At 53.0% G+C, this 57,671-nt stretch carries 47 protein-coding genes (2 of these 47 cut by a window edge); 15 read left to right on the top strand and 32 right to left on the bottom strand.

Going from position 1 to position 57,671, the window contains the following annotated elements; translation table 11 throughout:
- The 7 genes from hflX to ACJJIY_RS06525 all read right to left on the bottom strand — a co-directional run.
- Positions 1-19: the 5' end (the start) of a ribosome rescue GTPase HflX gene (gene hflX, locus ACJJIY_RS06555; protein WP_413664097.1), read on the bottom strand. Its footprint begins 1,292 nt before the window's first position; 19 of the gene's 1,311 nt are visible here — the first part of the coding sequence; its start codon is at positions 17-19; its stop codon lies beyond the left edge, outside the window.
- Positions 20-150: 131 nt separating this feature from the next.
- Positions 151-435: an RNA chaperone Hfq gene (gene hfq, locus ACJJIY_RS06550; protein ID WP_020413623.1), complete on the bottom strand. Its 285-nt coding sequence runs from the start codon at positions 433-435 to the stop codon at positions 151-153.
- 191 nt (positions 436-626) lie between these two features.
- Entirely contained in the window at positions 627-1,550 is a 924-nt protein-coding gene (gene miaA / locus ACJJIY_RS06545; protein ID WP_444935152.1) for a tRNA (adenosine(37)-N6)-dimethylallyltransferase MiaA, read from the bottom strand.
- Between the two features lie 70 nt (positions 1,551-1,620).
- Positions 1,621-3,507, bottom strand: coding sequence for a DNA mismatch repair endonuclease MutL (gene mutL, locus ACJJIY_RS06540; RefSeq protein ID WP_445359319.1), 1,887 nt, complete (start codon positions 3,505-3,507; stop codon positions 1,621-1,623).
- A gap of 45 nt (positions 3,508-3,552) precedes the next feature.
- Positions 3,553-4,863 carry an N-acetylmuramoyl-L-alanine amidase gene (locus ACJJIY_RS06535; protein ID WP_108731444.1) on the bottom strand — a complete coding sequence of 437 codons (1,311 nt, stop codon included), beginning with the start codon at positions 4,861-4,863 and terminating at the stop codon, positions 3,553-3,555.
- A 55-nt stretch (positions 4,864-4,918) separates the two neighbouring features.
- On the bottom strand, positions 4,919-5,413 hold the full coding sequence (gene tsaE, locus ACJJIY_RS06530; protein ID WP_445359318.1) for a tRNA (adenosine(37)-N6)-threonylcarbamoyltransferase complex ATPase subunit type 1 TsaE: 495 nt from the start codon (positions 5,411-5,413) through the stop codon (positions 4,919-4,921).
- Complete coding sequence (locus ACJJIY_RS06525) at positions 5,413-6,894, bottom strand: NAD(P)H-hydrate dehydratase (protein ID WP_445359317.1); 1,482 nt, start codon at positions 6,892-6,894, stop codon at positions 5,413-5,415. Before ACJJIY_RS06525 ends, tsaE begins: the two co-directional genes overlap by 1 nt.
- A 134-nt stretch (positions 6,895-7,028) precedes the next feature.
- Here ACJJIY_RS06525 and queG point away from each other — a divergent pair, with 134 nt between their 5' ends.
- The gene (queG, locus tag ACJJIY_RS06520) at positions 7,029-8,138 is read left to right on the top strand and encodes a tRNA epoxyqueuosine(34) reductase QueG (RefSeq protein ID WP_445359316.1); all 1,110 of its coding nucleotides are present in this window, start codon (positions 7,029-7,031) and stop codon (positions 8,136-8,138) included.
- A gap of 13 nt (positions 8,139-8,151) precedes the next feature.
- On the opposite strand, the gene orn is transcribed toward queG, so the two are convergent.
- A complete protein-coding gene (gene orn, locus ACJJIY_RS06515; RefSeq protein WP_444914966.1) occupies positions 8,152-8,691 on the bottom strand; it encodes an oligoribonuclease in 540 nt (179 codons plus the stop codon).
- A gap of 86 nt (positions 8,692-8,777) precedes the next feature.
- On the opposite strand from orn, the gene rsgA reads away from it, so the two are divergent.
- Genes rsgA through asd form a run of 3 tightly spaced genes read left to right on the top strand, consistent with a single transcriptional unit; the run spans position 8,778 to position 11,498 of the window.
- Positions 8,778-9,818 carry a small ribosomal subunit biogenesis GTPase RsgA gene (gene rsgA / locus ACJJIY_RS06510; protein ID WP_444914967.1) on the top strand — a complete coding sequence of 347 codons (1,041 nt, stop codon included), beginning with the start codon at positions 8,778-8,780 and terminating at the stop codon, positions 9,816-9,818.
- Positions 9,815-10,609 carry a sulfurtransferase gene (locus tag ACJJIY_RS06505; RefSeq protein WP_445359315.1) on the top strand — a complete coding sequence of 265 codons (795 nt, stop codon included), beginning with the start codon at positions 9,815-9,817 and terminating at the stop codon, positions 10,607-10,609. The genes rsgA and ACJJIY_RS06505 overlap by 4 nt, the downstream gene beginning before the upstream one ends.
- Positions 10,610-10,634: 25 nt before the next feature.
- Complete coding sequence (asd, locus tag ACJJIY_RS06500; RefSeq protein WP_445359314.1) at positions 10,635-11,498, top strand: archaetidylserine decarboxylase; 864 nt, start codon at positions 10,635-10,637, stop codon at positions 11,496-11,498.
- Positions 11,499-11,549: 51 nt separating this feature from the next.
- On the opposite strand, the gene ACJJIY_RS06495 is transcribed toward asd, so the two are convergent.
- From ACJJIY_RS06495 to ACJJIY_RS06445, 11 genes are all read right to left on the bottom strand, one after another.
- A complete protein-coding gene (locus ACJJIY_RS06495) occupies positions 11,550-12,902 on the bottom strand; it encodes a cyclic di-GMP phosphodiesterase (protein ID WP_445359313.1) in 1,353 nt (450 codons plus the stop codon).
- A gap of 170 nt (positions 12,903-13,072) precedes the next feature.
- Positions 13,073-14,152, bottom strand: a complete 1,080-nt coding sequence (gene hemE / locus ACJJIY_RS06490) for a uroporphyrinogen decarboxylase (RefSeq protein WP_108731435.1) — start codon at positions 14,150-14,152, stop codon at positions 13,073-13,075.
- A gap of 160 nt (positions 14,153-14,312) precedes the next feature.
- Positions 14,313-15,731, bottom strand: a complete 1,419-nt coding sequence (locus ACJJIY_RS06485; RefSeq protein WP_282930294.1) for a glutamate synthase small subunit GltD family protein — start codon at positions 15,729-15,731, stop codon at positions 14,313-14,315.
- A 20-nt stretch (positions 15,732-15,751) separates the two neighbouring features.
- Positions 15,752-20,200, bottom strand: coding sequence for a glutamate synthase large subunit (gene gltB, locus ACJJIY_RS06480; RefSeq protein WP_445359312.1), 4,449 nt, complete (start codon positions 20,198-20,200; stop codon positions 15,752-15,754).
- Between the two features lie 342 nt (positions 20,201-20,542).
- The gene (aroB, locus tag ACJJIY_RS06475) at positions 20,543-21,628 is read right to left on the bottom strand and encodes a 3-dehydroquinate synthase (protein WP_445359311.1); all 1,086 of its coding nucleotides are present in this window, start codon (positions 21,626-21,628) and stop codon (positions 20,543-20,545) included.
- Positions 21,629-21,695: 67 nt separating this feature from the next.
- Entirely contained in the window at positions 21,696-22,217 is a 522-nt protein-coding gene (gene aroK / locus ACJJIY_RS06470; protein ID WP_413665828.1) for a shikimate kinase AroK, read from the bottom strand.
- Positions 22,217-24,373 (bottom strand): type IV pilus secretin PilQ, encoded by a 2,157-nt coding sequence (locus ACJJIY_RS06465; RefSeq protein ID WP_444895446.1) that lies wholly within the window; start codon positions 24,371-24,373, stop codon positions 22,217-22,219. Before ACJJIY_RS06465 ends, aroK begins: the two co-directional genes overlap by 1 nt.
- Entirely contained in the window at positions 24,373-24,903 is a 531-nt protein-coding gene (locus tag ACJJIY_RS06460) for a pilus assembly protein PilP (protein WP_444895447.1), read from the bottom strand. The genes ACJJIY_RS06465 and ACJJIY_RS06460 overlap by 1 nt, the downstream gene beginning before the upstream one ends.
- A complete protein-coding gene (locus ACJJIY_RS06455; protein ID WP_444895448.1) occupies positions 24,900-25,520 on the bottom strand; it encodes a type IV pilus inner membrane component PilO in 621 nt (206 codons plus the stop codon). Before ACJJIY_RS06455 ends, ACJJIY_RS06460 begins: the two co-directional genes overlap by 4 nt.
- Positions 25,521-25,535: 15 nt before the next feature.
- A complete protein-coding gene (locus ACJJIY_RS06450) occupies positions 25,536-26,108 on the bottom strand; it encodes a PilN domain-containing protein (protein WP_444895449.1) in 573 nt (190 codons plus the stop codon).
- Between the two features lies 1 nt (position 26,109).
- Complete coding sequence (locus tag ACJJIY_RS06445) at positions 26,110-27,186, bottom strand: pilus assembly protein PilM (RefSeq protein WP_444895450.1); 1,077 nt, start codon at positions 27,184-27,186, stop codon at positions 26,110-26,112.
- A 148-nt stretch (positions 27,187-27,334) separates the two neighbouring features.
- Here ACJJIY_RS06445 and ACJJIY_RS06440 point away from each other — a divergent pair, with 148 nt between their 5' ends.
- Positions 27,335-29,995: a penicillin-binding protein 1A gene (locus ACJJIY_RS06440; protein WP_444895451.1), complete on the top strand. Its 2,661-nt coding sequence runs from the start codon at positions 27,335-27,337 to the stop codon at positions 29,993-29,995.
- 63 nt (positions 29,996-30,058) lie between these two features.
- Here ACJJIY_RS06440 and ACJJIY_RS06435 read toward each other — a convergent pair whose 3' ends face one another.
- From ACJJIY_RS06435 to pilG, 6 genes are all read right to left on the bottom strand, one after another.
- Positions 30,059-30,538: a chemotaxis protein CheW gene (locus tag ACJJIY_RS06435; protein WP_444895452.1), complete on the bottom strand. Its 480-nt coding sequence runs from the start codon at positions 30,536-30,538 to the stop codon at positions 30,059-30,061.
- 35 nt (positions 30,539-30,573) lie between these two features.
- Entirely contained in the window at positions 30,574-36,837 is a 6,264-nt protein-coding gene (locus ACJJIY_RS06430) for a hybrid sensor histidine kinase/response regulator (RefSeq protein WP_445359310.1), read from the bottom strand.
- Between the two features lie 139 nt (positions 36,838-36,976).
- Positions 36,977-39,118: a methyl-accepting chemotaxis protein gene (locus tag ACJJIY_RS06425; RefSeq protein WP_413664075.1), complete on the bottom strand. Its 2,142-nt coding sequence runs from the start codon at positions 39,116-39,118 to the stop codon at positions 36,977-36,979.
- Positions 39,119-39,278: 160 nt separating this feature from the next.
- Positions 39,279-39,818: a chemotaxis protein CheW gene (locus ACJJIY_RS06420; RefSeq protein ID WP_444892581.1), complete on the bottom strand. Its 540-nt coding sequence runs from the start codon at positions 39,816-39,818 to the stop codon at positions 39,279-39,281.
- Between the two features lie 16 nt (positions 39,819-39,834).
- The gene (pilH, locus tag ACJJIY_RS06415; protein ID WP_108731421.1) at positions 39,835-40,197 is read right to left on the bottom strand and encodes a twitching motility response regulator PilH; all 363 of its coding nucleotides are present in this window, start codon (positions 40,195-40,197) and stop codon (positions 39,835-39,837) included.
- Positions 40,198-40,432: 235 nt separating this feature from the next.
- Positions 40,433-40,828: a twitching motility response regulator PilG gene (gene pilG, locus ACJJIY_RS06410; protein WP_020413651.1), complete on the bottom strand. Its 396-nt coding sequence runs from the start codon at positions 40,826-40,828 to the stop codon at positions 40,433-40,435.
- Between the two features lie 350 nt (positions 40,829-41,178).
- Here pilG and gshB point away from each other — a divergent pair, with 350 nt between their 5' ends.
- From gshB to ACJJIY_RS06360, 10 genes are all read left to right on the top strand, one after another.
- Positions 41,179-42,135 carry a glutathione synthase gene (gene gshB, locus ACJJIY_RS06405; RefSeq protein ID WP_445359309.1) on the top strand — a complete coding sequence of 319 codons (957 nt, stop codon included), beginning with the start codon at positions 41,179-41,181 and terminating at the stop codon, positions 42,133-42,135.
- A 92-nt stretch (positions 42,136-42,227) separates the two neighbouring features.
- Positions 42,228-43,139, top strand: coding sequence for an energy transducer TonB (locus ACJJIY_RS06400; protein ID WP_444940225.1), 912 nt, complete (start codon positions 42,228-42,230; stop codon positions 43,137-43,139).
- Positions 43,140-43,173: 34 nt separating this feature from the next.
- The gene (locus ACJJIY_RS06395) at positions 43,174-43,758 is read left to right on the top strand and encodes a YqgE/AlgH family protein (RefSeq protein ID WP_282930307.1); all 585 of its coding nucleotides are present in this window, start codon (positions 43,174-43,176) and stop codon (positions 43,756-43,758) included.
- Positions 43,759-43,778: 20 nt separating this feature from the next.
- Complete coding sequence (gene ruvX, locus ACJJIY_RS06390; protein ID WP_413664071.1) at positions 43,779-44,201, top strand: Holliday junction resolvase RuvX; 423 nt, start codon at positions 43,779-43,781, stop codon at positions 44,199-44,201.
- A gap of 77 nt (positions 44,202-44,278) precedes the next feature.
- Positions 44,279-45,196, top strand: coding sequence for a hydroxymethylbilane synthase (gene hemC / locus ACJJIY_RS06385; RefSeq protein WP_445359308.1), 918 nt, complete (start codon positions 44,279-44,281; stop codon positions 45,194-45,196).
- Complete coding sequence (locus ACJJIY_RS06380; RefSeq protein WP_445359307.1) at positions 45,165-45,980, top strand: uroporphyrinogen-III synthase; 816 nt, start codon at positions 45,165-45,167, stop codon at positions 45,978-45,980. The genes hemC and ACJJIY_RS06380 overlap by 32 nt, the downstream gene beginning before the upstream one ends.
- 120 nt (positions 45,981-46,100) lie before the next feature.
- Positions 46,101-47,429 (top strand): uroporphyrinogen-III C-methyltransferase, encoded by a 1,329-nt coding sequence (locus tag ACJJIY_RS06375; RefSeq protein ID WP_445359306.1) that lies wholly within the window; start codon positions 46,101-46,103, stop codon positions 47,427-47,429.
- Positions 47,426-48,676: a heme biosynthesis HemY N-terminal domain-containing protein gene (locus tag ACJJIY_RS06370; protein ID WP_445359305.1), complete on the top strand. Its 1,251-nt coding sequence runs from the start codon at positions 47,426-47,428 to the stop codon at positions 48,674-48,676. Before ACJJIY_RS06375 ends, ACJJIY_RS06370 begins: the two co-directional genes overlap by 4 nt.
- Before the next feature lie 88 nt (positions 48,677-48,764).
- Positions 48,765-49,793, top strand: coding sequence for an alpha/beta fold hydrolase (locus tag ACJJIY_RS06365; protein WP_445359304.1), 1,029 nt, complete (start codon positions 48,765-48,767; stop codon positions 49,791-49,793).
- 101 nt (positions 49,794-49,894) lie between these two features.
- A complete protein-coding gene (locus ACJJIY_RS06360; RefSeq protein ID WP_444895065.1) occupies positions 49,895-50,845 on the top strand; it encodes an IS5 family transposase in 951 nt (316 codons plus the stop codon).
- Between the two features lie 317 nt (positions 50,846-51,162).
- On the opposite strand, the gene ACJJIY_RS06355 is transcribed toward ACJJIY_RS06360, so the two are convergent.
- The 7 genes from ACJJIY_RS06355 to trxA all read right to left on the bottom strand — a co-directional run.
- Positions 51,163-51,492, bottom strand: coding sequence for a hypothetical protein (locus tag ACJJIY_RS06355; RefSeq protein WP_413664065.1), 330 nt, complete (start codon positions 51,490-51,492; stop codon positions 51,163-51,165).
- Positions 51,493-51,799: 307 nt separating this feature from the next.
- On the bottom strand, positions 51,800-52,303 hold the full coding sequence (locus ACJJIY_RS06350) for a hypothetical protein (protein ID WP_445359303.1): 504 nt from the start codon (positions 52,301-52,303) through the stop codon (positions 51,800-51,802).
- A gap of 86 nt (positions 52,304-52,389) precedes the next feature.
- Complete coding sequence (locus ACJJIY_RS06345; RefSeq protein WP_445355248.1) at positions 52,390-53,610, bottom strand: serine hydrolase domain-containing protein; 1,221 nt, start codon at positions 53,608-53,610, stop codon at positions 52,390-52,392.
- 183 nt (positions 53,611-53,793) lie between these two features.
- Complete coding sequence (gene ubiD / locus ACJJIY_RS06340; protein WP_445359302.1) at positions 53,794-55,260, bottom strand: 4-hydroxy-3-polyprenylbenzoate decarboxylase; 1,467 nt, start codon at positions 55,258-55,260, stop codon at positions 53,794-53,796.
- 156 nt (positions 55,261-55,416) lie between these two features.
- Positions 55,417-55,686: an RNA-binding regulator gene (gene rbp / locus ACJJIY_RS06335; protein WP_020413665.1), complete on the bottom strand. Its 270-nt coding sequence runs from the start codon at positions 55,684-55,686 to the stop codon at positions 55,417-55,419.
- Positions 55,687-55,961: 275 nt separating this feature from the next.
- Entirely contained in the window at positions 55,962-57,221 is a 1,260-nt protein-coding gene (gene rho, locus ACJJIY_RS06330) for a transcription termination factor Rho (protein WP_108731406.1), read from the bottom strand.
- A 365-nt stretch (positions 57,222-57,586) separates the two neighbouring features.
- A protein-coding gene (gene trxA, locus ACJJIY_RS06325; RefSeq protein ID WP_444895465.1) for a thioredoxin TrxA crosses the window boundary here: on the bottom strand, positions 57,587-57,671 show its 3' portion. 245 nt of this gene lie beyond the right edge of the window; only the last 85 of its 330 coding nucleotides appear in the window; its start codon lies off the right edge, out of view; its stop codon occupies positions 57,587-57,589.

Genomic DNA, 57,671 nt, shown 5'->3' with positions numbered 1-57,671 from the left:
CCGGTCGATCGAAAAACAATGGGAATTCTCTATTGCGAAAAGGGCGCGATAAGCCCTGACTGAGGTGACAACCGGCAAGCCCTGCAAGGGGCTCACCGAGCTGCTGGCGCCCCGGCAAAACGGGGTGCAGGTGAAATTGATACGGATCTTTTAGCTAAAGGATTCGCGCTCACCGCCTTCACCATTACCCTCGCCGCCGTGCTGGGCTGCGGGATTCAATAGCGGTACGCGCACTGCACGCGACGGAACAACCGTAGAAATGGCGTGCTTATACACCATTTGGCTCACAGTATTTTTGAGTAACACCACGAACTGGTCGAAGGATTCAATTTGCCCTTGGAGCTTGATGCCGTTTACCAGATAGATAGAAACCGGAATACGCTCTTTGCGCAATACGTTGAGGTAAGGGTCTTGTAAGCTGTGCCCTTTTGACATCTTTTTTCTCCTTGTCAAAAAGCTGAATGCGGTATGCAGGCCGCAATCGCACCCGCGAAGAGCGCGGATCAAAAAACGACTGAGGTTGAATACGCGTATAAGTAGTGTAGTAGCGAGCCGGAAAAGGCCGGACTCTGTGAAAACTGACTGAACGGGCTTGTCGTTTAATAGCCCAACCACGTTATGGATGCTTAAGCGAGAAATTTCAAGGCTTCAGCCAATATTTCGTCATTCTCACGCACCCCACCTTGCTCATCCTGAGTGTACAAAGTTAGCAGGTCTGGCCAGCGCCGCAGCCAGGTTAACTGGCGCTTGGCAAGCTGCCTCGTCGCCGCAATTCCAGCGGCCACCATATCATCGTAATCGGTTTGGCCTTGCAAGTGTTGCCAAACTTGTCGATATCCCACCGCGCGAATTGCCGGTAAGTCCTCGTGCAGGTCTCCTCGGTCCAGCAGACCCTTGACTTCATCAATAAAGCCCGCCGCTAGCATCTTGCGAAAACGCAGTTCGATGCGCTGGTGAAGCAGGGAGCGATCGCGGGGCATAATGGCCATCTGGCACACCTGGTACTGCTCCTGTATTCCCCCAGCTTCCTGCTCGCGACGCAACTGCGAAAGCGGAACACCGGTGAGGCGGTAAACTTCCAGCCCCCTTTCGATACGCACCGAATGGTTGGGATGTAGCTCTGCCGCCAACTGCGGGTCCACCTGGGCCAGCTCTGCATGCAATGCGGGCCACCCTTCACGCTCTGCGCGAGCTTCTATTTCTGCTCTCACCGCTGCGTCCGCCTCAGGCAATTTTGCCATGCCTTCCAACAGAGCACGGAAATACAACATAGTTCCGCCAACCAGTAATGGCACTTTACCAGCAGCGCTAATTTCTGCCATAGCTTCCAGCGCATCTTTGCGGAAACGACCTGCCGAATAGGACTCAGACGGGTCACAGATATCGATCAAACGGTGAGGGTATGCTGCTAGCTCTTCTACTGAGGGCTTGGCCGAGCCGATATCAAGGCCTCGATATACGAGAGCGGAATCAACACTGATTAATTCCACGGGCAAACGATCGGCGAGCGCCATGGCCAGATCCGTTTTGCCGGAGGCCGTTGGACCCATCAAGAAAATTACACGGGGCTTATCACCCGGCAAGCTGTTATTCAAACTACCACCCACTTCTGCCGCGTACCTATTGGCCGCGCATAAACCACTTATCCATATCTGCCAGTTTAACCTGGGTCCAGGTCGGGCGACCGTGGTTACACTGGCCACTGCGCTCCGTGCGTTCCATGTCCCGCAACAGAGCATTCATTTCCGGGATTGTCAGGCGTCGATTTGCGCGAACAGAACCGTGACAAGCCATTGTCCCCAGCACTTCGTTGATACGCTCATCAATACGGGCGCTGTCGCCTTCGCCGAGCAGGTCTGAGAGTACATCGCGCACCAGCTGTTCCACTTCCGCGCCGTGTAGCATTGTGGGTACCTGGCGCACCAGCAAAGTCTCCGGGCCGGCCCGCTGCAATACGAAACCAAGCGCGGTAAACACCTCGCTGCGCTCCTCGAAGCAGTCCGCTTCCCGCTGGCTGACGGCCAGGCTTACAGGAACCAGAAGGGGCTGAGCCTGGATTCCACCGGCCGCATAAGCCACTTTCATCTGCTCATAGACAATGCGCTCATGGGCAGCGTGCATATCGACAACAACCATCCCGTGCTCGTTTTGCGCGAGAATATAGATTCCGTGCAACTGCGCCAGGGCAAAGCCCAGCGGCGGCACTTCTGATTCGCTTTCAATGCTCGCACCGGCCCCTATGGTCGCCCCGGAAGACGCTTGGGGCACAGACACTGGCCGGCTGCTAGGGGCATCCTGCAGCTGTTGTGTCGCCGGAGATGAGTCCTCATACGGTTGGTGCAGAGCGCCGTAAGCATTCATCTGCTCGCGCAAATTTGAGGGCGAGGGGCGATTGCTGAGTGGCATTTTATGCTGCCCGGCAAATTCACCGGCCTGCAAACCCGTGACCTGTTCCTGGCGTTCCTGCTCCGGCTCGCTTTCTGTTTCCTCTTTCTGCCCCGGGCGCACATCCGCCAGGGCCCGATGCAAACTGCCAAACAGGAAGTCGTGTACCAGGCGACTATCGCGAAAACGCACTTCGTGTTTGGTCGGGTGCACATTCACATCGACGGAAGCCGGGTCCAGCTCCAGGTAAAGTACAAATGCCGGATGTCGACCGTGATACAAAACATCGGCGAACGCCCGGCGCACCGCGTGGCTGACCACTTTGTCGCGAATAGCCCGGCCATTGACATAAAAGAATTGTAAGTCGGCCTGGGAGCGCGAGAATGCGGGCTCCGCAACCCACCCCCACAGGCGCAGGCCGCTGCGCTCCACGTCGATATGCAGCGCATTCTGCATAAACGCCGGCCCACACACCTGGGCGACACGGCGCTCCATTTCCACCCGCCCGGTGCCCGCGCGCAGATTATGCACACCCTTGCCGTTGTGGCGCAGGCTGATAGATACATCAAATCGGGACAGCGCCAAGCGCTTAATCGTCTCGTCAATGCGATTGAATTCTGTTTTTTCTGTGCGCAGGAATTTCCGCCGAGCGGGCGTATTGAAGAACAGGTCGCGCACATCCACCGTGGTGCCACGGGGGTGAGCCGAGGGCGCGAGCTGTGCCTGCATGTCGCGGCCCTCCGCACTTACCTGCCACCCCTTGCCGCTTTCATCGCGGCTGCTGGTCAATGCCAGACGCGCCACCGAGGAAATACTGGCGAGGGCCTCACCGCGAAAGCCCAGGGTGGCCACCGCCTCCAGATCCTCCAAAGCGTGAATCTTGGAAGTCGCATGGCGGGCCAGGGCCATTGGCAGGTCTTCCCGCTCTATGCCCTTGCCGTTATCGCGCACTTTCATGCGCTTGCTACCCCCGCCGTCCACATCGACCTCAAGTCGTGTAGCGCCCGCATCAAGGCTGTTTTCCAGCAACTCCTTGATTACTGATGCCGGGCGCTCAACGACTTCACCAGCCGCGATCTGGTTGGCAAGGCGGGGAGAGAGTTGCTGGATTTTATCGTGCATGAATCTGGCCTGTTAATGCTGCAAGGACCGCTCGACACTGAGGTCTCAGCCGGAAGGAATGCTCAGGGTCTGCCCCACTCGAATCACGGAGTTCTTGATGCCATTCGCTCTCATCAGGGCGGCGACGGAAATATTATATCGCGCCGCGATACCCGAAAGGGTCTCCCCGCGGGCGATAACGTGGTTGCGAGACTTATCGCTCTGGTTGGCGGCGAGCCAGGTATCCGCCGGGGGGCGACTCTTAAAGTGCGCCACTATACCGTCACTGAGCTTTTGCGCCAGCTTGCGCTGGAAACTGGGATCGCGCAGGCGTTTCGCTTCCTGGGGATTAGTAATAAAACCCGTCTCCACCAAAATTGAAGGCACATCCGGCGAACGCAGCACCGAGAAATTGGCCTGCTCCACCTGTTTTTTATGCAGGTGAGTGACGGTGCCAATCTGTGACAGCACACTGGCGCCGATATCCAGGCTGGCATTCATGGTGGCAGTCATGGAGAGGTCGAGCAATACGCCGGCAAGGGTGTCATCCTTATCGCCCAGGCTCAAACTGCCGGCACCACCGATAAGATCGGATTCGTTTTCCCGCGCGGCCAAAAAGCGGGCGGTTTCACTGGTTGCGCCTCGGGAAGAGACCGCATAGACCCCAGCGCCACGGGCATCTTTACGGGTAAAGGCATCGGCGTGGATCGACACAAAAAGGTCCGCACGCATATTGCGCCCAATTTTTACCCGTTCCCGCAGAGGAATATAGTAATCCCCGGTGCGCACCAGTTTGGCGGTAAAGCCCTTCTCACCGTTTATCTTTTTGTGCAGCTGTTTGGCAATCGCCAGCACCACATCCTTTTCCCGCAAGCGACCGGGACCGGAAGCCCCGGGGTCTTCCCCGCCGTGCCCTGCATCAATAGCGACAATGATATTGCGTTCACTACTGACCTGCTCCAGCGTCTTCTCGCTGCCTTTAACCTCGTCGTAAAGATCGATCACCAATCGATCCGGCAGGTTTTCATGGCGCCGCAAAGCAAAGCTGCGCGGATTGGCCTGCTGCTTAAGGTCCAATACAACCCGTAGATCTTTTTTATTCTGACGGGCGTGGCGCACCCGGGCGATCGGCGTCTTGTCCAGGTCCAACTTGTCCAGCTCGGCCTTCAACTCGGTATCAGAGAGGTCGACAACCACCCGGTGGGGACTCTTGAGGGTGAATAACTTGTGCTCTGCCGGGCCGCTCAAATCAAAAACCAGACGCGTATGGTCGGGTGCTCGCCAGACGCGCACACCTTCCACTTGCGTCGCAGAAGCTGGCAGGAAAACTGCCAGCCACAACGCGACAACTAACAGAGACCGCCACATAAAACTCATTACTTCCCAGCCCCTTTGCTTATTAGTATCAGTATTTCCCTGTGTTCAGGCGTTTTCAGGATGCTCGCAGCAGCTTTTGCAGCAGGTTAATTACGCGCTCACCCTGGGGCGAGTGCGCAATTAACCTGAGCTGGCGACCACTTTCCGGCACTTCCAACTCAACTTCCAAGTCTGGAGCGGGCAATATGCCCTCGCCCCGCTCGGGCCACTCTACAAGACTCAAACTCTGCGCAGAGAAATAATCCCGCACCCCCATAAACTCCAACTCTTCCGGGTCACCCAGACGATAGAGGTCGAAGTGGTAAACCCGGTGAGCCTCGAGTTCGTAGGGTTCCACCAGGGTGTAAGTGGGGCTCTTTACCGCACCCTCGTGCCCAAAGGCCCTCAGTACCCCCCGACAGAAAGTTGTCTTTCCCGCACCCAGCTGGCCATTTAAATACAGCGTCAGCCCCTGTTGCAGGCCCGCCGCGAGACAGGCCTGCCCGAGCAAGTTTCCGCCGGATACGGTGGCTGCTTCATCAGCCAAATGTAATTTCAATTCACTCGCCATCAATCTACCAAACGTCTAATCCAGGGCAATAAGTCCGTAGCGAGTAATCCCCGCATACCCTCTTCGGCAGCGCGATTACCCGCCTCTCCGTGTAACCACACCGCCAGTCGGGCAGCCTCCACCAGCGGCAAGTGCTGGCCAATCAATGCTGCAACAATACCGGTGAGGAGGTCTCCCATACCACCGGAAGCCATGCCCGGGTTACCGCTGTTGATCAGGTCAACACCACCATCATGTGCAATCAGGGTGCCGGCGCCTTTTAATATCACCACGCCACTGAATTTTTGCTGAACTGCAATAGCAGCTGCGCGCGGATCGGCGAGCACCTCGGCGGTATCACAACCCAGGAGGCGGGCGGCCTCCCCCACATGTGGGGTCAACACCCAGTCATCCCGCCGGACCCCGGCCAGAACCCGGCCCTCGGCGAGAATATTCAATGCATCGGCATCTACGACCAAGGGCGCCTCAGCTCGGCCGGCTCGCGCCAGCAGCTGCTCACTCCAGGGGGAGCGTCCCAAACCGGGGCCCACTGCAATTACGCTGGGGCCTTCGAGCAGCGGTTCCAGCTCCTGCCCGGAAATCACCGGATGGGCCATCACTTCTGGACTGCGAGTTAACGCTGCGGACAAATGCTCAGGGCGGGTCGCCAGGGAAATCAGCCCGGCTCCACAGCGCGCTGAGGATTGCGCAGCCATCAATGCAGCACCGCCAAATCCGGTATCACCGCCGACAACCAAAATATGGCCAAACTGGTTTTTAAAGCTATCGGCGGCACGCGCTGGCAGGCGACGGATGGCATCAGCCTCGTAACGCATAGCCAAAGGCTCAACTGCTCGGTAGGCAGCCTCAGGTGCCCCCAAGCCTTCGAAAATTACCTCTCCGCAGAGCGCCGGGCCGCGACCGCAGTAGAGCCCCATTTTGCGGCCGATAAAAGTCACCGTTATATCGGCACTGACCGCCTCGCCGGCACTGCCGGTATCGGCACTCAGACCGGAGGGGATATCCACAGCCAACACCGGGCCAGGGCTTTTGCGGATTCGCTCAACCGCATGCGCCACGCCGGAGCGCAGCTCACCGCTAAAGCCCGTTCCCAGCAATGCATCCACAATCAGTGTATTGGCATCCGCCGTATCCAGTTCTGCGAGAGAGTTCACCACCTGGACACCTTCCCTGCAGGCGTACTCATAGGCCTCCCGGGCATCGCCACTCAGGTGCTGAGGATCGGTACACGCATAGACGGAGACCGGAATTTTCTTTTGCGCGGCGAGGGCGGCAATCACATAGCCATCCCCACCGTTGTTCCCACCACCGCAGAAAACCTGGAGGCGGCCGATCTCCGGCCAGTGCCTGCGTAGATGTGAAAAAGCCGCGCGACCGGCGCGCTTCATCAGTTGAATGGAGAGGATTTCCAGTGCAGCAATCGTCTGTCGATCCAGCTCACGTACCGACTCGGCACTGTATAGAGGTTGAGGCGTGTCCATGCAGCTCCCGCGATGTGGTCAAGAATTCATCTGTGGCAAAATAGGCAATTACATCGCCATCGTTTGCGCCAACCGCAAAGTATACCGCCCCGGCCAGGCATTGTGCTTGCAGGGAATATCGAGCCGCTTTATCTATGACCGAATCACTGCTCGCCGACTTAGCCCAACAGATCAAAATTTGGGGCAGAGAACTGGGCTTCCAACAAGTGGGTATTACCGATTGCCAGCTGGAGGAGGAAGGGGAACGCCTGCGCGCCTGGATTGATGCGGGCTATCACGCTGATATGGACTGGATGGGCGCTCACGGTGAGAAACGCTGGCGCCCCGAATTATTGGAGCCGAGAACACTGCGGGTAATCAGCGTGCGTCTGGACTACCTGCCGCCGGACACCCAGCCGATTAAAGTGTTGAAGGATTCGAGTAAGGCCTATGTATCCCGCTATGCGAATGGCCGCGATTACCACAAGTTGATCCGCAAACGCCTGGCCAATCTATCAAAGCAAATTGATACCTATTGCGCCGAGCGGGGCATTGAATCGAAAGGTCGGGCTTTTACCGACAGCGCCCCGGTAATGGAGAAGGCCCTGGCAGCCAAGGCCGGCCTGGGCTGGATTGGTAAAAATACTCTGGTACTGAATTCGACCGCCGGCTCTTACTTTTTCCTCGGCGAAATCTACACCAACTTGCCACTCCCCATAGATATCAGCGAGGAGCATGATCAGTGTGGCGACTGTGTCGCCTGCCTCAGGGTTTGCCCTACCGATGCCTTCATCGATGACCGCACCCTGGATGCGCGGCGCTGCATCTCCTACCTCACTATTGAAAACAAAGGCCCAATCCCTGAGGAATTTCGCGAGCCCATCGGCAACCGAATATACGGCTGTGACGACTGCCAGATAGTGTGCCCCTGGAATAAATTCGCCAAGCCCACCAAGGAAAAAGATTTTCATCCCCGACACGGACTGGACAATGGTGAGCTACTGAAGTTGTTTACCTGGAGCGAAGAGGAGTTCCTGCGCAAGACTGAGGGTTCGGCCATTCGCCGAATCGGCCACGAGCGCTGGCTGCGCAACCTGGCTGTTGCCTTAGGCAATGGGGAGGCCACGCCCGAAGTCATCAATACCCTGGAGAGTGCGCGCGCCGGCGCCACGCCCCTGGTTCTGGAGCATATCGATTGGGCGCTGGAGCGGTTGCGCAGCGGGCGCAGGCGCAAGCGTAAAATCAAACGCAAGCCCGCTGGCTAATCGGGAGTGGGGGTCAGAGGCGGAAAAAAGTCTCGCGGTAGTGGCGCAATTCCTCAATAGAATCGCGGATATCGTCGAGCGCCAAATGGCTGCTGTGTTTTTTAACTCCACCCAAAACCTCCGGGCGCCAGCGACGAGCCAATTCCTTCACCGAGCTGACATCCAAGTTGCGATAGTGGAAATAGGACTCCAACTCCGGCATATATTTCACCAGGAACCGGCGATCCTGGCCGATAGAGTTGCCACACATGGGAGATGCTCCCTCAGGGACCCACTGTCGCAAGAACTCCAGGGTTTCCCTCTCCGCGTCCCTTTCGGAAATACTGGATTCTTTGACCCGAGCTACCAGCCCGGAACCACCGTGCTGTTCGGTATTCCATTCATCCATTGCATCTAGCAAGGCATCGCTCTGGTGAATGACCATTGAGGGACCCTCGGCGAGAATCTCCAGGCGTGAATCCGTCACGACTGTGGCAATTTCAATAATGCGCTCTTTGTCCGGATTCAGGCCTGTCATCTCCAGGTCAATCCAGATCAGGTTGTTCTGATCCACAACGGGTCTCCTCAAACTTTCCGCGCAAGTTACCGCAACTACCCTGCAATAGCTATAATCCGCCGCTAGTCTCCAGGTGCTAGTGCATGAGTAAACGCAAATTAAATCGCCGCCAACAGTGGCGTATCAACAAAATCCAGCAGGAACGTGAAGCCCGCGCCCGCAAGCGTGAGCAATCTGCCGAAGAGGCCCTGGAAGAGGGGCAACTGGAGCAGGAACAGATCGGCCTGGTTATCGCCAACTATGGCACACAGGTTTTAGTGGAGAGCGAGAGTGATCCGAGCCTGCGCCAGCGCTGCCATTTGCGCGCCAATATCGAAACCCTGGTGACCGGCGATCGCGTTGCCTGGCACCCTGCCAGCGAAGACAGCGATGGGGGCATTGGTGTTATCGGCGCGCGCCTGCCGCGCAATTCCGAGCTGCAAAGACCCGATCGCTACGGCGACCTGAAAACTGTTGCAGCCAATATCGATCGCATATTGATCGTTATCGCCCCTTACCCCGAACCTTTTGCCAATGCCATAGACCGCTACCTGGTAGCCGCAGAGACCACCGGCATAGCACCCATGCTGCTGCTCAACAAAACCGACCTGATTGATGAGCGTAATCGCGATTCACTGGAGGAGCTACTTGCCCCCTACCCGGAGCTCGGCTACCCGGTTTTACGGTTATCTACCAAAACTGGCGAGGGCCTGCCGGAGCTGCTGGAAACCCTTGCGCAGGGATGTAGCGTTTTTGTAGGGCAGTCCGGGGTGGGCAAGTCATCCCTGGTCAACGCACTGCTTCCCAGTGCCGGCGCCCGCACCGGTGCTCTATCAGAGGCAACCCAAAAGGGGACTCACACCACCACTGCGGCGGAACTGTTTCACCTGTCCAGTGGGGGTGATCTGATAGACTCCCCCGGGATTCGCGAGTTTGGACTCTGGCATATGGAGGAGGCCGCTCTACTGGAAGGTTTTGTCGAATTCCGACCATTTATCGGGCACTGCCGCTTTCGCGACTGCCGCCACCAGGGCGAACCCGGTTGCGCTATCCAGAAGGCACTGACCGATGGAAAAATTAGCGAGCGTCGCATGAATAGTTTTCTGCATTTGCGCAACAGCCTGGAATCGGAGAACAAGTTTTGAAACTGATCATCGAAGCGGAAGAGCTCGCGACTCAGCTTGAGCGCGAAGAACTGCTGATTGTAGACCTCAGCTCACCCCACAATTACCTCAACGGCCATATTCCAGGTGCTATTCATCTGCCGTTCCAGGCGCTGATGGCTGGCACCGCGCCCGCACCGGGCAAACTGCCCGGCATCGAACAGCTGACCCAGGTGTTTCAAGCTATCGGCTTGAAGCCGGAACAACATGTGGTCGCCTGTGACGACGAAGGCGGTGGTTGGGCTGGGCGCTTTTTGTGGACCTTGGAAATGATAGGCCACCGCAATTACAGCTACTTGAATGGTGGCATGTTGGCCTGGCGAGGCGCCGGCCTTCCTCTCACTACCGAGGCACCGGATATCGAGCCGAGTGATATTCAAATCACCGTCAACAGCACAGCTGCGATGGACGCCCAGCAAATCCAAGATCAACTGGGCAATGATGAGTTCCTTGTTTGGGATGCTCGCTCACCCCAGGAATATCGCGGTGAGCGGGTCCTGGCCATGAAGGGCGGTCATATCCCGGGAGCAATCAATTGCGAGTGGACCCAATTGATGGACCCGCAAAAAGACTTGCGTATTCGTGCGGATGCCCGCGAATTCCTCGCTGCACTGGGAATTGATAGCTCACACAAAATTGTCACCCACTGCCAGAGCCATCACCGCTCCGCTTTTACCTGGTTAGTGGGCAAGTCCCTGGGATTGGATATTCGCGCTTATCCAGGCTCCTGGAGTGAGTGGGGCAATTTGCCCAATACGCCGGTACAGCAGTAGATACATTGAGAAAAGACGTAGATTTATGAACCCTAAACTTTTTGCCGCCCTGCAATACCTAACGCCGCAACACGCACTCTCCCGCGCTGCCGGCTGGTTGGCGAATACAGAACTCAAGTGGATCAAAGATCCTTTCACCCGCTGGTTTGTGGATAAGTACGGTGTAGATATGCAGGAGGCCAAAGAGAGCGACTGCACTGCCTACCGCACCTTCAATGAATTCTTTACCCGCGAACTGGTGGACGGAGCCCGCCCCATTGTCGAAGGGCAACACGCCCTCGCCAGCCCTGCCGACGGCGCCATCAGCCAGCTGGGCCAGATCCATAACGGCCGTATTTTCCAGGCTAAAGGTCACGACTACAGCCTGGTTGAACTGGTGGGCGGTGATCCCAAGGTAGCGGCGCAATTTAATGACGGACACTTCGCTACTGTGTATCTGTCACCGAAGGATTATCACCGTGTGCATATGCCCATGGCCGGCACCCTGCGCAGCATGACCTATGTGCCCGGACAACTCTTCTCTGTAAATACGGTAACTGCAGAAAACGTGCCGCGCCTGTTCGCGCGCAACGAGCGTCTGGTCTGCGTATTCGATACGGAAGCCGGCCCTATGGCAATGATCCTGGTGGGCGCAATGATTGTCGCCGGTATCGAAACCGTATGGGCCGGACAAGTCGCTCCTATCCAGCGAAAGGTTATCAGCACGGATTATCTGAATAAGGCACCCATCCACTTGGAGAAAGGTGAAGAGATGGGACGCTTTAAGCTGGGCTCTACCGTCATTATGCTATTTGGCGCAGACCAGGTGAGCTGGCTCGACCAGCTTGAAGCCGAGTCGCCCGTGCGCATGGGTGAGCATTTCGGTAATTTGTTATCCGGCAAGGACTGATATTAATAAGGAGAGGCGGCAGTTTTAACTGCCACCTCTGAAAAAGGGAGCTTATTTTGTCAGGCGCGTCAGCAGCTGCCCCAGTCGGCCACCGCGGAATAAATAATTGTCGCGAATATTCGCCGCATCCACCTGGGGGTAAGCTCCGGGTTCTATATCCCTGAGGATACTGATCTTTTCCTCGACACTCATCTTGCCACGCTCGATAAGCTTCTGCTCTCGATCCTCAACTTCAGCCAAGTCACACAGGCGAGGCTTGCTGAGCGTCTGTTTTTGCCCATCGAGAACGATCATTACCTTTGGTCGCAAGCGCCGGTCGTAGGTCTGTTCCACCACCACGCCGACTTCTCCGGTGGACAACTCTACCTGGGTACCCGTGGGATAGAGGCCAATAGCCTGAATGAACTCCACTACCAACTGTTCCTGGTAGGCGATACCCCGCAGGTCATACAACTTGGCAACTGCCCGGGATGGCGCTACCGGCTCACTGGAACCTCTTGGGTTAGTGGCTTCATCATAGAAAGTCACTATTCCGCACATGCGCGCCAACACTGAAATCCTGTCACCGCGCAAGCCCTCAGGGTAACCACTACCATCGTGGCGCTCGCAGTGGGCACTAATGACTTCGATAACCTTCGGATCTATTTGTGGGTCTGCCGACAGCATCTTGACGCTGTGCTGCACAAACTTTCGATACTCCAATTCACTGCGCGGATCGCGCTGCTTCATCTGCAGCACTTCCCCGTCGATAGCCAGCTTGCCTACATCCTTCAGCAGAGTAGCCACCCCGAGCTTTAGTAAATCACTGCGTGAAAGACCGATATGGCGGCCGAATAGCACCGCCCAAATACTGGCACGTACCGAGTGACTATAAGTGTGCTCATCCTTATCTCGTACACGAGCCAGCCAGGCAAACGCATCGGGACTGCGCAGCACACTTTCTACTAAATCCTCAACGACTTGGTTGACCTGCTGTACCGGTATGGGCCTGTTGTTAGCGACAAGCCCCATCACTTCACTCATACCATAGAGGATCTGGCCGTGAAGCTTACGCGCATTACTGGCTTCTCGCTGCGCCGGCTGCGGAGGGGGGTATTTTTTATGGGAAACAGTGACAGGCTTACAAGGGATAGTGACCGCTGTGCGGCCAGAAGAACGACCTCTTGCGGAAGTGTCGCTGCCTCCGAGCAATCGGCGCAGGGTAACACCGGCACTACCGACAGTTTTGTGGATATCGACATAAACAAACCGGCAGTATTTCTGTAGTTGACGGATTTCTTCCAAATCGCGGATATAAAAACCCTGCAGCGCAAATGGGGTTCGCGTCCAAGGCCGGTCAAGCTTGGAGACAAACATGCCGCGCTGTAAATCACCGACAGAAATTTTTGCTTGTTCGATTGCCACTGGGGAAGGTGCCGACAACTGTAGTTAACGCTAAAACGCTGCCCAGAAAGACCCCGTGGCGTAAGATCCTCGGTCCTCTGGGCAAGCTCACCTTTATATCATGGAGAGATATTAAGGTTCACCCGCCCAAAGTGAGACTGTATTCACAGACTCAGAGATCAGTGGCCAGTTTAGGCGTGATATTGGGCTGACAGTTCTACCACAGCTTCAATCATGGCTCCGGCATGTTTGGGGTCTACCTTCGGGGTAATTCCGTGACCTAAATTGAAAACGTGGCCACTACCCTGACCAAAAGACTTCAAAACAGCCGCCACTTCTGTGCGAATTCGTTCGGGACTCGCATAGAGAACAGCCGGGTCCAAGTTGCCTTGCAGGGCCACCTTGTCTCCCACTCGGGCGCGGGCGCTGCCAATGTCTGTCGTCCAATCCAAGCCCAGGGCGTCAGCGCCAGTATCAGCCATTGCTTCCAACCACTGACCGCCTCCCTTAGTGAACAGGATGGCCGGCACTCGACGACCGTCGACTTCTTTAATTAGCCCCTGGAGAATTCTCTGCATATATTTCAGGGAGAATTCACGGTAAGCACTGTGGCTGAGTGCCCCGCCCCAGGTATCAAAGATCTGTACGGCCTGGGCTCCAGCGCGAATCTGGGCGTTCAGGTAATCGGTAACAGAGTCGGCCAGCACCGTGAGTAACTGGTGCATCAGCTCAGGGCGGTTGTAAAGCATTTCCTTACAGCGGGCAAAATCCTTGCTGGAGCCACCTTCAACCATATAAGTCGCCAGCGTCCAGGGGCTGCCGGAGAAGCCGATTAGCGGCACGCGACCATTCAACTCGCGGCGGATGGTGGACACGGCATTCATCACATAGTCCAAATCCTTTTCGCTGTTCACCACTTCCAGGGCTTCGATATCGGCCGCCGTGCGCAGGGGCTTGTGGAACTTCGGGCCCTCTCCTTCAGAGAAGTAGAGGCCCAGGCCCATGGCATCGGGAATAGTCAGGATATCGGAAAACAGAATGGCGGCGTCTAGCGGGTAGCGCTCCAGGGGTTGCAGCGTTACCTCACAGGCCAGTTCGGTATTGCGGCACAAATCCATAAAGCTGCCCGCTTCGGCGCGGCTGGCTCGATATTCCGGCAGGTAGCGCCCCGCCTGTCGCATCATCCACACAGGCGTTCGATCCACTGGCTGGCGCAGCAGGGCGCGAAGAAAGCGGTCGTTTTTCAATTCGGACGGTTTAGTATCAGACATAGGCACACCGAGCGGGCTAAAAAAACGGGCATTGTACAGGGGCTTGGCCGCTATACACAGGGTGGCAAAGATATTGCGAGGTGCCTATTGGGACTGGCACAAATGTGCACGGAATAATTGGGCAGTGAGGGACCCTGCCCCCACTGCAAATCAGAAACGACTAAATATCCAGGTAATCGAGAATACCTTCACCGGCCTGGCGCCCTTCCCAGATAGCTGTCACTACCAGGTCCGAGCCGCGCACCATATCGCCGCCGGCAAAAACCTTCTCATTGGAGGTCTGGAATTTGTATTTTTGTTTTTCTGGAGCGACGACACCACCCCAGTCGGCAACTTCAATATTGTGCTGCGGAAACCACTCTGCCGGGCTGGGACGGAAGCCAAAGGCCACCAGAACGATATCCGCCGGGATAATTTCTTCAGAACCGGGCACCACCTGAGGGCGACGGCGGCCGTTTTCATCGGGCTCACCGAGCTCCGTAGTGACCACTTTAACCCCGGCCACCTTGCCATCCCCAACGATCTCAACCGGCTGGCGATTGAACAGGAACTGTACGCCCTCTTCCTTTGCATTGGCCACTTCCCGACGCGAGCCAGGCATATTTTCCTCATCGCGGCGGTAGGCACAGGTTACGCTCTTAGCGCCCAATCGAATCGAGCTACGGTTACAGTCCATGGCGGTATCACCACCACCGAGAACCACCACGCGCTTGCCCTCAACCGAAACAAATTCGGAAGCATCGCGCTCCCAGCCCATATTGCGATTTACGTTGGCAATCAGGAATGGCAAAGCATCGTGAACACCGGGCAAATCTTCACCGGGGAAGCCACCTCTCATGTAGTTGTAAGTGCCCATCCCCATAAAGACAGCATCGTAGTCATTGAGCAGCTGCTCAAAACTGATGTCCTTACCCACCTCAGTATTGAGACAGAACTCAACGCCCATCTCAGTAAACACTTCCCGGCGCTGCTGCATTACCGACTTCTCCAGCTTGAACTCGGGAATACCAAAGGTAATCAGGCCGCCAATTTCCGGGTGCTTGTCGAACACCACCGGCTGCACGCCGTTGCGCACCAAAATATCAGCGCAGCCCAGACCCGCCGGGCCGGCACCAATCACCGCCACTCGCTTGCCCGTTTTCTCAACATGACTTAAGTCTGGACGCCAACCCAGGGCGAAGGCTGTATCAGTAATGTACTTTTCCGCATTGCCGATGGTGACCGCACCAAAGCCATCATTGAGGGTACATGCGCCCTCACAGAGACGGTCCTGAGGACAAACCCGGCCACAGACTTCCGGCAGGGTATTGGTTTCGTGGCAGAGTTCGGCTGCCTCAATAACATTGCCCTCGCTGATCAACTTCAACCAGTTGGGAATGTAGTTGTGTACCGGGCACTTCCATTCGCAATAGGGGTTGCCACAATCCAGGCAGCGGTGCGCCTGGCTGGCCACCTGCCGCTCACTGAACGGCTCATAAATTTCAACAAACTCGCCGGTGCGGGTGATGATGTCCTTCTTCGGCGGATCGATGCGACTTACGTCGATAAACTGGAAGTCATTGTTCAGTCTGTCTTTCATACTGTTTCTCCACCCCGCCTTTATTCGCCGCGCTTGCGCACGTCGGAAAGAAGATCTGCAAGGCTCGCCGCCTTTGGTTTAACCAGCCAGAAACGGCTCAAGTAATCATCGAAGTTATCCAATAACTCGGCGCCCCAGGTGCTCTGGGTCTCCGCCGCATACTCTTCGATAACTTCGCGCAGGTGACTCTGGTGTGGCTCGAGAATTTCGCTGCTGATTCGGCGCAGCTCGATCAACTCATGGTTGCAGCGATCAAAGAAATCCCGCTCCATATCCAGGACATAGGCGAAGCCACCGGTCATACCGGCGCCGAAGTTAAATCCGGTGCGCCCGAGAACCGCGACCATACCCCCGGTCATATATTCACAGCAGTGATCTCCCGCCCCTTCGACTACCGCAAAGGCACCGGAGTTGCGCACAGCGAAGCGCTCACCGGCACAGCCCGCCGCAAATAACTTGCCACCCGTGGCGCCGTAGAGACAGGTATTGCCGACAATACTGGTTTCCTGGGAGGCGAACGAGCTGCCTTGCGGCGGTCGTATAACCAGCTTGCCGCCAGCCATACCTTTACCCACATAGTCGTTGGCATCGCCATCCAGGTACATTTCCAGACCACCGGCATTCCACACGCCGAATGACTGGCCGGCGACCCCTTTGAGGCGCAGTTTCACCGGAGCTTCAACCATGCCCTGGTTACCGTAGCGCTTGGCGATCTCACCAGACAGACGCGCACCTAAGGATCGGTCACAGTTGGTCACGTCGTAGCTGAACTCGCCACCTTTAAAGCCTTCGATGGTAGGCAGGATATCCGCCACCATCCGCTCCGCCAGTTCGCCCTTATCCCACGGATCATTCGTCGCGGACTGACAGGTTTGCGGCTTGCTGTCCAACAGCTCATCCGTATGTAATAGAGGCGCGAGATCCAGCTTTTTCTGCTTGTCAGTTTCACCATCCAGTACGCGCAGCAAGTCCACACGCCCCACCAACTCTTCCAGGCTGCGCACCCCGAGCTTGGCCATCCACTCGCGGGTCTCCTCGGCGACAAAACGGAAGAAATTCATCGCCATTTCTGCGGTGCCGATATAGTGCTCGTCACGCAGGTCTTTCTTCTGGGTGGCGATACCGGTGGCACAGTTATTCAAGTGACAGATGCGCAGATACTTACAGCCGATCGCCACCATGGGTGCCGTACCAAAGCCAAAGCTCTCAGCACCGAGAATTGCCGCCTTGATCACATCGAGGCCGGTTTTCAGACCGCCATCGGTTTGTACCCGAACCTTGCCGCGCAGATCATTGGCGCGCAGGGTCTGGTGGGTTTCCGCCAATCCCAGCTCCCAGGGCGACCCGGCATAGCGAATCGAGGTAATTGGGCTCGCCGCTGTGCCGCCGTCGTAGCCGGAGATGGTGATCAAATCCGCATAGGCTTTGGCAACACCCGCAGCAATGGTGCCAACCCCGGGCCGCGATACCAGTTTTACCGAGACCAAGGCATCGGGATTGACCTGCTTGAGGTCGTAGATCAGCTGCGCCAAATCCTCGATGGAATAGATATCGTGATGCGGCGGCGGGGAAATCAGGGTCACACCGGGCACCGAATAGCGCAGTCGCGCGATCAGTTCGTTGACCTTGCCACCGGGCAGCTGACCGCCTTCACCGGGCTTGGCGCCCTGGGCTACCTTAATTTGCAATACCTCGGCATTTACCAGGTAGTGCGGTGTTACGCCAAAACGACCGGAGGCAATTTGCTTAATCTTGGAAACTTTATCAGTGCCAAAACGGGCTGGATCTTCACCGCCCTCGCCACTGTTTGAACGCCCACCCAGGCGATTCATCGCTTGGGCCAGGGATTCATGGGCTTCGGGGGACAGGGCCCCCAGGGACATGGCGGCCGTATCAAAGCGACGCAAAATCTGCTCTGCCGGCTCCACATCTTCCAGAGCTACCGGTTCGATGTTCTCCTTGAAGTCCAGCATATCCCGCAATGTCGCCACCGGGCGCTGGTTAACCAGCTCCGCGTAGTCCCGCCACGCGGCATAGTCACCGGTGCTGGCAGCGCGCCGCAGGGTAGTCACCACATCCGGGTTAAAAGCGTGATACTCCTGGCCGTAGACAAACTTGTGTAGGCCGCCGGGGGAAACAGGTTTGCGGGCTTTCCAGGCAATTTCAGAGCGGGCTGCCATATCGGCTTGCAGCTCGGGGAAGCCGGCACCTTCAATGCGAGTGGGCGCTCCGGGGAAACACAGGTCCACCACATCCTTGGAAATACCCACCAGCTCGAACAGCAGTGCGCCGCGATAAGAGGCAACGGTGGAAATGCCCATCTTGGACAGGATCTTTAACAGGCCCTTGATAATGCCGTTGCGGTAATTTTTCTGCGCCTCAGCGGCATCCAGCAGCAATTCACCGGTATCGATCAGGTGATTGATAATGCTGTAGGAGAAATACGGGTGTACTGCGGTGGCACCGACACCAACCAAACAGGCCAACTGATGTGCATCGCGGGCGCTGGCGGTATCCACCACAACATTGGAGTCACAGCGCAAGCCCGCATGTACCAGGTGGTGGTGCACCGCGCCCGTCGCCAGCAGTGCATCGATTGGCAAGTGCCCCTCGCGAATATCGCGATCGGACAGTACTACAATCACAGCCCCCGCCCGCACTGAGGCCTCAACTTTGGCGCAGAGCTGTTCAATCGCCGACTTGAGGTCCTGTTCAGCGGGGTCGTAGTTCAGGTCGAAGATCTCCGCTTCGAAGCCCGGGCGATCAAGGGATAAGAGTGCCGTGTACTTCATATGGGAAAGTACTGGCGAAGACAGGATCACCCGATCCGCGTGCTCGGGGGTTTCCTCAAATACGGATTTCTCTCGACCCAGGCAGGTCTCCAGAGACATCACCACGGTTTCCCGCAGGGGGTCAATTGGCGGGTTGGTTACCTGGGCAAACTGCTGGCGGAAGTAGTCGTAGAGCGAGCGGTTGTAGCGGGACAAAACCGCCATCGGCGTATCATCGCCCATTGAACCGACCGCTTCCTGGCCCGCTTCAGCCATGGGCCGGACGACTTTATCGCGCTCTTCCAGGGAGGAGCTGAACAGCTTTTGGTAGACCTTGAATTGCTGGTGGGAGAAGTTGTTGTCCACCGGCGCGGTAACCAAAGTAGAGCGGATACGGCGTGCTTTATTCTTGAGCCAACGCTTATAGGGCTGTGCCCGCTTGAGCATATTATCGATGTCAGCGGTGTGGTAGAGCTTGCCCTCTTGGGTGTCTACCGACAGCATCTGCCCCGGTCCAAGGCGGCCCTTAGCCACAACATCTTCAGGGGCATAGTCGTACACTCCAACTTCAGAAGCCACGGTGATCAGGTCATCCTTGGTAATCACCCAGCGCGAGGGGCGCAAGCCGTTGCGGTCCAGGGTACACACTGCGTAGCGGCCGTCGGTCATCACCAATCCAGCCGGCCCATCCCAGGGCTCCATATGCATGGAGATATATTCGTAAAAGGCGCGCAGATCCGCATCCATTCCTTCAACATTTTGCCAGGCCGGCGGCACTAGCATGCGCACGGCCCGGTGCAGCTCCATGCCGCCCGCCAACAGCATCTCCAGCATGTTGTCCAGGCTGGAGGAGTCGGAACCCTCGCGGTTAACCAGGGGCACCAGCTCATTCAGCTCTGGAATCAGGTCAGTGGCAAATTTACTGGTGCGGGCAACAGACCAGTTGCGGTTGCCGGTAATAGTGTTGATCTCACCATTGTGCGCCAGCAAGCGAAATGGCTGAGCCAGGGGCCAGCGGGGCATGGTGTTGGTAGAGAAACGCTGGTGGAAAACACAGATCGCGGTTTCCAGGCGCGGGTCGGCCAGTTCTGGGAAAAACTTGGGCAGATCAGCCGGAATCATCAGACCCTTGTAGGAGAGGACACTGGTTGAAAGGCTGGCGATATAGACTTCGCTACTTAAGCGCAACTCGGCTTTGCGACGGGCCACATAGAGACGGGCATTGAATTTCGCCTCGCCGAGGGGCTCGTCTGCATTGTTGATCAGCAACTGCTCAAAGTGTGGCAGGCAATCCCGGGCAATAGGGCCCAGGCATTCCGGGTTAGTCGGTACGGTGCGCCAGCCGACGGTCTTTAGGCCCTGAGCTTGCAACTCAGTTTCGATAATTTTGCGGGCTTTATCGGCTTCGGCTTGATCTAGTGGGAGCATGATTGATCCCACTGCGTAGGTTGCTGTCAGCTCAGCACCAAACAGGGTCTTGGCTTCTGCGCGGAGGAAAGCATCCGGCTTTTGCAGCAAAAGACCGCAACCATCACCGGTTTTACCATCGGCGGCAATACCACCCCGGTGGGTCATGCAAGTGAGGGATTCAATGGCCGTCTGCACTAATTTGTGACTTGCCACACCGTGCAAATGAGCGATCAGACCAAAACCGCAGTTGTCCTTAAACTCATCCAACTGATACAGACTGCTACCCATAGAATTCCTCGTCGCTATCGATTGGGGGACCACTGGCGCTTAAAAAAAGAAGTGCCTGTTATGGGCGAATGTCACTTTAAGCTTCGCGCTACGCTCTCCTGCGGTCCCTTGGAAAAAGATCCCGAGATAAAAAAAGCCCTCTGCTGGGGCTTTTTTTGTTGTTATTGGCGGTTTTTTGCCCCGCCTTTCCTTTCGGGGGGGCGCAATATTACTTGTCCAACACTACATTTTCAACTTTTAGCAGTGTATTAGTCTGTCAAATCAAACAAAACCAAACTTATCTTCTAGCAGCTAACCTTTCTGGTACTCAGTCCTATTTTTTAGACAATAAGAGCAGGGTTATCACTCGGCACCACAGTTTTTCAGTGCATTTATAATCATTTTTCTGGGGGTATCATCGACAATAATTGCTTCTCCCAGCGCCTTTAGCAGTACCAAACGCAATTTTCCGTCCAGCACCTTCTTATCCACCTGCATTACTTGGAGGAATTCATCGGTTGTCATACCTTGCGGTGCCTGCTGCGGCAAATCAGCCGCCTCTAGCATCACTCGCAACCGCTCCACCAGCTCTGCATCGATATCTCCGCGCAACCTGGATAACTCCAGCGCCATAACCATGCCGGCGGCAACGGCCTCACCGTGTAACCAACTGCCATACCCCTGCACTGCCTCAATGGCGTGGCCGAAGGTGTGGCCAAGATTCAGTATCGCCCTACGACCACTCTCGCGCTCATCACTGGCAACAACATCTGCCTTGTCGGCGCAGCAGCGCTCAATAGCGTAAGCCAGTGCTGCGGGCTCCCTCATTAATAACTTTTGTAAATTCTCCTCGATCCATTCGAAGAATGGGCTGTCACAGATCAATCCGTATTTAATGACCTCGGCAAGGCCTGCGGAAAATTCACGTGCAGGCAATGTGGCAAGGGTATCGGTATCCGCAAGGACAAGGCGGGGCTGGTGGAAGGCGCCAATCATATTTTTACCAAGGGGATGGTTAACGCCGGTCTTTCCCCCAACAGAGGAGTCAACCAAAGACAGCAGGGTAGTCGGTACCTGGATAAAGTTAACCCCGCGCTGATAACAGGCTGCAGCAAAACCGCACATATCCCCAACAACACCACCGCCCAACGCGATTAGTGTCGTAGTGCGGTTGTGGCGCTTTTCCAGCAGCACATCAAAAATTCGATTCACTGTGTCGAGTGATTTGAAAGCTTCACCATCGGGAAGCTCGACAACATCCACTTTATCGAGCCCCTTTAGCCCCCCCAATAATGTCGCCAAATAAAGAGGAGCAATAGTTTCATTGGTAACAATGCAAACTTGCCGGCCTTTAATGTAAGGGAAGATATATTGCGGGTCACCGAGCAAACCTGAACCAATAATTATCGGATAACTACGCTCGCCGAGTTCTACGTTAAGGCTTTGCATACTGCTCTCAATCCCCTAGTGCTTATCCCAACAGAAGTGAGACGCACTTTAGCACAGACGCTTTGGACTAATCGGACAGCAGGCTGCCTAAATGTTCTGCGACCAGGAGGGATGCTTGCTTGGGGGAGAGGTCATTGGTGTCGCAAATAATATCTGCAACCTCACGATACAGAGGCTCGCGTTCCTGCAAAATTTCCGCAATACGCTGACGGGGGTTGGGTACACGAAGCAACGGGCGATTGGTATTCTTTGAAGTGCGTTCCAGAAGCTGATCGATATTGGCCTGCAAATAAACTACATGGCCATATTTTTGTAGCTGGCGTCGATTCTCCTCGAGCAAAACTATTCCACCACCGGTACCAATAACCTGGCACTCACCCTGGCAGAGCTCTTCCAATATTTCAGTCTCACGGCGGCGAAATCCCGCTTCGCCTTCCACATCAAAAATCCAGGGAATATCCGCACCAGTGCGCTCTTCCAGCACTTTGTCGGTATCGGCAAAAGGCAGCTGCAATTGCGCTGCCAACAACCTGCCGATTGTAGACTTGCCGGCCCCCATGGGGCCGACCAGGAAAATAGAGCGGGTGATCACTTAGAGTAGAAAGCCTCGTCTTCAAGAATACGCGGTGTGATAAACATCAGGATCTCACGTTTATCGTCCGTACGTATAGTCTTTTTGAACAAGTTGCCTAGATAGGGGATATCGCCTAACAACGGAATTTTGGATACTCCCTCAACAACATTACTTTCAAATACCCCTCCCAGGACGATCGTCTCACCGTTTTGAACCAACACCTTGGTTGCCAGAGTATTTACATTGATCGAAGGTACTTGCCCACCACCTACAGTGACATACTCGCCCACACTATTTTGTTCAAGGTTTAGGTTCATAATAATATTGTTATCCGGAGTAATCTGCGGAGTCACATTGAGTTCCAGCACAGCTTCGCGGAACGTAACAGAAGCAGCGCCAGACGAGGTCGCCTCCAAATAAGGGATCTCAATACCCGACTGAATAATGGCTTCCTGTTTATCGCCCGTAACAACTTTTGGTTGTGAAACAACTTCAGCTACACCGATGTCTTCAAGCGCAGACAGCTCCAGGCTCAAATAAAAATCATTTTTTAGAATAGCGTAAGCAATACTCCCTGCTGGGCTACTCACTCCAAGATCCACCAAGAGTGGGTCAAAGTCACCTGTTAGGCTACCAAGCGCAGTGCCATCATCTAAAGCTAAGCTACCAGAGCCAACACCCGTGGCATCATCAGAAAGATCTGCACTACCTACATAATCCCACTGAACTCCCAACTCTTTTTGGAAGTCACTGTTGGCGGTAACAATCCGAGCCTCGATCATCACCTGGCGGATGGGAACATCGATAACCTCTATCAGCTCACGAAACTGAGCAATCTTGTCTTCTGTGTCAGTAAGGATAATTGTGTTCGTTCGCTCATCAACAATGGCACTTCCGCGCGCGGAAAGGATGCTCATCTGCTGGCCGCCACTACCCCCAGCTATCCCATCGGCCCCACCTTGGCCAGAGAATAAGTTAAAAATTTCGCCAGCATCTGCATAGCGAACGCTAATAAACTCCGTAAGTAAAGGGGCAAGCTCCTGCAACTGTTTACGCGTCTCAAGCTCCTGACGCTCTCGCTCAGCAATTTCTGCAGCTGGCGCCACCATGATAACGCTACCTTCCTGACGCTTATCTAACCCCTTCGCTTTCAGAATAAGGGCCAAGGCCTGATCCCACGGCACACCGTCGAGGCGTAAGGTTATTCTGCCTTGTACTGTATCACTAGCAACCAAATTAAGATCGGTAAAATCGGCAATAACCTGCAAGACGGACCGGACCTCAATATCTTGGAAGTTGAGAGACAACTTCTTCCCATTGAACTGAAATTCCTTCTCCTTCTCACGAATTTCTTGCGCAGATAAAGGCTTAATACTCAATACATACTCTGTATCAGCTTGATAGGCCAAGTAATCATATTCAGTATCATTTGGATCAACTGCAATTACCGTGTTGCGCCCATCATAGTCCACAGTAATATTATTTACAGGGGTGGCGAAATCAGTAACATCTAGTCGCTGACGCAATGACTCAGGTAAGTCCGCACCTAAAAATGTTAGATAAATTTTACCGTTAGTCCGTTCAACATCGATATTAACTGCAGGGTCATTAAGGCTAACAATAACTTTGCCTTCTCCTTCTTCTCCTCGACGAAAATCCACATTATTTACTGCAATGCTTTCCGAGCGCTGAAACTGTTTTTCACCACCGAGGTTCAAGCCACTATCGTGTTCAACTGTATTTTGCACTGGACGATCACGCTCAGAAGACTCTGCACCAATTACTACAATTAACTGGTTACCTTGTCGCTCACTCGAATAAGCGGGAAGCTGATCAAGGTTTACTATGAGACGAGTGCGATCTTCACCGGAAACAACAACTGCACTTCTAGCTGTGCCGATACCTAAAGAATACTTCTTCTGCGGGAGAGCGCTTTCTACGCCGGCAAAGTCTAAAACAATTCGAGCTGGTTGCTCTATCGTATAGCCGGTGGGTTCTGGAGGCACATCATTAAAAGTTAAGCGCAGCTGAACTCGGCTACCCGGCAATTCGGCAAACTGTATGTCATTCAGCTTGTTTACCTGGGCACTAGAAGCTATTGGAAACAGCAATAACCCAAGTAGCAGTAACTGAACCCGAGCCATTAAATAGGCAAACCGTTTTCCGTTCATTATCCGTTGTCCCTCTCTTCCAACGCCAGTGCCCGTGGCCGCTCAATCCAGCCGCCGGTACCATCAGGTATAATCTCAAGAATATCTAACTGGGAGCTTGTTGCATTCACAACGCGACCATGATTCTTCCCCAGGTAATTGCCCACAGTAATCCGGTGAATCCCACCAGTACCATCGTTAATCAGTGCCCAGATTTGACCTTCTCGAGCTAAGCTGCCAACCATCGATAGGAGGTCAATGTTAATTCCCTCCAATAATTCACGCTGCCGAGTCAGGTCTGGAGCAATATCTAATTTTCGCCCTACTATTCGCTGCTCAGATTCCAATACCGGGCGGGTAAAAGGGCTGCGCCTTGCAGCAGCGGTATAGACATAAGGGCTATAAGGTGTAAAAGTGGGGATTGGTTCTATCTGTCCCTTAGGCTTGCGCTCAATTGCAGCCATCCTCTCACGCAACTCGCTATGATCGGTATTTAGACCACAACCAGAAACAAAGGATAGGGCAATCAGTATAGGTAGACTTTTTCTCATCCCTCTTCACCCTGTTCCTTGTATCGATAAGTTTTTGCATTAATGATCATATTGAGAAGCCCTCCATCACTCCGTTCAGTGGAGATATCAAAATCATGAAGGGTAACAATTCTGGGCATTCCAGCTATACCACTAATGAAAGCTCCAAATTCGTGATAACTTCCTTGAACTTCTATCCTAATAGGCAACTCTACGTAAAATTCGCCAACCCGCTCTTGCTCCAACTCAACTTTGCTAATTGTAAGGCCACTACCGCTACCATACTCGTCAATATCCTCGAGTAAGCCTGGAACCTCTGTATCTTTCGGCAATTGTTTTAGTAAAGCACCGAAGGTTTCTTCCATCTCAAACAGCTGGGCCCTATAAGCCTCAAGATTTGCAGCCTCAAATTGCTTTTTTTCGAACTGACTAAAGAGGTCTGATTCTTTATTTACAGAGAATTCAAGCTTGCTATAAATATCTTTAATCAGAAAGTAATAACCAGCACCGATTACCAGTGCCGCACTAAGTACCAGAACAGCAATTCGCCCAGATAGGGGCCAAACACCTATCCGAGTAAAATCAATATCATTGAAGTCAATTTCATTAAGCTGTTTTACAGTATCTGCCAGTGCCATTTCTGAAGTCCTTTACTATTTTGCGCTATCTTGATCATCTTCTTTCTTGCGCCCACTGACCTTCACCGTTAGCTGGAACTCACTTGCCTGATCGCCGTATTGCGGGGTTGCGGTTACACCTGTTAATTGGGGGGCCTCGTACCAATCTGAATGGTCTAAATTTCGCATAAAAGAAGAAACGCGATTATTGGATTCAGCCACGCCAAGTAAGTCTAATCGATCACCTTCTCTTTTTAGCTCACTAAGCCATAGCCCCTCGGGGGTTGCTCGCACAATCTCATCAAAATAACGCACTGCGAGAGGTCGATTACCTTGCAACTCCTGAATTACCCGCATTCGATCAATCAATTCCTGGCGGCGCTTCTTCAGGTCTTTTATTTCTCTTACCTGAATATTAAGAGCGTTAATACGGGTTTGTAGGATTTGGTTTCTTTCATTTTGTCGAACAACCTGTTGATCAACCGTTTTCATCCACAGAAATACCGCCATTGCAGCCGCAATAAAAACCAGCAATGCCAATTGCTGGAATTCTTTTTGCTTTTGAGAGCGGTACTCCTGACGCCAGGGAAGAAGGTTAATTTTTGCCATGTCAGTAGTCCTTCTCCCTCATAGCCAAGCCTGTGGCAATCATCAGGGATGGAGCTTCACTCGCCAAAGCTTGCTGGTTGACTCTTGACGAAACACTCATCCGCAAAAATGGATTAGCGATTAAAGTTGGCCTGCCCAACTTTTCGCTAATCAAATCACCAACTCCCTCCATGGCGGCAACACCGCCACCGAGCAGGATAAAATCTACATCGCTATAGGATGTGGAAGAGTAAAAGAACTGCAGTGAGCGGGTTACCTGTTGCACGACTGCATCACGGAAGGGCTCCAACACTTCAGCAAAATAGTCATCCGGCAGACCACTCCCTCCCTGACGCTTCGCTAAAGTAGCCTCCTCCGCGGATAGACCGTAGCGACGCTGGATCTCATCGGTGAGCTGCCGCCCACCAAAAAGCTGCTCTCGGGTATACACGGTCTTACCGTCCACAAGGACAGATAAAGCACTCATTGTCGCCCCAACATCAATAACGGCTACAACTAGCTGCTCCTGCGGAGGAAGTTGGTCTTCCAATAGAGAGTAAGTTCTCTCTATTGCGTACGCTTCAACATCAACAACACCGGGCTCAAGGTCCGCCTCTCCCAAGGCGGAGATTCGCTGTTCAATGTTCTCTGTACGACAGGCGGCAAGTAGAACCTCCACTTGCCCCTCCCCCTTCTCAGAAGGCCCCTGTACTTCAAAGTCCAGGCTAACTTCCTCTAGCGGATACGGAATATATTGGCCAGCCTCAAATGCAATTTGAGCCTCAAGAGCTTCATCATTGAGATCTGCCGGCATTTCAAGGGTCTTGGTGATCACCGCCGACCCAGACACAGCCACAGCCGCTTGGCGCAGGCGAGTTTTAGAACGTCGTACAACTTTGCGAATAGCCTCAGCCGTCGCCCCCACATCGTTGATATTCTTATCAACTACGGCATTGGGTGGGAGAGGTTCCACGGCGTAACTTTCGACACGATATTTGTCGCCGTTGCGACTTAGCTCCAGCAACTTGACCGCAGTAGAGCTAATATCGAGTCCCAACATGGCCTTGGGGCCTTTGCTCAGAAAAGGGAAAATTCCCATTTTTTCTTATCTTTTCCGTGGGTTATGAGGGTTTGATGTTATAGCACTTTAAATTAACGCTTCAACCTGCATTTGCATAGGTAATAGCGCACAATATTCGTATAATTATTCACCTAATCACTTTGATGAAGTACACAGAAGCAGTTTCATGACCGTAAAAGCCCGCAATCGTCTGCTCGCACTGCTTTGGCTCGGCCTTGCCGGTGTGGCCGCTACAGCAATGGCCCTAGCCAGTATCTACCTCTACCTCAAACCGGGGTTGCCCTCAGTGGAGAGCCTCCGCGATATCCGCTTACAGACCCCTCTGAGGGTCTACTCACGGGATATGAAACTGATCGGTGAGTTCGGTGAAAAGCGGCGCAACCCTATCACGATCGAGCAAACGCCAGAACCCTTTATCAAAGCGATCCTCGCCGCTGAGGATGCCAGCTTTTACTCCCACAATGGTGTCTCCATCAAAGGTTTGATGCGGGCCGCCTCGCAGCTGATTAAGACCGGTTCTATCCAGTCTGGTGGTAGTACACTGACAATGCAGGTGGCGCGCAACTTCTTTCTCAGCCGAGAACAGCGTTTTGTGCGCAAGTTCAATGAAATTTTGCTATCACTGCAAATTGAGCAAGAGCTGACCAAGGACGAGATCCTCGCCCTATACATCAATAAGATCTTCCTCGGAAACCGCGCCTACGGTTTCCAGGCTGCAGCTCAGGTCTATTACGGCAAAGATATCAAGGATCTGAATCTGGCCCAGTGGGCTATGATGGCGGGACTCCCCAAAGCGCCATCGACCTTCAACCCTCTCGCCAACCCCTCCCGAGCCCTAGTACGCCGCAACTGGATCCTGATGCGGATGCTCGACCTTGGCTATATCAACCAGGATCAATATAACCAGTCTATTACTGCGCCGGTAACAGCCAGCTATCACAGCCGCGATCTCGACCTGGATGCACCCTATATCGCCGAGATGGCACGGAAGGAGGCAGTAGACCTCTTTGGCGACAACGCTTATACCGACGGCTACCAGGTCATAACAACGGTAGACAGTCGCCTGCAGGAGTCGGCTCGCAATGCGCTTCAGCACGGTCTGGAAACCTATGATGCGCGCCACGGCTATCGCGGCCCAGAACAGCGTCTTGCACCGGAATTGCTGCAAGATAGCGACCAGCTTATCGATTTACTCAACGAGATTCCGATTCTCGGCGGTCTGGAACCCGGCGTTGTCACCGCAGTAGAACCCAAGAAACTTCAGGTTCAACTGAGAGATCGGCGCGTAATTGAATTGCCTTGGAGCAATGGACTCAGTTCTATCAGGCCCTATATTTCTGAGAGCGCCCGGGGCGCACGCCTTCAGTCCGCTGAAAAAATGTTTGCTCCCGGAGATGTCATTCGATTACGCAAGGTCGTTAAGGAAAAGAAAGAGGGCAACTCCAGTAGCGAGATGATCGCCGCCGCTGTAGATGAGCCCCTTCAGGCCGATCCGTTTGCGGATCCCGAGAGCGGTGATACCAAGCCTGCTGAACCCCAGGTGACTGAAGAGTGGGTTCTAGCCCAGGTCCCGGAAGCACAGGGCGCCCTGGTATCTATTGAGCCCGAAGATGGGGCTATCCGCGCCCTTGTCGGTGGTTACGACTTCCGCCAGAGCCACTTCAATCGGGCCACTCAGGCCGCCCGGCAACCCGGCTCCAGTTTTAAGCCCTTTATTTACGCCTCGGCGATCGAGCGCGGATATACAGCGGCCAGCATTATCAATGATGCCCCGATTATCTTTGAGGAAACCAACCTGCAAGATGTATGGCGGCCTGAGAATGACGGAGGGACCTTCCTCGGCCCAACTCGTCTGCGTATGGCTTTGTACAAGTCCCGCAATATGGTCTCAATCCGGTTGCTGCAATCCCTAGGACTGGACTACGCCCTAGGCTTTGTCGAAGGCTTTGGGTTTGAGCGCAGCAAGCTCGCCCGCAACCTGACCATTGCTCTGGGTAGCTCCGCTCTCACGCCCCTGGAGATGGTGCGAGGCTATGCCGCCTTCGCCAATGGTGGCTACCGAGTGGAGCCCTACCTGGTTGACCGGGTATTGGATGTTAATGGCGAAGTCCTGTACCAGGCACTGCCTCTCACGGTATGCGATAACTGTCCCGAGCCGGGCACCAGCTCTGAAACCCTGTCCGCTGAACCCGTCGATCTCGCGGAATTACAGCTGGAAGGGCAAGGGGTCGATCAGGGTGAAGAGCCTGCGGAGCTACACGTACTGCCCGTTGGCCCCCTCGACCCAAGCAAGAGCCAAGCGCGTCCTCGCGCTCCGCGAGCCATGTCTGCAGAGACGGCATACATAATGGATTCAATGCTTAAAGATGTTATCAAAAAGGGTACCGGGCGCCGCGCTCTGGCGATGAAGCGCGGTGATATTGCCGGAAAGACCGGTACCACCAATGGTCCACGGGATGCGTGGTTCTCGGGTTATAGCCCCTACCTGGCAACCAGTGCCTGGGTTGGCTTCGATTCCTATGGCGAACTGGGTAAAAATGAATACGGTGGCTCAGCCGCCCTGCCTATCTGGATCGATTTTATGAGCAGTGCCCTCGAAGGTCTTCCCGAGCGCCACCTGGCTCAACCAGATGGCATAGTTACGGTACGCATCAACCCTCAAAATGGCTTGCGCACCTCTTACGGGGGCATGTTTGAGATATTCAGGACCAACCGGGTGCCCGGCCGCGAAGTGTATAACCCATATCGCAATCGCTACACCGATGAAGATATGGATATGCCCAGCCAGGATAGCCGGGAGGATTCTTTACCGGAAGAGCTGTTCTAAGCGAACAGCCCAATCAAAAAAGGGGCCTCAGGCCCCTTTTTTGATAATACACTGCAAAACAAGTCAGTCACTGCGATAGCGCAGGCAGGCCCGCTCTAATCCCTGCAGGTCGGGAATAACCGCCTCCTCACCAGAAAGCGCCACATGCATTAACTCTCCAGGGTTTAGTGGCTGCTCTCGCAGCGCTAACTCCTCAGGGGTAACCCGCACCAGGCGCGGAGTGCCGCGCAAGAGCAATGCAAAATACGGCAGCTCGCCATCGGGATTTCCCGTGCTCAGCACCGCAATACGCCCCTCTTCTGCAACTGCTCCCAAGGCACCGCCACGCATCACTTCAAAAGATACCACTGGCAGGCGCTGTTCCCGCCAGATCAGATCCCCCAAATACCATTCGGGCACATCTTGAACTGCCATCGGCGCTTGTATTGCAACAACCTCTGAGAGGCTGTCCACCGGCACCAGCAACTGCCCCTGTTCAAGGGGCAATAACAGGCTGCTCACTTCCTGGGGGACATCTACCGGCAGCGCTTCAACTTCACTCATTGCCTATCTCTATATTATTCCTGATATTTGCCGTCTCAGCTTCCGACAGCTTCGGCATCCGCGTACTCACGAATAGCCGCCAGCAGTACATCTTCCTGGTAAGGCTTACCCAGGTAGTGGTTAACTCCCAGGGACATAGCGTGATCGCGGTGCTTATTACCGGTACGCGAAGTAATCATTACGATAGGAATATCGCGCAGGCGGCTACTGGAGCGAATATGGCGGGCAACCTCGAAGCCATCCATACGCGGCATCTCAATATCCAGCAAAATCAGATCCGGGATCTTATCCTGCAGCTGGATAACCGCATCCTGACCATCCTTTGCAGTGCTAACCAGATAGCCCTCTCGCTCCAGGAAGCGCGTCGTTACCTTGCGCACTGTAACCGAGTCGTCCACAACCATAACGGTCTGCTGGCGCGCCTCCTGCTCGGACTGCACTTCAGCCTCTTCCTGAATTTGAAGCTGCGGCACTTCCGGCCTTGCCAACTGAGTGGCCTGGCGACGCAGCAGGGCGTGTGCGTCGAGAATCACCACGACGCTACCATCACCAGTTACTGTTGCACCTGATACCCCTTGAACCCCGGAGAACTGCGGGCCGAGGCTTTTCACTACAATCTCGCGACTGCCCTTAATGGCATCCACCTGTAACGCCATAGCGTGCCCTTCAGAGCGCACCAGCAGCACGGGCAGTTGCATATCATCGACACTGAGCTTAGGTTGGGCGCCAGACTTCAGCAGAGTACCGAAATAGCTAACCTGATAGAGTTCTCCGGCGTATTCGAAACGCGCATCATCTGAGCGATAATAGTGCTCCAGCTCAAATGGACTGAGGCGCACAATACCTTCGATAGTATTCAGCGGCAGTGCAAACAGGTCATCGCCAATTCGCACCATCAAAGCGCGGTTAACCGAAACTGTGAACGGCAGACGAACGACAAATTCTGTTCCTGCGCCTGCCTCTGAGTTGATATGGACGCTGCCACCGATCTGCTTCAGCTCGGCGGATACAACGTCCATTCCCACACCCCGGCCAGAGATCTGGGTAACTTTTTCTGCAGTGGTAAAACCAGCCTGCAGAATGAACTGAAGAATCTCATTATTCGAGAGCTCAGCATCCGGCCTCATTAGGCCATTTTCCACCGCCTTTTCACGCACCCGGATCAAATTGACACCGGCACCATCATCGCGGATGGTGAGGACAACTTCACTGCCCTCCCTTTTCAGCGCCACATCGATACGTCCACGCTCAGACTTGCCGGCAGCCAAACGCTCCTCTGGCATTTCAATGCCGTGGTCCACAGCGTTGCGCAGCATATGCTCCAGCGGCGCAACCATACGCTCCAACATGGACCGGTCCAGCTCGCCTTCAACGTTGGAGAATCCCAACTCGACCTGCTTGCCCAGCTCAGCACTTACCTGGCGCACGATGCGACGCAGGCGCGGTACCAGGCGGGAGAAAGGTACCATGCGGCTGCGCATCAGACCTTCCTGCAATTCGGTATTTACTCGGGACTGCTGGAGCAACAGGGTCTCTGTATCCCGCGCCTTGTTATTCAGGGTGGAGCGCAGCTCCATCAAGTCAGATGTGGACTCCAGCAGTGAACGGGATAATTGCTGAATAGACGAGTAACGGTCCATTTCCAGCGGATCGAAGTCGCCGTCCTGTTCTGCCAACTGCTCCTGGCGGAACAGGATCTGAGCCTCGGTCTCGCGGTCCAGGCGGCGCAGCTGTTCGTTGAGACGCACCAGCGTCACATCCATCTCGTCTAGGGCGAGACCGAACTCACTCATCTGCTCCTCAAGACGACCACGGGAAATTGCAGTCTCACCGGCGAGGTTTACCAACTCCTCCAGAAGTTCAGCAGCGACACGCACCATCTCCTGGGGCTGGTTCCGGGTCGGTGCCGCTACCTCCTGCTCTGCATTACCGGCCTTGCGGATAAACGGCAAAACGTTATCGCTTTCCTGACCTACAGCAATCTCGGGTAGCTGCGTAGCAACTACATCAGTATCCGGCTGAGTACTCTCGGCCGCAGTGACTTCATCACCTTGTTCCGCGTCCGCTACGAGAACAGTTTCTTGAGGCTGTTCACCTGGAGCTTCAGATTCAATAACTACTTCTGCAGCTGCCGAGTTAGCCGGTTTCTGATCCGCCCAATCGGTGCTGACCATCTGTACAAAAGCATCAAGCTGTTCACCAGCCATCCAGGCGCGAACTGTCTCTACTCCATCGGCGAGACGATCGTGGATACCATGGGCATTGGCGAAGAAATCTGCGGAGGGCCGATCGTTGTCGCGCATGCCTTCGATCACCGTTTCAAAACGGTGAGCTACTTCACCCAACCCCATTAGGCCAGCCATACGTGCACCACCTTTAAAGGTGTGCAATACACGCTTCAGGGCCTCACCTTGCTCGCGGCCTTCCGGCTCCTCTTCCCAACTCTGAATCAGTTCCTCCAGCTCATCGGTAAGATCTCCCGCCTCCTCCATAAAAACATCGACAACATCCGGGTCAATGTCTGCCAACAACTTCTGTAAATCGACTGATTGAGCGGAATCCTGTGATGACACCTCGCTACCCGGTTGCTCGATAGCCAGGTCGCCAGCAGGTTCAACTTCAGGTGCAGAGAAGGGTGCTTCAAATTGAGATACGTCCTCAACAGCGGCCTCTTCTATGGCCTGCAATTGAGGAATTTCCGAATCCTCAGCCTCGCCATCGAGAGATTCCCCATCGTGCGACACCTGTAATACAGGTGGCTCAATCCACTCATCAGGGGATGCTTCTGAAACCAGGAGCTCGGTTACTTCCCTGGGCTCCGACGCCTGCTCTTCAGGCTCGGCAATAGCCAGTGCTTCGCTATCGATTCCCAGTTCATTGAGGTCGTAGTCATCTTCAGCTGAAGAGCTGGTTTCCTCACCCTGAGCCAGGTAGCGAAGCGCCTCTTCCACAGCTTCACTGACTTCAGGGAGGTCTTGTGCTGCAGCTACTGCATCGATTAAATCAAGTAGCTCGTTGTGTCCCTGCTCAAGAGAGGCCCATAGCGCTGGCTCCTGCTCAAGATCACCAGCAAGGACTTTGCGATAAACATTCAGCAACAGCTCAGCGAGCTCGGCCAGGATCGGCAACTGCGCCCGGCTTGCCGCCTCCTGCAGAACATTGAGTTCGTCAGCGACCAATACAACACGACCTTTATCTGCCGGGTCAGCGCGCCACTCAGTCAGCATTTGGTCTGCATCAAGCAGCACCCGCATGCCATCAGCCATCAAGACTTCGAGAAGCTGGGGATCAACCGCGCGAGGTTCATTCGCCTCACGCTCGCGAATCAAGTGGCCTACAGAGCGCTCCTGCAATTCAGCAACGCGAGCAAGGAACTGTTCCGATTTCTCTATTGCGAGAGGCTCTGAAGAGCGAATCTGTTCCAGCACGTCACGCACATAGGTGGCGCTATCATTGATCAGATCAAAAATATCTGCATCGATAGGCACCTGATAAATACGCAGCTCTTTAGCGAAGCGCTCCAGTGGCGCCATAATTTCGGCAACCACTTTGACTTCCGCCATATGTGCGGAGCCTTTAAGTGTGTGGAGTGCCCGGTGCATTGGATCGCTGGGAACACCATACAAAGGCGCGGCAGCCTGCATATCCTGCAAATACTCATCTACGACATTGAGGTGCGTCTCTGCCTCCTGGGCAAAAATTTCCCAGAGTTGAGCCAGGTCTTCTCCGGTGTCCTCAACAACGTCAACTGCCGCGACACCGCCTGCACTTTGGGCTTCCAGATCAGCGGGCATCTCTCCCGCACTCAGCTGCTCAGCCCAAGCTTGTAACTGCAGGGTAAGCTGCTGATCGGGGTCGCTCTGTCCGTGTTTAAACGCCTCAATCATTGAGGGGAACTTCTGATACACCTGCTCAATCAGGTATACATGGGCAGGCCCGGGTTTCACACTGCCATCGATAACCCGGTTGAGCATATTCTCCACAGACCAGGCCAGTTCACCAATATCCAGGGCCTCGACCATACGGCCCGACCCCTTCAGGGTATGGAAGCCCCGACGAAACTCTACCAGGGCATCCTGATTGGCAAAATTGGCAGCCCACTCCGGGAAGTAACAACTGATATGCGCAAGAACTTCCCCGGCTTCTTCCAGGAAGATCTCGATAATTTCATCGTCAATCAGGCTCTCAGTGTCATCACCGAGTTCCTCCGTCGTATCCGCGACCTCTGCAACTGCAGCAACCGGCTCAACCTCAGCAGACTCTACCATCGGTGCAGCTTCAATGAAGTCAGCAATCTCAGCAGGCGCTTCCTCAGCTTCAGGAGCCTCTATCCCAGTTTCAACTTCAAGTACCGGAGCAGCTTCAACCTGAGGAGCCCCATCAGAGAACCAAGACTCCTCCGGAACAGACTCTCCATCGATTTCCAGCTCGGACTCCACAACAGAATCTGCTTCATCGACAGGCAGCTGCAAAGTTATGGCAGATGACTCTTCCGCATTTATTTCAGCTTGAGAGTCCAGAGATTCGTCAGAAACCGCAGAGGCTTCGTCATCGGGGATTAAATCGTAATCAATAAGATCTGGCAGTTCGGGTTCTGATATCGGGGACGCTTCCAGACTGGCGTCGGCCTCACTCTCGTCGACGATCTTCAGCGAAACGCCCAAAGCCTCTACGCTATCTTCAGCCAGTGCCAAAAGCATTTCTGCATCAGCCAGACCTTCCGCACGACGCTCCAGGTAGTATTCAACACTGGTAATGGCATCTGCCAGAGTATCCAGCATTGTCCATTCGGGCTGTTCTCCAGCCTCAATCAGGGAGTTGCCAATATAGCGATTGCAAGCGGAGATAATTTCACCCGCTCGCTGGTAACCCACCATTTCAAGGCCACCACAGACTTCCTGTAAACGCTGTGGCACACGGCTCAGGTAACTGATATCCCAGTGGCTGGCCACATACTCCATGACCGCTTCTTTTACCGCTTCCAGACCGAGTCTGGCCTCGCGTAATACAGAGTCAGTGGCGTCGCCCATAATGGGCTGCTCATCATCGACTTTTTTATTGCGATCGACGGTGGCGGCAAGCGCTGAATCGAGCTGAACCAATTCCCCGGCGGCACGCATCAGGTACTCTTCAACGTCAGTACCACGGGAAGCATCGCGAAGGTCTTCGTAGACACTGCGAGCGCGAACCCGCTGCGCCTCCAATCCCAAAATACCGAGTGTATCCGCGAGACGCTTGGCCACTGCGGCAGTGTCAGACAGCGAGGGTTGTTCTGTATCAGTTGTACTGGGCTCCAGTGCTTCACGCACCAACTGCAGTTCATCGCGCACTGCAGCAATTGCACTGCCTAAGGCTTCTGGCCCCATCGCCAATACGTCTTCAGTATCCGGGCGAGGCGTACCGGGAACCGCCTTATCTAATGCGAAGCGGTGGTAGAGTTTCTCGCAGTGCGGCCCATTCGGACCGGCGAGGTAGACATAAAAAAGTAGGTTGCGCAGAAAGTCCTGATCCAGGCGCGCGTCCAATACCTTTGCGCCACGCCCCTGCAACAACCTGAATTCAATATCCACCTTGCGCAGTAAATGGCGCAGTGCGGGCTGCACATTAATACGGTGTTCGCCGAGCGCCTCCAAAATACCGAACAGTACTTCCCACAGGGATTGGCGGCAGCTGCCACTGTAAAGCAGCTGCATTTTTTCAATAATCTTGGTGAGGTAAGCCAGGCTTTCGCCACTGTTTACATCCCGGATCAGACCCGCAGCCGCAACGTGATACATCTTGCGCAACTTGGTGACCAGGTCATTTAAGCGGGCGCTATCGGCGACGAGGGGCTGGCGCTTTCCAATCACCGTTGCCAATGAAGACAGTTCTGGCGAGAAAAGCGCTCCTTCACTGATCAATCGCTCGCGGCGCACTGCGCGCAAGTCATTCATCAGGGGAAGTAAGAGAACGGCATTGTCACGACGCTGAAAAGAAACCTTTTCGAGGTAAAGGGGCAACTCCAGCAATGCGCGCATCAAAAATTCGCGCGTCTCGTCGGTATTTTCAACCGCACCAGTGGCGAGGGCCTGGATAAGTTGCTCCATCTCTTCTGCTAACATCGCGGCACCACTGAGCTGTGCCATATGCAAGCTACCGTGCACCTGGTGCACCAGCGACAAGCTGTTTTGCAGAAGAGAGGCACCCGCATCGGGTTCGACAGCGAACGTCTCAAGAAATTGGCGCGCTTGTGCCAAAGTCTCGTTAATTTCACCGATCAGCCAATCCAAGGCCATGAAGTTCGGATTGTCGTGACTCACGCCAAGTCCCCAATAATTTATTCAGTACTCAAGCGCTACAGTTTTCTGCGAGAAAAACTCGCGGATTTATCGGAAGCAATTCCGTGCGCCCCTTTTGCGCCCGGCCAACTTTCATAATGGCCGGGCATTATTGTGTGGGTTAGGCCAGGGCCCGGTCTTCGCGGGACTCCAATGAATGAGTATCTTCACCTTCAATAGCGAAAGTATCTGTATCCATTTCCGGCAACTCCACGTCATACAGCTCGCTGTTGCTTTCAACACTTTCCTCTTGCGGAAGTTTGAAGCCGGCAACGGATTCGCGCAGTGCACTCGCGGTCTGCGCCAGGTTACCAATGGACTGGGCGGTAGCTTGGGTACCCGCAGAAGTCTGCGAGGTAATTTCCTGAATCACGTTCATCGTGTTGGAAATGTGGCCTGCAGACGAAGCCTGCTGACGGGCAGCGTTAGAAATGTTCTGAATCAACGATGCCAGGTTGTTGGATACACTTTCAATTTCTTCCAGTGCAACACCCGCATCCTGGGCCAGACGAGCTCCACGTACCACCTCACTGGTGGTTTGTTCCATGGAGATTACCGCCTCGTTGGTATCGGACTGAATCGCTTTTACCAGACCTTCGATCTGCTTGGTTGCAGCTGCAGAGCGCTCCGCAAGTCGCTGTACCTCATCCGCAACCACCGCGAAGCCTCGACCGGCATCACCGGCCATGCTCGCCTGGATCGCGGCATTCAATGCAAGAATGTTGGTCTGGTCGGCAATGTCGTTAATCAAACTTACGATATCGCCAATTTCCTGGGAGGATTCACCCAGGCGCTTAATTCGCTTGGAGGTATCCTGAATCTGCTCGCGGATGTTATCCATGCCTTTAATGGTGTTCTGTACCACCTTGGCGCCATTACTTGCGATATGTACTGAGCGCTCGGCTACCTGGGCAGATTCGGAGGCGTTGGCAGATACCTGGTCAATGGTGACCGCCATTTCGTTAACCGCGGCAGAAGCTCCGGCAATTTCCTGTGCCTGGTGCTCAGAGGCCTCGGCCAAGTGCAGTGCAGTCTGCTGAGTTTCCTGGGACAAGCCAGATACTTCCTGTGCAGCGCCATTAATCCGCGATACCAGCACACGCAGCTGGTCAATAGTAAAGTTAATGGAGTCGGCAATCGCACCAGTAAAGGCTTCGGTTACCGTTGCAGAGGTGGTCAAGTCACCGTCGGCGAGGTCGGCCAGCTCGTCCAGCAACTGCATAATCGCGTGCTGGTTACGCTCGTTGGTATCTTCCTCTTTTTTCAGGTTTCGGCGGGTACCGGAGAATGCCATCGCCATCATACCGAAGATCAACAAAACGAAGACCAAAGCCAGTGCAGCAATGGTCAAGTTGTTGGGCTGGCGATCATCTGAAAGGTTTACGATTCGGTCATTCAGCGTACTCAATGCTTCGATCAGCTGGGGAGATGACGCGATAATGCCGTCAGAGGCCTGGCGGGTAGCAAACAGGGCTGGAGTTGCTTCGAAGATATCTCGTACGGAGGTGCTTACAAAGCCGAACAGCTCAGTAATTTCATCCAATGAGTGGCGAGCCTCTTCATCGGTGATACGGGAAATCCCCATCACCACATCGCCGCTCTTCATACCGTCAACCACCTTACCGAAAAGACTGGCGTCGGTATTAAACTGGTCAGCGGCGGCTTCAGCATCATCGCCACCTTGGAGCATTTTATCGATATTTCGACCAATACGCTCCGCACGCCAAACCTGCAACTGGGCCTGTTCCACCTGATTTGCCGGGGCGTTGTTAGCCAGCAGAATTTCTACAATATTGTTGTGCTCAGCCTGTAATTCCGGAAGCGAGTCACTCAGCGTTGAAGCGATATCGTTAAGAAATACGATGGTTTCCTGGTTGCCGATAATCGTGTCGACCTGCTCGCGCAAGCTGCGCCAAACCTGATCGTAGGCAGACAGCTGAGCACCCAGGGCGCGGCGACTATTGTCATCCATTCGCTGAAGCTGGTTCCAGGCATTAGCCATTTCTTCGGTAACATTTTCCAGCTCGGTAAAGGCCTCACTATCGCCTGCGGTTGCCGCCGGCGCATAGGAAACTACCTGATAGGAAAGGGCCCGCAACTCGGCGACTTGCTGCAGGTACTCTTTATCCTGCTCGTCTCGAGTCTGTACCAAATAAATACTGACAATAAGCCCCGCCAGCGTGGCGAGTACCAGTAGACCTAATACCAGCGCGGCAGGGTTACTGCGCAGCGCGGAAAAGGAACTCTGGGAGCCTGGTTTCATAATTTACTCCTAGCGGGCCATTGCATTAGGCCGGTTTAATACCACTTTAGTTTTAACGCTTTAATGACAAGACCCCTCAGTCAGTGCTGTACATCCCTGCACTAATTGCGGGCCATCCGGTCGACCACCCTCGGCTACCGGAAAGAAAGAACTGGATTAGTCAGCGTAAAGCTGCATCCATAAAACGCGCATCCTTGATCAGTGCCCGCATATCGAGAACGAGCCAACGATGCTGCTGTAAAACAAACTGGCCGTGCACCATTGGCGCAAATGGTTCACTCAAATCTGTCGGTGCCTCACGGGCATACTCAAACGCCAAGTGCTGCATCCCAAACAATTTATCCACGATAAGCCCCACGTAGGTCTTATCCCTCTCGAGCACCAAAACACGACGTTGCTGGCGCGGACCTGAGAGGTAGCCGCCATAAAAAGCTGCGAGATCAATAAGGGGAAGCAGGCGACCACGAACATTAGAGACGCCTTTTACCCAAGGCTGAGCGCCCGGAATAAAGGTGTGCTGTGGCACTTCGAGCAATTCCACAACGTCATCCATGGAGGCGACAAAGTGGTTATCCAGAAGAGAGAAACCGATACCGGTCCAGTAGGGTTTGATTTCCCGGCGGCCAGGCAGGCCAGTGGCCTGCGCTTTGGCGCGCCGTGCAATATCAACCAGAGCTAAATAAGGTGTTTGTGACTGCACTTTTCGCAGCTGGCTATTAGGCCAACACCTCCCCGATCGCATCCAGCAATTTGCTCTCATCGACAGGTTTGGTCAGGTAAGCCCTGGCTCCCTGGCGCATACCCCAGACACGGTCTGTATCCTGATCTTTGGTAGTTACCATAATGATCGGAATTTCACCGGTATTGCTGTCTTTGCTCAATTGGCGGGTGGCCTGGAAACCGTTGAGACCCGGCATCACAATATCCATCAGGATCAGATCGGGGCGCTCGGCGCGGGCTACTTCAACTCCGCTTTCACCGTTGGGAGCGGTGATTACTGCGTGGCCATTTTTTTCAAGAATGGTTGTCAGCTTATGTGTTTCTGTAGGAGAGTCATCAACTATTAGTACTCTTGCCATCATTTCCCCCATGACATCTTTTCGGCAACAACTACTGCGCTCGGCGGTTTTTGTTGTGATTATCCTCGCTAGCATGTGCCGAGATGCACTATGACTACCGATAGTGTGGGTACAAAAATCAACCGGTCTGTAACAACCGGAAAATCTGTACTCTAATTAAATTTTGGTACCGAGCTTGTGGGCACAATGCCCACAATGGAGTCCGTTATCTATATTTTCTTTTTTTGTAGGCCACTTATGCGGCATGGTGCGGCTTGGCATGAGCGGAAATAGCACCCAGCAGCTCGCTCTTACTAAAAGGTTTGGTCAGATATTGATCGCAACCAACAACACGCCCTTTTGCCTTATCGAACAAACCGTCCTTACTCGACAACATTACAACAGGGGTGGAGCGGAATTCGCTGTTATTTTTTATTAACGCACATGTTTGATAGCCATCCAGGCGCGGCATCATAATATCGACAAAAATGACATCCGGACGGGAGTCCGCGATTTTTGCTAACGCATCAAAACCGTCTGTCGCGGTGACCACGGTACAGCCCGCCTTTTGCAGCAACGTCTCCGCAGTGCGGCGAATTGTCTTACTGTCGTCGATCACCATGACAGTCAGACTTTCCCAGTTAAGCTCCATAGTCTTTTTTGAATCCCCTGTTTACTTATTTTCGGGCACGCGAAAACTTTAGTTGCGCCCTTTTTTCAAACCGCTTGCGGGGTCCGGGCGCCTAGCCTGGCGAAGGTCGCACGCTGAGACGAACTTTTATCACAGAACCCCAGGCGAATCTAGCTGAGTCGACACACTGCAGGCGACGCAGTTCAAATTATCACCACTTATACATTCATTGGAGGTATTGCGCTAAGAAGGTTGCACCTTCGCAAAGCTGCTCTTACCTTATCTATCCAACAACGCTGGTAGCGACCACAAATTTGGGAGCAAAACCAGTGATAACTGGGATAGAAATACCCAACGATTTGGAAACCCGTATGAATTATTCCCTCGGTGTGGTGATGGACCCCATCGCCCAGATCAATTTTAAAAAAGATACGACGCTTGCACTGTTACAAGCCGCACAAGATTGTGGTTTCCAGCTGTTTTATTTCGAGCAGAGCCATCTTTACCTGGAGAATGGGCGCGCAACTGGGCGCGGCTGCCCTATGCAGGTTTTTGATGATGAGAATCGTTGGTTTTCTCTGGAAGAGTCCAGAGAAATGCCTCTCGGCGAGCTGGATGTAATCCTGATGCGTGTCGACCCCCCCTTTGATAATGAATATATTTATTCCACTTATATTCTCGAAGCCGCAGAGCGCGAAGGTGCAACGGTAGTCAACAAGCCCCAGGCGCTACGCGACTGCAATGAGAAAATTTTTGCGACAAGTTTCCCCCAGTGCTGCCCACCGGTTCTAGTCAGTCGCGATATGGCCAAGCTGCGGGAATTTCACCGAACTCATCAAGATGTCATTTTTAAACCTCTAGACGGTATGGGCGGTGCAGGCATCTTTCATTGCAAACCAGATGGCGCCAACCTTGGAGCAATTCTGGAAATGCTTACCGAGCACGGCCGCCAGCAGATTATGGCGCAGCGTTACATCCCCGAAATCAAAGACGGTGACAAGCGTATCCTGGTCGTTAACGGTGAAGCGATTCCCTATTGCTTGGCGCGAATTCCGGAAGCGGGCGAGACTCGCGGCAATCTTGCAGCCGGCGGGCGCGGCGAAGCACGCCCCCTGACCGATAGAGATCGTTGGATCGTTGAGCAAGTCGCTCCCACTTTGAAGGAAAAAGGTCTGTTATTTGTCGGGCTGGACGTTATTGGTGACTACCTAACAGAAATTAACGTTACCAGTCCCACTTGTGTACGGGAAATTGATGCCGCTTACAATACGGACATAGGCGCGCGACTAATGAGCGGCATCACACACCTGCTGGCACAAAAAAGGTAAACTGGGCGTTTGATAACTCTCAGGGCGGTTTACCACTGAGAACAAGGCTGTGTGAAACGCACGCCCGAATAAGTAGTAGTTGATAATAGATAATGAATTCCTCTGCCAACGCGACACAGTTTCATGCAATGCAGCGTGAACGCTTTGTGTTCTCATTATTTCTAGCCGCCGCGTTACATGCGCTAATTGTTTTCGGAGTGGCTTTTGCTGCTCCGAAAGGTGCACAGGCGCCACCGACACTTGAAGTCACACTTTCTTTGCAAAATTCCGCTCAGGCCCCAGAGGATGCTGACTACTTGGCACAGCATAACCAATTAGCCAGTGGTACCGCAGACTCTCGGAAAGAGTTATCCACTAAGCGCCGTGCCGAGTTTGCCGATACGCAAATTCATCGCGTGACGCCTTTGCCACAACAACAATCTGCGCGGCCAGCAGAACAACGCCGCCTGTTAATTACCACAGTTGGTGAGAGCCCGATTCAGGCTCCTGAACTTTCGGCAGAAGATAAGTTATCCGAGGAAAAGCGCGGCGACGCACCCAATGACCTGCCATTGAGCAACCCTAAAATAGCTAGCCTAGAAGCGCGTCTCGATAAAATTCGCCAAACTATTGCCGAGCGCCCCCGAGTACGCAGATTGACATCTGTAGCTACCAGAGCCTCAGCCGATGCCGCTTATTTACATGAATGGCGCCAGAAGATAGAAGCTGTTGGCAGTGATAACTTTCCCGAAGAGGCCTTGGAAAAACAAATTAGTGGCGAGTTACGCATGATGGTGCGGTTGCTTCCCACCGGAGCCGTCGAGAAGGTTGTTATTCTTCAATCCTCCGGGGAGCGCATTCTCGATGATGCGGCCCAACAAATTGTGCGTCTGGCTGCTCCCTTCGCTCCCTTCCCAGTAGAGATCAAGAACGAGGTTGATCGACTGGAAATTATCCGTACCTGGCAATTCGAAAGAACCGGGGGACTTACTACTTCTGCGGGGGATCTGCCCAGCCGAGGCTAAAATGGGCTTTCAACTGGCGGTTTATTACTGATCTATGCCTAATTCGAATATCGATAGCGACCTGACTCACGGAAACCTGCGCGGCCAGTTCCTTCTGGCCATGCCCGGTATGGAGGACCCGCGCTTCAAACACGCTATCGCACTGATTGTTGAGCACAATAGCGACGGTGCCATGGGCATAGTTATCAATATGCCCAGTAAAGTGCACTGGCACGAGGTATTCGAGCAGCTGTCTCTGGAGGATCTCAGCTTGCGCGGTGACGAACCAGTTCTACTGGGCGGTCCCATGTCACCAGAGCAGGGGTTTGTACTGCACGGCACCGGCATGCACTTCGACTCTACCACCGAAATCAATTCAGATATCAGCCTGACTGCCTCCAAGGACATCCTCGAATCCCTCGCCGCAGGGCGCGGCCCTGACGATGTACTACTCGCCCTCGGCTACGCGGGCTGGGGGCCCGGTCAGTTGGAGCAGGAGCTGACAGAAAACGCCTGGCTGACACTGCCGGCAGAGCCCGAAACCCTATTCGCCACACCGGTCGAAAAACGCTGGCAAAGCGCCGCCGCCCGCCACGGCATCGATCTTTCCGGCCTCGGCTCCCAAGCTGGGCATGCCTAACAGAAAAATTACTGACCCCTATGAATAAACCCGTCACAGCGCTAGCTTTTGACTTTGGAACCCGCTCTATTGGCGTAGCTTACGGCCAGAGCCTTACCGGTGGAGCACGGGAACTGGCCCCACTACCCGCCAAAGATGGCAAGCCCAATTGGGACTCCGTCGAAGGCCTGATCAAAGAGTGGCAGCCCCACCTTTTACTGGTTGGCCTCCCCCTCAATATGGATGGCAGCGAAAGTGAATTTGGCGTGCGTGCGCGAAAATTCAGCCAGCGCCTGCACGGTCGCTATGGACTACCGGTAGAGCTGATCGACGAGCGTTTAAGCACTCGAGCCGCCAAGGAAGAGGCCAACGAACGCGGACATCGTGGCAACTACGCACAAGACCCAGTGGACTCAATAGCCGCACGGATAATTCTCGAAGACTGGCTGCGCACCAGGGGCTAGCCCCTCAGCTACAGAGAGCCTCACTGCATTGCGACTCTGTTAGAATGGCCGCTTCAACCAATAAGTGATTGAGCCGCATGTCTATAGATCGTATTCGCATTGCCACCCGACAGAGTGCTTTGGCCCTGTGGCAGGCCAACTATGTCAAAGACCGCCTGCAACAGGCGCACCCGAAACTTCTTATCGAGTTACTGCCCCTCACCAGCCGGGGTGACCAGGTTTTGGACATCCCACTAACCAAAGTGGGCGGCAAAGGCCTGTTCGTTAAAGAACTGGAAGTGGCGATGCTCGAAGGCCGTGCGGACATCGCAGTTCACTCGATGAAAGATGTCCCCATGGAATTCCCCGAAGGACTTCACCTGCCGATTATTTGCGAGCGTGAAGACCCCCGCGATGCCTTTGTCAGTAATATTTATGACAGCCTTGATGACCTGCCCGAGGGAGCAGTAGTCGGCACTTCCAGCCTGCGCCGACAATGCCAATTACTTGCCCGTCGCCCGGACCTCAAAGTCACCTTTTTACGGGGCAATGTGAATACTCGACTGGCCAAACTGGATGCCGGCGATTACGACGCTATCATCCTCGCTGCGGCCGGACTGCTGCGACTTGAAATGTCGGAACGCATCCGCAGCCTCCTGGCAACAGACATCCTGCTCCCCGCTGGTGGACAGGGCGCAGTGGGTATCGAGTCGCGCCGCGATAGCGAACTGGAAGCCTTGATCCAACCGCTCCACTGTCCGGAAACCGCAGCCCGACTCAGTGCGGAGCGCGCCCTGGTTAAGCGCCTCAACGGCGGCTGCCAAGTGCCTATCGGCTGCTACGCCGAGCTGGATGGTGACACCCTGTGGTTGCGCGGACTCGTTGGCAGTCCCGATGGCAAAACCATAATACATGCCGACAATCGTGGCCCTGCCGCTGAGGGAGAGCGACTGGGTACTGAACTCGCGGAACAGTTACTGGCCGATGGTGCCGATAAAATCCTCGCCGCTATCTGATATGGGCAATCTCACCCACGACCTGCTGCAGGGCAAACGTATTCTCAGTACACGGCCAACGCAGCAGGCTGATAACTGGTGTGCGCTACTGCGCGGCCTGGGGGCCCAGGTAGATAACATCCCCATGCTCGGCATAGAGCCAATTGAGGATCAAGCTGCCATACAGGCCATAAAAAACTCAATCCTCGATTTTGATCAAACGGATGTCGCAATCTTTGTTTCCCAGAACGCCGTGCGCTACGGCGTAGACTGGCTTGAAGACTACTGGCCACAACTACCCCAAGGACCTCGCTTTTTGGCGATCGGCGCGGCAACCGCTAGCGCCCTGGAAAAGCGCGGTATACCCTGCGAGCAAAGCGGCAATACGATGAACTCCGAGGAGTTGCTGCGCCTACCCTGGTTACAGCAGTTGGACGGGAAAAGAGTTCTTATTTTTCGCGGCTCCGGTGGCCGCCCTCTTATCGGCGACACCTTGAGTGATAGGGGTGCGCGAGTAACTTATTGCGAACTCTATCGGAGAGTGCTGCCACCGGAGGCTGCAACCTCCCTGGCTGAGTATAAATTCCAACCCGATATTATCAGTGTGCACAGCGGTGAAACACTCGATAACCTGGTTACCTGTATCCGCCAGATAAACCGCAATACACTCTTTGAAACCGCTCTTATCTGCCCGAGTATACGAGTTGCCAATCGGGCAAATGAGCTTGGTTTTGCCCGTTGCTATAGCGCGCTAAATGCCGGCGATAACGCTATGCTGGAAACACTGCGTAAAGCCCTCGGCTGATTTGCAATCGAATTCTCGATCGCTTTACGCTAAAAATCTTAAAACGGCGTTTAGCCCGCTATTAAGGCTCGCGCCACTCGTTATAATCTGACGACATTTTCCACCTGCGCCGCCATACCCATGACCGATAAAAAAGATCAAAATGTAGCCGCAACCAATGAGCCCCCGGAAAACACAAAGCCTGTAAAAGGCAAAAGTAATTTCGCCAAAGCCTCAGAGGAAAAAGCCTCTACGGGTAAAGCCAGCGGCGGTGCTGCGGCCAGTAAATCCAATGGGCTGTGGTGGTGGCTACTGTTCATCATCATTTTGATTACTGTGGCCTCACTGGCTTGGTTCAACTCTCCACAGCTGCGCGAACACCTTGGCGCTTACCTCAACTATCTACCCGGGAAAACGGCAGCCCCGGAGAGCACCACCACTATTCCCCCTGCAACGGAAGTGCCGGTTGCCGCTGAAAACACCACCCAAGCGCCGACCTCCAATACCACTTCGGAAACCCCAGCTGCTACCCCTGCCCCAACTGAACCCCAAACCCCCGATTATTCCGGGGAGTTCAATCAGCTGGAGCAGGCCGATGCCAATTTGCGCAATCAACTGGAGCGACAAAATCGCACTATCGCCCAACTGCAGCAGCAACTGGCTTCCATGCAGCGCAGTGTCACCGCACAGGGAAACCGCTTGGGTCAGCTGGGAAATGTAAGCCGCGACGATTGGCAATTGGCTGAGGCAGATTACCTGTTGCGTCTAGCCAACCAGCGCCTGCTTCTCGAAGACGATAGTCGCGCTGCGCTGGGACTGGTCGAGCGCGTGGACGAGATATTGCGCGATGTGGACTTACCGGATCTATACGGAGTCCGCCAACAGCTTGCCCGTGATATCACCTCACTGAAGCTGGTCCAAAACATCGATCGCCAGGGTTTATACCTCCGTCTCAGCGCCTTGGAAGAACAGCTAATCCGCACAAATATCCAACCACAATTCGATATGGCTTCGGCAGAACAACCCAGTGAAGAGCAGCCCAGCATTGAGGAGAGTGCCCCCCTGTGGAAGCGGGAGTGGCACAACTTCACCCGCTTTATGCGCGAATCGGTGCGCCCCATTGATGGAGACATCAACCCGGTAATGCTGTCCCCACAGAGTGAAGCTCGCTTTCGCCAGACTCTGCGCCTTTATATGGAGCAGGCTCAACTGGCATTGCTTCGCGGCGATACCACGGTTTACAGGGACGCTCTGGACAGTGCGCGGTCGCTACTACTCAGTTATGGCACTGCCAGTCCGCAGCGCGATGCGCTGGCCCAACATCTAACGGAACTTAGCAAACAGCGTATCCAGGTCGAAATGCCTGACCTCAGCGCCTCCCAGCTTGCCCTGCGCAATTATATTGAGCGCTTACACAAAACATCCGGCACCGCCACACCAACTGCCTCGCAACAGGAGGAGAACCAGTGAAAAAACTGTTCTTCACCGCTCTGGTACTACTGCTGCTCGGCGCTTTTCTACCGGAGGCTATTAACAATTATCCCGGCTACCTGGTAATCGGTATTGGCGGTGAGCTGAATAAAGGCTACGAGATGAACCTCTGGTTCGCAATTTTCTCGCTGGCAGCAGCTCTAATTATCCTCTTCTTTGCCATTTGGCTGGCTCGCAGTATCTTTCGCGGATTCCGAGGTAGTGTCGACCGGCTGAGATTTGGTCGCCAGCGTGTAGCACGCCGACGCCTGACCAGCGGCTTGGTGGAATTTATGGAGGGCAACTGGTCCCGGGCGCGTCGTCAGCTGCTGAAGAGCGCCCCTCGATCTGAAGCCCCGCTGATCAATTATTTGGCGGCAGCGCGCAGCGCCTTTGAGCTGGGCTTTCGTGAGGAGGCCAATGAATTACTCGCCAAAGCGGAGGCCTGTGGTGAAGATACCCGCCTGGCTGTAGCCCTAAGCCAAGCTCGTATGCAGCTCCTGGATAAACATTACGAGCAGTGTATTGCCAGCCTGGAGCGCGCCAAGCAGCTCGAGCCGAAACATCCTGCCCTGTTACAACTTCTCAAGCAGGCTTATTACCTTCTGGGTGACTGGAGCCGTCTTCGCGCATTACTGCCCGAATTGGAGAGACATGCGAACATGCCCGAAGCTGAGCTGCACCAGCTTGAACTCGAGGTGTATCAACATCAGCTGACCGAAGCAGCTAATCGCAAAGATATCGATAAATTACACGATACCTGGCAAAGCCTGAGTGGCCGCTGGCAACGCAATGAAGCCCTGCGCAGTCTCTACGCACAGCAACTGCATCGGATTGGCGAAGACACAGAGGCAGAGAAGCATTTGCGCTGGCTACTCAATCGAGCTTGGGACCCCAAGCTTGCCGAACTCTACGGCTGCCTGGTGGGGGCCGCCCCTGCGGCACAAATATCAGCAGCTGAAGGTTGGCTGAAAGAGTATGGGGAGAGTGCCGCACTGCTAACCTGTCTCGGACGCCTCTCAATGTGCAATGAACTTTGGGGCAAAGCGCAGCAGTATTTCGAGAAAAGCCTGTTGTTGCGCCAAGATCCCGCTACTTCCGCTGAACTGGCTCGCCTATTTCAATCCCTTGGGGAAAAAGACAAAGCAGCAAAACTCTATGAGGAAGGTTTGCTACAAGCAGTCAAGGACTTGCCCCAGTTGCCTATGCCCAGCCAGGGCACTCCCCTACTAGGCGCACACGCCTGAGTCATCCCCCCTGAAAGGCCGACGGGCCTTTCAGCCACTCCCCAATTGCGCCTATAGTGAACTCCCGTTTACCAATAAGGACATGGCTGTGACCCTCTTTGTGCGCTACATAGTTGCCTTACTTTTTACCGCCAGTGTGTTTTTTACCGGCCATGCATCTGCTGAATATTCAGTAACACCTCAAGATAAAGCCTTAACTGATTACGAATATCCCTATCCAGTTCATCACTTTCATTTCGAACAACAGGGGCAACCACTGGCAATGGCCTTTATGGATGTACCGCCTACAGAGGGTAGAGATGCAAGAGGCACGGTACTCCTGTTACACGGTAAGAATTTTTCGGCGGCCTACTGGAAGGAGACTATCTCCCAACTCAGTCAGCTAGGGTACCGAGTTATAGCACCGGACCAGATCGGTTTCGGAAAATCCAGTAAACCGCTTACCCAATATACTTTTCAGGGGCTTAGCAACAATACCAAAATTTTATTGGATAAATTGAAAATAAGAGAAGTTATGGTAGTTGGGCACTCTATGGGAGGTATGCTAGCTACCCGGTTTACCCTGATGTACCCGGAGCGAGTCAAAAAGTTAGCACTTGTAAACCCTATAGGCCTTGAAGACTGGAAGCGATGGGTTCCTTATGAACCTTTGGACCAAGCGATTGCTCGCGAGAAAAAACAAACTCCAGAATCTATCAAACGCTACATGAGTAAAGCCTACTTTTCTGAGCAGTGGCGCGAAGAATATAACCCGCTACTGGATATTCAAGCTGGCTGGACCCTGGGATCCGATGCGGCTCATATGGCAACCGTGGATGCCCTAACCTCCGAAATGGTATTCACTCAACCGGTACTTTATGAGTTTGCCAATATCAAGGTGCCCACCCTACTGATTATAGGTACCCGAGATCGAACAGCTATTGGCCGCAGCCGTGCGCCTGAAGCTGTACAAGAAAAATTAGGCCGGTACGATCAATTAGGCAAGCGTACAGCAGCAGAAATCCCCAAAGCCGAATTAGTTGAGATGGAGGGGGTTGGACATTTACCCCAGTTCGAAGCCTTTCCAACTTATATTGATGTTTTAAGTAAATTTCTTGCGGCTCCTATTGGAAAGTAGGACCTACAGCCTGCCCAGTAGAAACCCTATCTAGGGAACCTCTGAATAATTCCAAGCCAATATTGGTAATATTCACCTACCCATCAAGACTACGATGAATTATGCACCAAGTCACCTTTGCCGAAGCAGAATATAAGCTAAAGCGCCGTATAACTCGCCGAGAGAAGTTTCTTTCTCAAATGGAAGCCCTCATCCCATGGCAGCGACTAGAAGCTCAGATCACTCCTTGCTATCCACAAGGCAAACGTGGCCGACAGCCATATCCATTGAGTGTCATGCTCCGTATTCATTGCATGCAGCTATTTTATAATCTCAGTGATCCCGCTATGGAGGATGCACTGTATGAAATTGAATCCATGCGTAGTTTTGCTGGATTGACTTTGAGCGGCCCAATTCCCGATGAAACAACGATTCTTAACTTTCGCCACTTACTGGAGCTCAATCAGCTAGGTGCAGCTCTTTTTGATGAAATCAACAAGCATCTTGCTGAGAATGGCATGGTACTGCGTGAAGGCACGATTGTAGATGCCACTATTATCTCTGCGCCAACTTCAACCAAGAATAAAAAGAAAAAACGTGATCCAGAAATGCATCAAACAAAGAAAGGCAATCAGTGGCATTTTGGAATGAAAATGCATATCGGGGTTGATGATGTGCTCGGAGTAATACATAGCATAGATACAACAGCAGCGAATTCGCATGATGTCACAACTACAGAGCGAGTTCTCCACGGGGAGGAGAAAAGAATCTGGGGAGACTCTGGGTACATTGGTGCGGAGAAACGTGAAGAGTTGAAAGAGCGGGAGGCGGATTGGTATATAGCAATGAAGCCGAGCAAGCTAAAAACTCTTCCAGGGCGTGATGCACTTCGTAAAGCGGAAAAGATCAAGGCGCAGATAAGAGCGAAGGTCGAGCACCCCTTCCGCTACATCAAACGGGTATTTGGTTATGACAAGGTCCGCTATCGGGGACTGGTAAAAAATACTGAGAGGCTGTGCTTACTGGCAGGCTTTACCAACTTAATAATAGGGAGAAAATACTTGGCTGCCTAGGGGTGGTTCGCCTGAAATCCACCTATTGAGGGTTTCAGATGAAAAATTAGTGGACTATTACGCGCAAATTACGCGTTTGTGCGTAATAAAGTGAATTTTTCAAGCAGCTCAGCTTAATTCTGGAAAAATGCTTCGTTGATCAGAGGGTCCCTAGGAAACACATCATTGGCACAGAGACTGATGTGTAGAGCGTCCATTTTTCAGAAAGTTATAGCTTGTACGCAAGGAAACTATTAGTAATCAATGATAGTGCAAATGGCGATTTAACATTCAATAAGTCGCCGCTTGCAGACTTTCTACGAGAATTTATTTCGTTTTTAAACAGCCCAGGGCAAGCCCACAAAAAGTAGCATGGCAAAATAAGTAATTACCCCTTGTAAAAGTGCAATTAGAATAGCCTTTAAAAAACCCGTTCCAAGTACCAGCATATAGGCAATAGCAGCCAGGGGAATTGTCATTAAAATTCCAGCGCTATCCGTCACACCCGGCAACATGCCGCCAACAATTCTTTGAATAATTAGGGCCAATAGCAAAGCGAAAAGACAATAAAATACACCCGTATTTTTCGCCCCCAACATGGCAGCTGCCAACTTCAGAGGCAGAACAAGAACTGCCACCATAATAATTACAAAAATAATTAACTCCATTTGTTACCTCTCCATTTAATTTTAGTTATTTACTCACGTCCAACTTCTACCGTTTCCCAACCCCAGGAATTAGATATCCACTTGTTTTCAATGCAATATGTCGTCATACGCAAAAACACAACCCGGGCACAGTCTGCACTGTCACCCCATGCCAATATACTGGCAGCAGCATGCAAATTCAGTCGCGAATCATACTTATATAAACCAAAACCACAATAAAGTTCACAAATAAAAAAGCTGGCGCGAATTTCGCTCCAGCTTTGAGAAATAATACATCTAAACTATCAGTTAATAACGATTTGGCAGCTTATTTACGTACCAGGGTCAGGGATGAGGGTAACTGCTCCCCGTTCTTCAAGTAAGTCTCTTCCCGCTGTAACTTGCCGTTACCTAACCAGGTAAAAGAAAGGCTATCCAGACGACTCTTACTGTCCAAAGTAAAATTAGTTACATCCTTGAAAGAGAATGCCAAAGTATCTTCAGCACTATTTTTTTGCCAGCTTAACCTGGGCTGATTACCCTGGGGGCAATAGTGCGTCACTATTAAATTATCGTTATCCAAGTGGTAGGCCGTCAGGGAATGTTGGTGCCCGTTATAGAGCCAACTTTCCAGTACCACACTTCCCCCAGCTGTATCAGTAAAACTAATAACAAAATCGTCATTTTTTGCCCCTTCCTCTCTCCACTCTCCAGCTAGCCCTTTGATCTTCTCAAAAATTGCCTCTGCACCATTACCCTGGCTGGCAATTACAGGCTGAAATATTACTATCCCAAAAAATAGAATTACTAGTTTTGATAAATTCCCTATCATATTCTCATCCAACCTTAGAAAAATACACAAATAGAAAGACCTTCCTTAATATAAAAATTTCGGGAGTGGTCATCCTACAGTTGTTTTTATATTTTCATGAGGCGAATAGCAATACGCTTCATCGCATTGGCCGATTTAATATCCATGTCTCTGTTCATCAAGATAATAAAGCCATCCTTACTTTCTGGCTCAAAATACATAGCTACAAATACGCCCAGATCAGTTCCCATGTGCCCAGTAAGGCCATTGCGATCGCGCCAAAAGAAGCGCTGCGAATCTGATACAGACAGCGGTAATTGCAGACGAAACATTTCCTGATACATAACATCTGATAAGATCTGAGCTCCAGCTTTATCCCGATTATTAAGCAGCGCTAGCAAGAAATCGCTGAGGTCAGCAATGCTTACACGAACACCACCGTCGGGATATTGCGGATTACCACTGTGTGCATACGAATGAAATTGCTTGTACTCAAAAGGAGGATCAATAAATCGACCAATTAAATAATTCATCTTCTCCGCTTCACTATCTACACACAGACCGATATATGGTACACATTGCTCTACTTTGTAGGGGACTGCGATAGAGCTCAGATCTACTCCATTGAGTCTCCAATTGGCAGTCTCCATATCCAGGCTGTGGAATAAAGTATCCCGGCTATAATTGGCGAGAGACTGGCCGGTTACTGACTCAACCAATAAACCAGCTAAACCGGCAGAAAGATTACTGTATTGTCTGTGCTCCCCGGGGTTATTTGTCAGATAATAATCCCCACTACCGTACAGGCTTTCCCCTTTAACCAGCAGGGAACGTAGATGTTGCTCCAAACTGATAGAGGGATCACGATTTTCAGTGTAAGTGGTGTAGTCAAAATAATCTTTAATTGCTGCAGAGTGACTCGCCAGATGTCTCAGTGTAATTTTTTCCCCTTCTATATGTGGATTGTCGACCTTAAATGGTAAATAGCTATTAATGTCCTCATCCAACGCCAATTTACCATCGTCGACCAATTGCAACAGTGTTACGCCCATAATCGGCTTACTTATCGAGGCAATATTAAATAACGTATCCTGAGTAACTGGTTTGCCGGCCTCAATATCGGCCATCCCGTACACTTGTTGAAGCGCAAGTTCACCTTCTTTTATTCTGGCAACGGCTATTCCGGGTATAGCTGCCTCATGCATAACTGCAGGAATAAAATCTTCGATATTATCAATTCCGGCACTTTGCTTCTGCTCACTTGGTACGACTAGCAAGAATATGAAAATACCTATCGATATCAGGCCCACTAAATAAATTTTCCTCATTAAAGCAATCCTTACAGTTAATTCAGGGCCACGGTCGAGCCCGTACCTAACTGCGACGCCAGCAGTGAAGGCTATAGATGCAAAGAAGGAAGAAAAATAAAGAGTGACCGCTAAGCGGTCACTCTACTGAGCGCCGCCAGAGGCGCTTATTCGGACGGGAGTACTGGGAATATGTCGCCGTGCTTATTCGAGGCCCAATTTAGACCAAATTTCATCAACCTTTTTAACCACATTCGAGTCGCGCTCAATGGGTACACCCCACTCACGACTAGTTTCACCTTCCCATTTATTAGTCGCATCAAAGCCTATTTTTGAGCCTAAACCAGAGACCGGTGAAGCAAAATCCAAATAATCAATCGGAGTATTTTCTACCATCACCGTATCCCGCGCAGGATCCATACGTGTGGTCATCGCCCAGATTACATCTTTCCAATCCCTGGCATTGACGTCTTCATCAGCGACAATAACAAATTTGGTGTACATAAATTGACGCAGGAAAGACCAGACCCCCATCATTACCCGCTTGGCGTGGCCCGCATACTGCTTCTTCATGGTGACCACGGCGAGACGGTAAGAGCATCCCTCCGGCGGTAAATAAAAATCGACAATTTCGGGAAATTGCTTTTGCAGGATTGGCACAAAAACCTCGTTTAAAGCCTCTCCTAAAATCGCAGGTTCGTCCGGTGGGCGCCCGGTATAGGTGCTGTGGTAAATGGGATTTTTACGGTGCGTAATCTTCTCTACCGTAAATACAGGGAAGCTGTCCACTTCGTTGTAGTAACCGGTGTGGTCCCCATAGGGCCCCTCATCAGCCATATCATCGGGATAGATAAAGCCTTCCAGAACATATTCGGCACTGGCAGGCACCTGAAGATCACTGAGTAAGGCATCGGTCACTTCTGTCTTATCCCCCCGCAGCAGGCCGGCAAAGGCATACTCAGACAAAGTATCCGGCACTGGGGTAACGGCCCCCAGAATTGTGGCGGGATCGGCGCCCAGGGCAACAGCTACCGGATAGGGTTCACCCGGATGCTTCTTGCACCAGTCCCGATAATCCAGAGCCCCCCCGCGATGACTGAGCCAGCGCATAATCAGGCGGTTCTTTCCGATTAATTGCATCCGGTATATGCCCAGGTTTTGCCGTTTCTTCTCAGGCCCTCGGGTAATTACCAAGGGCCAAGTGACCAGCGGAGCGGCATCTCCCGGCCAGCAGGTTTGGATTGGCAGCTGATGCAGATCAACCTGATCCTTCTCAAGGACTACCTGTTGACAAGCGGCACCCTTTACGACTTTTGGCCCCATATTCAGGACCTGTTTAAAGACCGGCAACTTCTCCCAGGCATCGCGGAGATTTTCCGGTGGCTGCGGCTCCTTGAGAAAAGCCAGCAGTTCTCCCACTTCACGCAGTTCGGCAACACTCTCTCTTCCCATCCCCAGGGCGACACGCTCTGGTGTTCCGAAAAGATTGGCAAGAACTGGGGTCTCAAAGCCTACCGGGTTCTCAAACAACAATGCAGGCCCCTCAGCTCGCAATACGCGATCGGAAATTTCTGTCATTTCCAAAATGGGGTCAACAGGGTGCTTGATTCGTTTTAGTAGGCCGCGCTTTTCCAGCAACTTAATAAAGTCGCGTAGATCTTTATATTTCATGGGCTAACAAGGCGTGACTATAAACCAGAGCGCAGTGTAAAACAGAAGGCGCAGGATGGGTAACAACACACCAATTGGAATGAAGAGAGAGGCGGGAGGGAGTCGCGGCTCGCAAGCCTAGGCTGCGAGCCGCGGAAATAATAAGCTTTTTACAGCTTAGAAGCGGGGGCGACGCGGACGATCTTCGCGAGGCTTAGCTTCGTTAACGCGGATGTTACGGCCAGACAGCGGTTGGTCGTTCATCTCTTCGATAGCTTTGCGCGCTTCATCGTCGTTAGGCATTTCTACGAAACCGAAGCCTTTAGAGCGGCCAGTCTCACGGTCGGTGATAACAGTAGCCCGAGAGATCTCTCCGAATGCACCAAAAGCTTCGTGCAGGTCGTCAGAGGTTACCGCGTAGGCCAGATTTCCAATATAGATATTCACAAAAGGTTCTCACTAGGTGTGTGGGCTGTCGTGCAGTCACAAATGGATAACCAGCTCCACCAGATTAACCATTTGAGATTGGCCCTTTGCGGAGAAATAAACCCCTGGGCCAATTCAGTAAGGCGCGTTGCCTAAAATCCATATCAAGCGCCACAATGTGGAACTTTATATGCCTAATGGCTCGCCTTTTCAACAGTAATAGACGCAATTAATCGTCTTATTCTGCTCCTAATAAATAAAGAGCGCCTTTTTAGGCGCTACTTTATATACAAAAATTATTTCCGTTTCATGGATAGGAAGAATTCGTCATTTGTCTTGAAATCTTTCAATTTATCCACTAGGAATTCAGTCGATGCAACATCTTCCATATCGTGTAACAGCTTACGCAAAATCCACACTCGCTGCAGCTCGCCCTCAGGCATTAACAGCTCTTCCCGGCGAGTGCCGGATCTGCGCACATTAATGGCCGGATATACGCGTTTTTCAGCAATTTTGCGATCCAGCTGCAATTCCATATTACCGGTACCTTTAAATTCCTCGAAAATCACTTCGTCCATTTTCGAGCCGGTATCGATAAGTGCAGTAGCAATAATAGACAGACTTCCGCCTTCTTCAATATTTCGCGCTGCCCCAAAGAAGCGCTTCGGGCGCTCTAAGGCGTGAGCATCAACACCACCGGTTAATACTTTACCGGAGCTAGGAACTGTTGTGTTGTAAGCGCGAGCCAGGCGGGTGATAGAGTCGAGCAAGATAACCACATCTTTTTTGTGCTCAACCAGGCGCTTGGCTTTTTCAATTACCATTTCCGCAACTTGTACGTGACGTGCCGGCGGCTCATCAAAAGTAGAGGCAACAACTTCACCGCGCACGGAGCGCTGCATTTCTGTCACTTCCTCAGGACGCTCGTCAATCAGCAGTACGATCAAATGGCACTCTGGATTATTGCGCGTAATGGCCTGTGCCATATTTTGCAACATAATCGTTTTACCGGCCTTCGGCGGCGCAACAATCAAGCCGCGCTGGCCTTTCCCGATTGGAGCTACAAGATCAATAATACGACCAATCAGGTCTTCGGAGGAGCCGTTTCCGCACTCGAGGGTGAGGCGATCGTTGGGGAATAGAGGAGTGAGGTTTTCGAAAAGAATTTTGTTACGTGCGTTTTCCGGTTTGTCAAAATTAATTTCGTTAACTTTTAATAAGGCAAAATATCTTTCACCTTCTTTCGGTGGGCGAATCTTTCCGGAAATTGAGTCACCCGTACGTAAATTAAATCGGCGAATCTGACTTGGAGATACATATATATCATCCGGTCCCGCAAGATAAGAGGAGTCAGCAGAACGCAAAAATCCAAAACCATCTTGAAGGATTTCTAATACGCCGTCGCCATAAATATCTTCACCGCTTTTGGCGTGGCGCTTGAGGATATTGAAAATGATATCCTGTTTGCGCGAACGGGCCAGGTTTTCAAGGCCCATGCCTTTGGCTATTTCAATCAACTCTTCAATGGGTTTGGTTTTTAATTCGGAGAGATTCATACCAATTGCTTATTAATGTTTCTGTTGTCATATGGCGCGGACACGCCTGAAATTTTGAGGAGGGGTTTGATATTAGAGATTAGCTCGTTTATTTACCCGATACACCTAGGTACCTTTTCCTACCAAGACCACAGTACTCAGTAAACTTTTGCTCTCCATAATCAATTTATGGAGCATTATCAGAACAAGTTCAACTCGAGGAGTATACGCGCCGGGGATGGTCAGGGACCCTGTGGAGGGGCGTTTTGTCAGCTCGTCTCATTTAATTCAAGACCGCTGAACTATTTCAGAATTACAGCCAGTATAACGGGTGTTTCCAATCCTGCAAAGAAATTTACCCCCTTTGCAGGATGGAAACGACAGTCTTACAGCTGACCGTCGATAAACTCAGTCAGCTGCGCGCGGGACAGTGCGCCGACTTTAGTACCTTCGACATTGCCGCCTTTGAAC

This window comes from Microbulbifer maximicatervae (SeqCode), from assembly GCF_052468155.1.
This window is presented reverse-complemented; position numbering and strand designations above follow the sequence as displayed.

Bases quoted from the DNA above. Each gene is read 5' to 3' on its own strand.
- tsaE (WP_445359318.1), bottom strand. From the start codon at position 5,413: ATGGCGAGTGAATTGAAATTACATTTGGCTGATGAAGCAGCCACCGTA.
- ACJJIY_RS06375 (WP_445359306.1), top strand. From the start codon at position 46,101: ATGACCGATAAAAAAGATCAAAATGTAGCCGCAACCAATGAGCCCCCG.
- ACJJIY_RS06400 (WP_444940225.1), top strand. From the start codon at position 42,228: ATGAATTCCTCTGCCAACGCGACACAGTTTCATGCAATGCAGCGTGAA.
- ACJJIY_RS06360 (WP_444895065.1), top strand. From the start codon at position 49,895: ATGCACCAAGTCACCTTTGCCGAAGCAGAATATAAGCTAAAGCGCCGT.
- ACJJIY_RS06445 (WP_444895450.1), bottom strand. From the start codon at position 27,186: ATGGGAATTTTCCCTTTTCTGAGCAAAGGCCCCAAGGCCATGTTGGGA.
- hemC (WP_445359308.1), top strand. From the start codon at position 44,279: ATGTCTATAGATCGTATTCGCATTGCCACCCGACAGAGTGCTTTGGCC.
- rho (WP_108731406.1), bottom strand. From the start codon at position 57,221: ATGAATCTCTCCGAATTAAAAACCAAACCCATTGAAGAGTTGATTGAA.
- pilG (WP_020413651.1), bottom strand. From the start codon at position 40,828: ATGGAGCTTAACTGGGAAAGTCTGACTGTCATGGTGATCGACGACAGT.
- miaA (WP_444935152.1), bottom strand. From the start codon at position 1,550: ATGGGTCCAACGGCCTCCGGCAAAACGGATCTGGCCATGGCGCTCGCC.
- aroB (WP_445359311.1), bottom strand. From the start codon at position 21,628: ATGCAAAGCCTTAACGTAGAACTCGGCGAGCGTAGTTATCCGATAATT.
- ACJJIY_RS06535 (WP_108731444.1), bottom strand. From the start codon at position 4,863: ATGAGTTTTATGTGGCGGTCTCTGTTAGTTGTCGCGTTGTGGCTGGCA.
- rsgA (WP_444914967.1), top strand. From the start codon at position 8,778: ATGAGTAAACGCAAATTAAATCGCCGCCAACAGTGGCGTATCAACAAA.
- hfq (WP_020413623.1), bottom strand. From the start codon at position 435: ATGTCAAAAGGGCACAGCTTACAAGACCCTTACCTCAACGTATTGCGC.
- ACJJIY_RS06455 (WP_444895448.1), bottom strand. From the start codon at position 25,520: ATGGCACTGGCAGATACTGTAAAACAGCTTAATGAAATTGACTTCAAT.
- ACJJIY_RS06465 (WP_444895446.1), bottom strand. From the start codon at position 24,373: ATGAACGGAAAACGGTTTGCCTATTTAATGGCTCGGGTTCAGTTACTG.
- ACJJIY_RS06525 (WP_445359317.1), bottom strand. From the start codon at position 6,894: ATGGACACGCCTCAACCTCTATACAGTGCCGAGTCGGTACGTGAGCTG.
- queG (WP_445359316.1), top strand. From the start codon at position 7,029: ATGACCGAATCACTGCTCGCCGACTTAGCCCAACAGATCAAAATTTGG.
- ACJJIY_RS06345 (WP_445355248.1), bottom strand. From the start codon at position 53,610: ATGAGGAAAATTTATTTAGTGGGCCTGATATCGATAGGTATTTTCATA.
- gltB (WP_445359312.1), bottom strand. From the start codon at position 20,200: ATGGGTAGCAGTCTGTATCAGTTGGATGAGTTTAAGGACAACTGCGGT.
- ACJJIY_RS06395 (WP_282930307.1), top strand. From the start codon at position 43,174: ATGCCTAATTCGAATATCGATAGCGACCTGACTCACGGAAACCTGCGC.
- gshB (WP_445359309.1), top strand. From the start codon at position 41,179: ATGAATTATTCCCTCGGTGTGGTGATGGACCCCATCGCCCAGATCAAT.
- ruvX (WP_413664071.1), top strand. From the start codon at position 43,779: ATGAATAAACCCGTCACAGCGCTAGCTTTTGACTTTGGAACCCGCTCT.
- ACJJIY_RS06380 (WP_445359307.1), top strand. From the start codon at position 45,165: ATGGTGCCGATAAAATCCTCGCCGCTATCTGATATGGGCAATCTCACC.
- hemE (WP_108731435.1), bottom strand. From the start codon at position 14,152: ATGTCTGATACTAAACCGTCCGAATTGAAAAACGACCGCTTTCTTCGC.
- ACJJIY_RS06485 (WP_282930294.1), bottom strand. From the start codon at position 15,731: ATGAAAGACAGACTGAACAATGACTTCCAGTTTATCGACGTAAGTCGC.
- ACJJIY_RS06450 (WP_444895449.1), bottom strand. From the start codon at position 26,108: ATGGCAAAAATTAACCTTCTTCCCTGGCGTCAGGAGTACCGCTCTCAA.
- pilH (WP_108731421.1), bottom strand. From the start codon at position 40,197: ATGGCAAGAGTACTAATAGTTGATGACTCTCCTACAGAAACACATAAG.
- ACJJIY_RS06440 (WP_444895451.1), top strand. From the start codon at position 27,335: ATGACCGTAAAAGCCCGCAATCGTCTGCTCGCACTGCTTTGGCTCGGC.
- ACJJIY_RS06355 (WP_413664065.1), bottom strand. From the start codon at position 51,492: ATGGAGTTAATTATTTTTGTAATTATTATGGTGGCAGTTCTTGTTCTG.
- mutL (WP_445359319.1), bottom strand. From the start codon at position 3,507: ATGCACGATAAAATCCAGCAACTCTCTCCCCGCCTTGCCAACCAGATC.
- ACJJIY_RS06435 (WP_444895452.1), bottom strand. From the start codon at position 30,538: ATGAGTGAAGTTGAAGCGCTGCCGGTAGATGTCCCCCAGGAAGTGAGC.
- ACJJIY_RS06425 (WP_413664075.1), bottom strand. From the start codon at position 39,118: ATGAAACCAGGCTCCCAGAGTTCCTTTTCCGCGCTGCGCAGTAACCCT.
- ubiD (WP_445359302.1), bottom strand. From the start codon at position 55,260: ATGAAATATAAAGATCTACGCGACTTTATTAAGTTGCTGGAAAAGCGC.
- asd (WP_445359314.1), top strand. From the start codon at position 10,635: ATGAACCCTAAACTTTTTGCCGCCCTGCAATACCTAACGCCGCAACAC.
- ACJJIY_RS06460 (WP_444895447.1), bottom strand. From the start codon at position 24,903: ATGAGAAAAAGTCTACCTATACTGATTGCCCTATCCTTTGTTTCTGGT.
- ACJJIY_RS06350 (WP_445359303.1), bottom strand. From the start codon at position 52,303: ATGATAGGGAATTTATCAAAACTAGTAATTCTATTTTTTGGGATAGTA.